The 56137-nt window shown below is 59.1% G+C and carries 56 protein-coding genes and 1 other RNA gene; 36 read left to right on the forward strand and 21 right to left on the reverse strand.

Features of this window, described 5'->3' with window-relative positions; genetic code table 11:
• Window positions 1-162 precede the first annotated feature (162 nt).
• The 9 genes from ACJ8IP_RS17715 (at window position 163) to ACJ8IP_RS17755 (ending at window position 5316) form a co-directional block, all read left to right on the forward strand.
• Window positions 163-609 (forward strand): hypothetical protein, encoded by a 447-nt coding sequence (locus tag ACJ8IP_RS17715; protein ID WP_033644524.1) that lies wholly within the window; start codon window positions 163-165, stop codon window positions 607-609.
• A gap of 136 nt (window positions 610-745) precedes the next feature.
• A complete protein-coding gene (locus ACJ8IP_RS17720) occupies window positions 746-1426 on the forward strand; it encodes a DedA family protein (protein WP_033644523.1) in 681 nt (226 codons plus the stop codon).
• Window positions 1423-1797, forward strand: a complete 375-nt coding sequence (gene mzrA / locus ACJ8IP_RS17725) for an EnvZ/OmpR regulon moderator MzrA (RefSeq protein WP_071845111.1) — start codon at window positions 1423-1425, stop codon at window positions 1795-1797. Before ACJ8IP_RS17720 ends, mzrA begins: the two co-directional genes overlap by 4 nt.
• A gap of 240 nt (window positions 1798-2037) precedes the next feature.
• Window positions 2038-2409, forward strand: a complete 372-nt coding sequence (locus ACJ8IP_RS17730; protein ID WP_033644521.1) for a DUF1090 domain-containing protein — start codon at window positions 2038-2040, stop codon at window positions 2407-2409.
• Between the two features lie 164 nt (window positions 2410-2573).
• Window positions 2574-2879 carry a DUF883 family protein gene (locus ACJ8IP_RS17735; RefSeq protein ID WP_004937125.1) on the forward strand — a complete coding sequence of 102 codons (306 nt, stop codon included), beginning with the start codon at window positions 2574-2576 and terminating at the stop codon, window positions 2877-2879.
• 2 nt (window positions 2880-2881) lie between these two features.
• Window positions 2882-3283 (forward strand): phage holin family protein, encoded by a 402-nt coding sequence (locus ACJ8IP_RS17740; protein WP_164106524.1) that lies wholly within the window; start codon window positions 2882-2884, stop codon window positions 3281-3283.
• Window positions 3280-3567: a YqjK-like family protein gene (locus ACJ8IP_RS17745; protein ID WP_033644520.1), complete on the forward strand. Its 288-nt coding sequence runs from the start codon at window positions 3280-3282 to the stop codon at window positions 3565-3567. Before ACJ8IP_RS17740 ends, ACJ8IP_RS17745 begins: the two co-directional genes overlap by 4 nt.
• A gap of 295 nt (window positions 3568-3862) precedes the next feature.
• A complete protein-coding gene (locus tag ACJ8IP_RS17750) occupies window positions 3863-4258 on the forward strand; it encodes a DoxX family protein (protein WP_033644519.1) in 396 nt (131 codons plus the stop codon).
• Window positions 4259-4329: 71 nt separating this feature from the next.
• Window positions 4330-5316 carry a glutathione S-transferase family protein gene (locus tag ACJ8IP_RS17755; RefSeq protein WP_033651262.1) on the forward strand — a complete coding sequence of 329 codons (987 nt, stop codon included), beginning with the start codon at window positions 4330-4332 and terminating at the stop codon, window positions 5314-5316.
• A gap of 51 nt (window positions 5317-5367) precedes the next feature.
• Here ACJ8IP_RS17755 and ACJ8IP_RS17760 read toward each other — a convergent pair whose 3' ends face one another.
• A complete protein-coding gene (locus ACJ8IP_RS17760; RefSeq protein ID WP_025304355.1) occupies window positions 5368-6264 on the reverse strand; it encodes a LysR family transcriptional regulator in 897 nt (298 codons plus the stop codon).
• 107 nt (window positions 6265-6371) lie between these two features.
• On the opposite strand from ACJ8IP_RS17760, the gene ACJ8IP_RS17765 reads away from it, so the two are divergent.
• The gene (locus tag ACJ8IP_RS17765; protein ID WP_033651261.1) at window positions 6372-7073 is read left to right on the forward strand and encodes a pirin family protein; all 702 of its coding nucleotides are present in this window, start codon (window positions 6372-6374) and stop codon (window positions 7071-7073) included.
• Window positions 7074-7130: 57 nt separating this feature from the next.
• Here ACJ8IP_RS17765 and rnpB read toward each other — a convergent pair.
• Window positions 7131-7508: RNase P RNA component class A (rnpB, locus tag ACJ8IP_RS17770), an RNA gene on the reverse strand.
• 41 nt (window positions 7509-7549) lie between these two features.
• Window positions 7550-8413: a 16S rRNA (cytidine(1402)-2'-O)-methyltransferase gene (rsmI, locus tag ACJ8IP_RS17775; RefSeq protein ID WP_004937108.1), complete on the reverse strand. Its 864-nt coding sequence runs from the start codon at window positions 8411-8413 to the stop codon at window positions 7550-7552.
• A 62-nt stretch (window positions 8414-8475) separates the two neighbouring features.
• On the opposite strand from rsmI, the gene ACJ8IP_RS17780 reads away from it, so the two are divergent.
• From ACJ8IP_RS17780 to ACJ8IP_RS17800, 5 genes are all read left to right on the forward strand, one after another.
• On the forward strand, window positions 8476-10515 hold the full coding sequence (locus ACJ8IP_RS17780) for a penicillin-binding protein activator (protein ID WP_033651260.1): 2040 nt from the start codon (window positions 8476-8478) through the stop codon (window positions 10513-10515).
• Window positions 10512-10865, forward strand: coding sequence for a YraN family protein (locus tag ACJ8IP_RS17785; RefSeq protein WP_089192279.1), 354 nt, complete (start codon window positions 10512-10514; stop codon window positions 10863-10865). Before ACJ8IP_RS17780 ends, ACJ8IP_RS17785 begins: the two co-directional genes overlap by 4 nt.
• Window positions 10866-10916: 51 nt before the next feature.
• Window positions 10917-11507 (forward strand): DnaA initiator-associating protein DiaA, encoded by a 591-nt coding sequence (gene diaA / locus ACJ8IP_RS17790; protein WP_004937103.1) that lies wholly within the window; start codon window positions 10917-10919, stop codon window positions 11505-11507.
• A 9-nt stretch (window positions 11508-11516) separates the two neighbouring features.
• Window positions 11517-12092 carry a division/outer membrane stress-associated lipid-binding lipoprotein gene (gene dolP, locus ACJ8IP_RS17795; RefSeq protein ID WP_021505102.1) on the forward strand — a complete coding sequence of 192 codons (576 nt, stop codon included), beginning with the start codon at window positions 11517-11519 and terminating at the stop codon, window positions 12090-12092.
• A 116-nt stretch (window positions 12093-12208) separates the two neighbouring features.
• A complete protein-coding gene (locus ACJ8IP_RS17800) occupies window positions 12209-13771 on the forward strand; it encodes a S10 family peptidase (protein ID WP_089192280.1) in 1563 nt (520 codons plus the stop codon).
• Window positions 13772-13828: 57 nt separating this feature from the next.
• Here the strand turns inward: ACJ8IP_RS17800 and mtgA are convergent, their stop codons facing one another.
• The 4 genes from mtgA to ACJ8IP_RS17820 all read right to left on the reverse strand — a co-directional run bounded on the left by mtgA (window position 13829) and on the right by ACJ8IP_RS17820 (window position 18818).
• Window positions 13829-14560, reverse strand: a complete 732-nt coding sequence (gene mtgA / locus ACJ8IP_RS17805) for a monofunctional biosynthetic peptidoglycan transglycosylase (protein WP_108682052.1) — start codon at window positions 14558-14560, stop codon at window positions 13829-13831.
• On the reverse strand, window positions 14557-15210 hold the full coding sequence (gene elbB / locus ACJ8IP_RS17810; RefSeq protein ID WP_033644510.1) for an isoprenoid biosynthesis glyoxalase ElbB: 654 nt from the start codon (window positions 15208-15210) through the stop codon (window positions 14557-14559). Before elbB ends, mtgA begins: the two co-directional genes overlap by 4 nt.
• A gap of 237 nt (window positions 15211-15447) precedes the next feature.
• Complete coding sequence (gene arcB, locus ACJ8IP_RS17815; RefSeq protein WP_033644509.1) at window positions 15448-17787, reverse strand: aerobic respiration two-component sensor histidine kinase ArcB; 2340 nt, start codon at window positions 17785-17787, stop codon at window positions 15448-15450.
• Between the two features lie 92 nt (window positions 17788-17879).
• Window positions 17880-18818 carry a TIGR01212 family radical SAM protein gene (locus ACJ8IP_RS17820; protein ID WP_042785426.1) on the reverse strand — a complete coding sequence of 313 codons (939 nt, stop codon included), beginning with the start codon at window positions 18816-18818 and terminating at the stop codon, window positions 17880-17882.
• 691 nt (window positions 18819-19509) lie between these two features.
• Between ACJ8IP_RS17820 and gltB the strand changes: the two genes are divergently transcribed.
• From gltB to ACJ8IP_RS17835, 3 genes are all read left to right on the forward strand, one after another.
• Window positions 19510-23970 (forward strand): glutamate synthase large subunit, encoded by a 4461-nt coding sequence (gene gltB, locus ACJ8IP_RS17825; RefSeq protein WP_164106526.1) that lies wholly within the window; start codon window positions 19510-19512, stop codon window positions 23968-23970.
• A gap of 14 nt (window positions 23971-23984) precedes the next feature.
• Window positions 23985-25403 (forward strand): glutamate synthase small subunit, encoded by a 1419-nt coding sequence (locus tag ACJ8IP_RS17830; RefSeq protein WP_033644505.1) that lies wholly within the window; start codon window positions 23985-23987, stop codon window positions 25401-25403.
• A gap of 164 nt (window positions 25404-25567) precedes the next feature.
• Window positions 25568-26047: a hypothetical protein gene (locus ACJ8IP_RS17835; protein ID WP_089192284.1), complete on the forward strand. Its 480-nt coding sequence runs from the start codon at window positions 25568-25570 to the stop codon at window positions 26045-26047.
• A gap of 63 nt (window positions 26048-26110) precedes the next feature.
• Here the strand turns inward: ACJ8IP_RS17835 and sspB are convergent, their stop codons facing one another.
• From sspB to zapE, 5 genes are all read right to left on the reverse strand, one after another.
• Window positions 26111-26611, reverse strand: coding sequence for a ClpXP protease specificity-enhancing factor (gene sspB, locus ACJ8IP_RS17840; RefSeq protein WP_025304365.1), 501 nt, complete (start codon window positions 26609-26611; stop codon window positions 26111-26113).
• Between the two features lie 5 nt (window positions 26612-26616).
• On the reverse strand, window positions 26617-27258 hold the full coding sequence (gene sspA, locus ACJ8IP_RS17845) for a stringent starvation protein SspA (protein WP_004937082.1): 642 nt from the start codon (window positions 27256-27258) through the stop codon (window positions 26617-26619).
• Between the two features lie 325 nt (window positions 27259-27583).
• The gene (gene rpsI, locus ACJ8IP_RS17850; protein WP_004937080.1) at window positions 27584-27976 is read right to left on the reverse strand and encodes a 30S ribosomal protein S9; all 393 of its coding nucleotides are present in this window, start codon (window positions 27974-27976) and stop codon (window positions 27584-27586) included.
• A 15-nt stretch (window positions 27977-27991) separates the two neighbouring features.
• The gene (gene rplM / locus ACJ8IP_RS17855; protein ID WP_004937079.1) at window positions 27992-28420 is read right to left on the reverse strand and encodes a 50S ribosomal protein L13; all 429 of its coding nucleotides are present in this window, start codon (window positions 28418-28420) and stop codon (window positions 27992-27994) included.
• A gap of 274 nt (window positions 28421-28694) precedes the next feature.
• Window positions 28695-29822, reverse strand: a complete 1128-nt coding sequence (zapE, locus tag ACJ8IP_RS17860; protein ID WP_033644501.1) for a cell division protein ZapE — start codon at window positions 29820-29822, stop codon at window positions 28695-28697.
• Between the two features lie 231 nt (window positions 29823-30053).
• Here zapE and zapG point away from each other — a divergent pair, with 231 nt between their 5' ends.
• From zapG to ACJ8IP_RS17885, 5 genes are all read left to right on the forward strand, one after another.
• Window positions 30054-30455, forward strand: a complete 402-nt coding sequence (zapG, locus tag ACJ8IP_RS17865; protein ID WP_004937074.1) for a Z-ring associated protein ZapG — start codon at window positions 30054-30056, stop codon at window positions 30453-30455.
• A gap of 173 nt (window positions 30456-30628) precedes the next feature.
• Window positions 30629-31999, forward strand: coding sequence for a serine endoprotease DegQ (gene degQ / locus ACJ8IP_RS17870; RefSeq protein ID WP_025304368.1), 1371 nt, complete (start codon window positions 30629-30631; stop codon window positions 31997-31999).
• An 88-nt stretch (window positions 32000-32087) separates the two neighbouring features.
• Window positions 32088-33146, forward strand: a complete 1059-nt coding sequence (degS, locus tag ACJ8IP_RS17875; RefSeq protein WP_033651254.1) for an outer membrane-stress sensor serine endopeptidase DegS — start codon at window positions 32088-32090, stop codon at window positions 33144-33146.
• Between the two features lie 396 nt (window positions 33147-33542).
• Window positions 33543-35285 (forward strand): ShlB/FhaC/HecB family hemolysin secretion/activation protein, encoded by a 1743-nt coding sequence (locus ACJ8IP_RS17880; RefSeq protein ID WP_442524479.1) that lies wholly within the window; start codon window positions 33543-33545, stop codon window positions 35283-35285.
• 62 nt (window positions 35286-35347) lie between these two features.
• Window positions 35348-38644 (forward strand): GLUG motif-containing protein, encoded by a 3297-nt coding sequence (locus ACJ8IP_RS17885; RefSeq protein ID WP_089192286.1) that lies wholly within the window; start codon window positions 35348-35350, stop codon window positions 38642-38644.
• Window positions 38645-38723: 79 nt separating this feature from the next.
• On the opposite strand, the gene murA is transcribed toward ACJ8IP_RS17885, so the two are convergent.
• The 7 genes from murA to mlaF all read right to left on the reverse strand — a co-directional run bounded on the left by murA (window position 38724) and on the right by mlaF (window position 43535).
• On the reverse strand, window positions 38724-39983 hold the full coding sequence (gene murA / locus ACJ8IP_RS17890) for a UDP-N-acetylglucosamine 1-carboxyvinyltransferase (RefSeq protein ID WP_019453131.1): 1260 nt from the start codon (window positions 39981-39983) through the stop codon (window positions 38724-38726).
• Between the two features lie 55 nt (window positions 39984-40038).
• Window positions 40039-40293, reverse strand: a complete 255-nt coding sequence (ibaG, locus tag ACJ8IP_RS17895; protein ID WP_025304370.1) for a BolA family iron metabolism protein IbaG — start codon at window positions 40291-40293, stop codon at window positions 40039-40041.
• Between the two features lie 140 nt (window positions 40294-40433).
• A complete protein-coding gene (gene mlaB, locus ACJ8IP_RS17900; RefSeq protein WP_033644499.1) occupies window positions 40434-40736 on the reverse strand; it encodes a lipid asymmetry maintenance protein MlaB in 303 nt (100 codons plus the stop codon).
• Window positions 40736-41365: a phospholipid-binding protein MlaC gene (mlaC, locus tag ACJ8IP_RS17905; RefSeq protein WP_033644498.1), complete on the reverse strand. Its 630-nt coding sequence runs from the start codon at window positions 41363-41365 to the stop codon at window positions 40736-40738. The genes mlaB and mlaC overlap by 1 nt, the downstream gene beginning before the upstream one ends.
• A gap of 14 nt (window positions 41366-41379) precedes the next feature.
• Complete coding sequence (gene mlaD, locus ACJ8IP_RS17910; protein WP_033644497.1) at window positions 41380-41928, reverse strand: outer membrane lipid asymmetry maintenance protein MlaD; 549 nt, start codon at window positions 41926-41928, stop codon at window positions 41380-41382.
• Window positions 41929-41932: 4 nt separating this feature from the next.
• The gene (mlaE, locus tag ACJ8IP_RS17915) at window positions 41933-42715 is read right to left on the reverse strand and encodes a lipid asymmetry maintenance ABC transporter permease subunit MlaE (protein ID WP_033644495.1); all 783 of its coding nucleotides are present in this window, start codon (window positions 42713-42715) and stop codon (window positions 41933-41935) included.
• A 4-nt stretch (window positions 42716-42719) separates the two neighbouring features.
• On the reverse strand, window positions 42720-43535 hold the full coding sequence (gene mlaF / locus ACJ8IP_RS17920; protein ID WP_033644494.1) for a phospholipid ABC transporter ATP-binding protein MlaF: 816 nt from the start codon (window positions 43533-43535) through the stop codon (window positions 42720-42722).
• 302 nt (window positions 43536-43837) lie between these two features.
• Here mlaF and ACJ8IP_RS17925 point away from each other — a divergent pair, with 302 nt between their 5' ends.
• From ACJ8IP_RS17925 to ACJ8IP_RS17985, 13 genes are all read left to right on the forward strand, one after another.
• A complete protein-coding gene (locus tag ACJ8IP_RS17925) occupies window positions 43838-44815 on the forward strand; it encodes a calcium/sodium antiporter (protein WP_033644493.1) in 978 nt (325 codons plus the stop codon).
• 16 nt (window positions 44816-44831) lie between these two features.
• Entirely contained in the window at window positions 44832-45818 is a 987-nt protein-coding gene (gene kdsD / locus ACJ8IP_RS17930; RefSeq protein ID WP_046897241.1) for an arabinose-5-phosphate isomerase KdsD, read from the forward strand.
• Window positions 45819-45835: 17 nt separating this feature from the next.
• Window positions 45836-46390: a 3-deoxy-manno-octulosonate-8-phosphatase KdsC gene (gene kdsC / locus ACJ8IP_RS17935; protein ID WP_004937049.1), complete on the forward strand. Its 555-nt coding sequence runs from the start codon at window positions 45836-45838 to the stop codon at window positions 46388-46390.
• Window positions 46387-46965 carry an LPS export ABC transporter periplasmic protein LptC gene (lptC, locus tag ACJ8IP_RS17940; RefSeq protein ID WP_033644491.1) on the forward strand — a complete coding sequence of 193 codons (579 nt, stop codon included), beginning with the start codon at window positions 46387-46389 and terminating at the stop codon, window positions 46963-46965. The genes kdsC and lptC overlap by 4 nt, the downstream gene beginning before the upstream one ends.
• A complete protein-coding gene (gene lptA / locus ACJ8IP_RS17945) occupies window positions 46934-47473 on the forward strand; it encodes a lipopolysaccharide ABC transporter substrate-binding protein LptA (RefSeq protein WP_025160121.1) in 540 nt (179 codons plus the stop codon). The genes lptC and lptA overlap by 32 nt, the downstream gene beginning before the upstream one ends.
• Window positions 47474-47479: 6 nt before the next feature.
• Window positions 47480-48205: an LPS export ABC transporter ATP-binding protein gene (lptB, locus tag ACJ8IP_RS17950; RefSeq protein ID WP_004937040.1), complete on the forward strand. Its 726-nt coding sequence runs from the start codon at window positions 47480-47482 to the stop codon at window positions 48203-48205.
• A gap of 52 nt (window positions 48206-48257) precedes the next feature.
• Complete coding sequence (rpoN, locus tag ACJ8IP_RS17955) at window positions 48258-49691, forward strand: RNA polymerase factor sigma-54 (RefSeq protein ID WP_004937039.1); 1434 nt, start codon at window positions 48258-48260, stop codon at window positions 49689-49691.
• 23 nt (window positions 49692-49714) lie between these two features.
• On the forward strand, window positions 49715-50002 hold the full coding sequence (hpf, locus tag ACJ8IP_RS17960; protein WP_004937038.1) for a ribosome hibernation promoting factor: 288 nt from the start codon (window positions 49715-49717) through the stop codon (window positions 50000-50002).
• 155 nt (window positions 50003-50157) lie between these two features.
• Entirely contained in the window at window positions 50158-50619 is a 462-nt protein-coding gene (ptsN, locus tag ACJ8IP_RS17965) for a PTS IIA-like nitrogen regulatory protein PtsN (protein ID WP_016930212.1), read from the forward strand.
• A gap of 127 nt (window positions 50620-50746) precedes the next feature.
• Window positions 50747-51601, forward strand: coding sequence for an RNase adapter RapZ (gene rapZ, locus ACJ8IP_RS17970; RefSeq protein ID WP_015379177.1), 855 nt, complete (start codon window positions 50747-50749; stop codon window positions 51599-51601).
• A complete protein-coding gene (gene npr / locus ACJ8IP_RS17975) occupies window positions 51598-51870 on the forward strand; it encodes a PTS phosphocarrier protein NPr (RefSeq protein ID WP_004937034.1) in 273 nt (90 codons plus the stop codon). Before rapZ ends, npr begins: the two co-directional genes overlap by 4 nt.
• A 294-nt stretch (window positions 51871-52164) precedes the next feature.
• On the forward strand, window positions 52165-52476 hold the full coding sequence (locus tag ACJ8IP_RS17980; protein ID WP_004937033.1) for a type II toxin-antitoxin system HigB family toxin: 312 nt from the start codon (window positions 52165-52167) through the stop codon (window positions 52474-52476).
• Window positions 52473-52895: a helix-turn-helix domain-containing protein gene (locus ACJ8IP_RS17985; protein ID WP_442524480.1), complete on the forward strand. Its 423-nt coding sequence runs from the start codon at window positions 52473-52475 to the stop codon at window positions 52893-52895. Before ACJ8IP_RS17980 ends, ACJ8IP_RS17985 begins: the two co-directional genes overlap by 4 nt.
• 4 nt (window positions 52896-52899) lie before the next feature.
• Here the strand turns inward: ACJ8IP_RS17985 and ACJ8IP_RS17990 are convergent, their stop codons facing one another.
• Window positions 52900-54816: a BglG family transcription antiterminator gene (locus tag ACJ8IP_RS17990; RefSeq protein WP_033644486.1), complete on the reverse strand. Its 1917-nt coding sequence runs from the start codon at window positions 54814-54816 to the stop codon at window positions 52900-52902.
• A gap of 51 nt (window positions 54817-54867) precedes the next feature.
• Window positions 54868-56082 carry a lactonase family protein gene (locus tag ACJ8IP_RS17995; RefSeq protein ID WP_164106529.1) on the reverse strand — a complete coding sequence of 405 codons (1215 nt, stop codon included), beginning with the start codon at window positions 56080-56082 and terminating at the stop codon, window positions 54868-54870.
• Window positions 56083-56137: the final 55 nt, after the last annotated feature.

Genomic DNA, 56137 nt, shown 5'->3' on the forward strand with positions numbered 1-56137 from the left:
TTATGTCAGGTAATGTAAAATCCGCTGAATCGATGCCGGAACCGCCGTTTGCCGTGTACTATTTCACCGTCGGCAACGTAGATTTCCCTGTTGCCAATCGTGCTATTTTGGTAGAGTTAGCCCACTTTTTTACCCATTGCTGCGGGGGCGGGACGCGAATAAATGCGCTGGTTGTTTGCCATGCTGATTGCTCTTTTCTGCTGGACCGGTTCGGTCTCCGGCCAACAGCTATGCGTGGCATCATCCAAGCCCACCCCCAGCGCGCTGAGCAGCCTGCCACTGCTGGCGGAGCCGGCGCTTTCCCCCTATGATCATGTGTATCGGGCGCCGGCCGAAGCGCGCCGCAAAGCGCCCGGCAAGTTGCCGCTGCTGCTGCCCAGAGCGTACTCTTTCCCCGGTTCGCTGCTCGCGTCCTCCCTGCCGGCGCCGGTCTATACCCTGGCCGCAGAGCCGGGCTACCGAATTCGTTTCCCCCGCCAGGACACCCCGGCCCCCAACCGGCTTGCCCAGGTCGACTGGATGCTGGACGCCTCCAGGCAACAAAGTCGGCAGGCCGGCTGGAAAGAAAGCAACATGCAGTACCGTGGCACGCTGACTTACCACCTATGACCGGTGTCGCACCGCTTAGAAACCTTAAAGCAACGCCGTTTCATCGTTATCAGCATTCAGGATCGCCGCGCGCTTTCAGCCCACGCCCGCTCCGCCGCTGAGATAAAAATAAACAATGACGTTTTAGGAACACCGGATGGACATCATTAAAGAACTGATACATGCCTTATGGCAGCAGGATTTTGAGACGCTGGCGAACCCTTCGTTGGTGTGGACCCTCTACATCCTGCTGTTCATGATCCTGTTTTTGGAAAACGGCCTGCTGCCGGCCGCTTTTCTGCCGGGCGACAGCCTGCTGATCCTGGTCGGCGTGCTGATCGCCAAAGGCACCATGGGCTTCCCATTGACCATCGTTATCCTAACCGTCGCCGCCAGCCTGGGGTGCTGGGTCAGTTACATACAGGGCCGATGGCTCGGCAATACGCGAACGGTGCAAGGCTGGCTTTCGCATCTGCCGGCCCATTACCATCAGCGTGCGCATAACCTGTTCCACCGCCACGGCCTTTCCGCCCTGTTGGTCGGCCGCTTCCTGGCCTTCGTGCGCACCCTGCTGCCAACCATCGCCGGCCTGTCCGGCCTGAGCAACGCACGCTTCCAGTTCTTCAACTGGATGAGCGGCCTGCTGTGGGTCTTGATCCTGACGACGCTGGGCTTCGCCCTCGGAAAAACCCCGGTATTCCGCAAGTATGAAGACCAGCTGATGTTCTGCCTGATGATGTTGCCGCTGGTGTTGCTGGTGGTCGGCCTGGTCGGCTCGCTGATCGTGCTGTGGCGCAAGAAACGCGCCAGCGGCCAGAACCCGGGGAAAGGGGCGTGACAGCAAAGCGCCCGCGCTGGCAATACGTCCTGATGATCGCGCTCGCCCTGCTGGCGCTGGCGACGCTGTTGGTGCCCTGCATGGTGCGCACCGAGAGCGAGCTGCGCATTCGCGCCAGCCAGCAAGGGCTGTCGCTGCCCGACGGTTTTTATGTCTACCAGCGCCTGGATGAGCGCGGTATCCGCATCAAAAGCATCACGCCGGAAGGCGATGGCTTGGTTATCCGTCTGGATTCGCCGGAGCAGCAGTTGCTGGCGCGCGAAGCGCTGCAAACCATCCTGCCTCCCGGTTATCACATCGCGCTGAGCGAATCTCCCGTGCCAACGCATTGGGTGCGCGAATTTGCGCGCTCCCCACTCAATCTGGGATAATCCCCTTCAAATGAAGGGGATTCCTTTCATTGCCGTTATCTTCATTTTCATTCGCATCATTTAGCTCAAAAAACAATCAGTCGCGCCGAATTTCGGCTGATTCTTTGGGGGCGCGCCGGTTTCATGGCTATGCTGAAGGATAACTTCAGCCGGCGATGAACGCCCTCCTCTCGCGCTGCCACCTCCGGCAGTCAGGAAAGCGGATGCCTGTTCAGGCATCCCATGAAAAGGAACTGAGAAATGAAATTTCGCCACTCACTGTTACTGCTGCTGCCACTCTGCGCGCTGCCGACGCTGTCCTCGGCCGCTGAGGGCGGCTGCGCCGCCAAAGCGCAAAATATCCAGCAGCAAATCGACTACGCGACTCAGCACGGCAACACCCACCGCGTGGATGGGCTGAAAAAAGCGCTGAGCGAAGTGCAGACCCACTGCACCGAAGCCGGCCTGCAGGCCGAACGCCAGAAAAATATCGCAGAGAAACAGCGCAAGGTGGACGAGCGCCGGGAAGAGCTGAAAGAAGCGCAACAAACCGGCAAGCTGGACAAGGTCGCCAAGAAGCAGCAAAAGCTGGCCGAAGCGCAGGCTGAATTGAAACGCGCCCAAGCGGAATAATTTTTTTACACCAGCGGATTTATCGATGAGAGCCCCATCACACGGGATTTCTTAAGCATATGGAATTGATGTCTGGTGTTATCTGCTGGTAATCACCCCTTTGCTCCGGCGAAAAAATCCGCTATGTTAAAAGTCTGTCGAAATAAACGTTAAGGAATAATCACATGGCACATGATTCAAATGCAGAAAACTTACGCGCTGAACTGAAGTCCTTAGCCGATACGCTGGAGGAAGTGCTGAACTCCTCCACCGACAAGCCGAAAGCCGAGCTGGAGAAGCTGCGCTCGAAGGCGGAGGGCGCGCTGAAAGAGACTCGCGCTCGCCTGAGCGACGCCGGTGACAAGCTGGCTTCGCAAACCAAACAGATCGCCGGCCAGGCCGACGACTATGTGCGCGACAACCCGTGGACCGGTATCGGTATCGGCGCGGCGGTCGGCGTGGTGTTGGGCGTGCTGCTCGCGCGTCGTTAATCATGGCTGAACAACCGCAAGTGCGCGCGCAGGGCCCCGCTAAAGGGGTCCTGGATATCGGTCAGCGCATCATCACGATCCTGGTCGGCATGGTGGAAACCCGTGTCCGGCTGGCGGTAGTCGAGCTGGAAGAGGAGAAAGCCAACCTCATTCAGCTGCTGATCATGGCCGGCATGACGCTGCTGTTCACCGCCTTCGGTTTGATGAGCCTGCTGATCCTGATCTTCTGGGTCATCGATCCGGTCTATCGGCTGGTGGCGCTGGGTGCGACAACCGGCGTGCTGCTGTTCCTCGCCGTAGTCGGCACCATCTGGACGCTGGTCAAGGCCCGTCGCACCACGCTGCTGGGCGCCACGCGCAAGCAACTGGAGCTCGATCGCGCCGAACTGGAGCGAGAGCCATGAGCCGCCGCCGCTATCTGGAATGGAAAAAAGAGAGGCTGATTCGGCAGATCCAGCAACAGCGTCTGGATCTGGCCGAAAACAAGTCCCTGTGGCTGGAAAAGACCGAACGCATCGACCGCGGCTGGCAAACGGTGTTTGGCCTGCGCCGCTATCTGGTGCTCGGTTCCAGCGTCATGGCGCTGTACGGCATCCGCCATCCCAGCAAGATGATCCGCTGGTCGCGTCGCGCTTTCGGCGCCTGGAGCGCTATCCGTCTGTTTAAAAAGACGTTTTCCGCCAAGTAAGCCGCTTGGTCTTTCCTTCAAACCTCCTGTTGCTCTGCCCGCATTTTCTCCCTTGATACAACGCGTCCAACCCCGGGGCCGGGCAACCTGCTGATCGGCGGCATTTTATTAGCACGCTAAAGATTCAGATTTTTTGAAAAATTACGACAGTTTTACTTGCTAACAACCTGAGCACTTCCCGCTTAACATTCACTCCATCAATACGATACGAGCCGGACAGGGCGAATGTCCTGATATACCGCTCGTTGACATGGCTTCCGCCGAACAGGCATACAAAAACACTTTGGAGTAGATGATGAAAAAATTAGAAGATACAGGTTTGTTGGTTGCTCGTATTCTGATGCCAATCCTGTTTATCGTGGCAGGCTACGGCAAAATGGGTGACGCCTACGCCGGTACCCAACAGTACATGCAATCGATGGGCGTGCCTGGCTTCTTGCTGCCGCTGACCATCCTGCTGGAATTTGGCGGCGGTCTGGCGATCCTGTTCGGTTTCCTGACCCGCACCGTGGCGCTGTTCACCGCCGGTTTCACCATCCTGACCGCGCTGCTGTTCCACACTGATTTTGCGAACGAAGTAAACCAGCTGATGTTCATGAAAAACCTGACCATCGCCGGCGGCTTCATCGTGTTGGCGGTCGCAGGCCCGGGCGGCTTCAGCATCGACCGTCTTCTGAACAAGAAATGGTAATCTAAACTGTCATTCAGGGCCCGGCATGCCGGGCCCTGTCGTTTTTTAACTCGGACACCAAGGAGATTCCCATGGGACAACTCGTCGATGGCGTTTGGCAAGACATCTGGTATGACACCAAATCTACCGGCGGCCGTTTCAAACGTTCAACCGCTCAGTTTCGCAATTGGGTGACCGCCGACGGTCAGCCGGGCGAACACGGCGTGGGCGGCTTCCAGGCCGAAGCGGGCCGTTATCACCTTTATGTTTCTCTCGCCTGCCCCTGGGCGCATCGCACGCTGCTGATGCGCAAACTGAAAGGGCTGGAGCAGATCATTCCGGTCTCGGTGGTGCACCCGCTGATGCTGGAAAACGGCTGGACCTTCGGCCAGGATTTTCCTGAAACCACCGGCGATCCGCTGTATCACGCCGACTTCCTGTACCAGATCTACCTGCGGGCCGATCCGCACTACAGCGGGCGCGTGACCGTACCGGTGCTGTGGGATAAACAGCGGCAAACCATCGTCAGCAACGAGTCCGCCGACATCATCCGCATGTTCAACAGCGCGTTTGACGGCGTCGGCGCTCGGGCAGGCGACTACTACCCGACCGCGCTGCGCGGCAAGATCGATGAGCTGAACGGTTGGATTTACGATCAAGTGAACAACGGCGTGTACAAGGCCGGTTTTGCCACCAGCCAGGAAGCCTATGACGAAGCGGTCAACGGGGTATTCAACGCGCTGGAACGCCTGGAGCAGATCCTGGGGCAGCATCGTTACCTGACCGGCGATCGGCTGACCGAAGCCGATCTGCGTCTGTGGACCACGCTGGTGCGTTTCGATCCGGTGTACGTCACCCACTTCAAGTGCGACAAACACCGCATCAGCGACTACCTCAATCTGTACGGCTTCCTGCGAGACATCTACCAGATGCCGGGCATCGCCGAGACGGTCAGCCTGCCGCACATTCGCAACCACTACTACCGCAGCCACGCCACCATCAACCCGCACGGCATCATTTCCATCGGGCCGGCGCAGGATCTGGACGAGCCGCACGGCCGCGACCAGCGCTTCGGTTAAGGTGAAAAAAATCCCCTTGCCGCCCGGCAAGGGGATGTCATCCAACCGATGTTAACGCTGCGCGAACAGGCGCGGAATCTCACGCAGGAACCAGGCTTTCGCCTCCCCCATGCTGTCGCGCCGCCAGGCCATGATGATGTCGGCTTCGCGGCTGTATTCCGGCCCGACCACGCGCAGCCGCCCGGCTTCGATATCTTTTTCCACCATCGGGTACGGCATGGTCGCCACCCCCAACCCGGCCAGCAGCGCCAGGCGTTTGTCTTCAATGGTGCTCACCGTCAGGCGCTGTTGTTTGTCCAGCAGCTGTACGGTCAATACCGGGCGCTCACGGGCGGTGTCGGCCACCGCAATGCCGCGGTACTTCACGCGGGTCACTTCGGAAAGCGGCTCCGGCTCCAGGTGGATCGGGTGATCCGGCGCGGCGACATAAACGCTCATCACCTTATACAGTTTGCGGGTGTTGATCTCCGACGACGCGCGGAAATGCATGTCCGGCGCGATCACGATGTCAGCACGCCCCTGCTCCAGCCGCTCCCAGGCGCCCGCCAGCACCTCGGTGAAAATGGACACCTGGGTGTTGGCCTTCAGCGCCAGCTTGTCAACCAGCGGGAACAGCAGGCTCGGTGGCGACAGCGCTTCACTGACGATAGTCAGGTGAGTTTCCCAACCGCGCGCCAACGCTTCGGCGTCGGTAGTCAGCTTATCGGCCGCCTCCAGCAGCACCCGACCGCGTTCCAGCAACATGCGCCCCACGTTGGTGAACTTGGTGCGGTGGCCCGAACGGTCGAACAGCACCACATCCAATTCTTCTTCCAATTTTTGCATGGTGTAGCTGAGTGCCGACGGCACCCGGCCCAATTCGTCGGCGGCCGCGGCGAAACTGCCGCGCCGGTCGATTGCATCCATCACCCTTAGTGCCTCAAGCGTGAGCGCCCGATCTCTGGCCATCGCATCCCTCTGTCAGGAAATTTGAATATGCCGACCAGATTAACTGGCTAACAATCCGACGTCCAGATGCTTACCATTTGGATAATGAATTTAGAGAGCCGATTGCCATGATTACATGCAGAACAGCACAACAATGCGGGCAAGCTGACTTTGGTTGGCTGCAGGCTCGCTACACCTTTTCCTTTGGTCACTACTTCGATCCCAAACTGATGGGCTACGCGTCGCTGCGGGTGCTGAATCAGGAGGTGCTGGCGCCGGGCGCGTCGTTCCAGCCGCGCACCTATCCCAACGTGGATATCCTGAACCTGATCCTGCAGGGCGAGGCGGAATACCGCGACAGCGACGGCAACACCACGCGCGTTAAAGCCGGCGAAGCGTTGCTGTTGGCCACCCACCCGGGCCTGAGCTACAGCGAGCAGAACGTCAGCAGTGATACGCCGCTCACCCGCCTGCAGCTGTGGCTGGACGCCTGCCCGGAACGCAGCAACGAACGGGTGCAGCGCCTGGCGCTGCCGGCGGCGGGCAGCCTGCTGTTGGCTTCGCCGGACGGCGCGCAGGGCAGCCTGCAGCTGCGTCAACAGGTCTGGATCCATCATCTCGATCTGCAGCCGGGCGAAGAACAAACGCTGACGATTAACGGGCCGCGCGCTTATCTGCAGTCGATACACGGCACCATCGCCGCCACCGGCGAGCGCCACGAGGAACAACGCCTGACCTGCGGCGACGGCGCCTTCGTGCGCGAGGAGAACCGCCTGACGATCCGCGCCGAGACGCCGCTGCGCGCGCTGCTGATTGATCTGCCGGTGTAAGCCGGCCGGAAAACGAAAAACCCCGCGCAACTCACGTTGCGCGGGGTTTTCTTTTGTCGAGGGAGTTGACCGGTAAGCCGGGTTCTGTCGTGGACAGTCATTCCTCTAGGCCAGCAATCGCTCACTGGCTCAAGCAGCCTACCCGGGTTCAGTACGGGCCGTACCATGTGAACCCCTATTTGGCCTTGCTCCGGGTGGAGTTTACCGTGCCACGAACTGTTGCCAGCCGCGCGGTGCGCTCTTACCGCACCCTTTCACCCTTACCTGATCCCGCTTGCGCGGGCCATCGGCGGTTTGCTCTCTGTTGCACTAGTCGTAGGCTTGCGCCTCCCAGGCGTTACCTGGCACCCTGCCCTATGGAGCCCGGACTTTCCTCCCCTCCATCTGTCTCCCCGAAGAGGACGGCAATGAAGCGGCGACTGTCTGGTCAACTCCGGCGCGGATAGTAGCGTCGCGGCGGCGGCAGGTCAACCGCTTTACGGCTGTTGTTGCTCCAGCGCGTGCTTATACAGCGCATTTTTCTTCACGCCGTGGATTTCCGCCGCCAGCGCCGCCGCCTTTTTCAACGGCAACTCTTTTTGCAGCAGCGCCAGCGTGCGCAGCGCCTCAAGCGGCAGCGCATCCTCCTGCGCCTTGTGGCCTTCGACGATCAGCACCATTTCGCCGCGGCGGCGCACTTCATCTTCCTGCACCCACGCCAGCAGCTCGCCCACCGGCGCGCCGTGGATAGATTCCCAGGTTTTGGTCAGCTCGCGCGCCAGCACGACATAACGCTGCGGGCCCCAAACGGTGACCATGTCCTGCAGACTTTCCAACAGGCGGTGAGTGGATTCGTAGAAAATCAGCGTGCGCGGTTCCTCCGCCAGCGCCATCAGCGTATCCTTGCGCCCCTTGGTTTTCGCCGGCAGAAAACCTTCGTAGCAGAAACGGTCGGAAGCGACGCCCGCGGCGCACAGCGCGGTAGTGGCGGCGCAGGCGCCCGGCAGCGGCACCACGCGAATGCCGGCCTCGCGGCAGCGGCGCACCAGGTGATAACCGGGATCGTTGATCAGCGGCGTGCCGGCGTCGGAAACCAGCGCGATGCTCTGGCCTTCCTGCAGTTTCGCCAGCAGCTGATCGGCCTTTTGCTGTTCGTTGTGGTCGTGCAGCGCGAACAGACGCGCGTTGATCGCGAAGTGTTGCAGCAGCAATCCGGTATGGCGCGTGTCTTCCGCCGCGATCAGATCAACGCTTTTCAGTACCTCTAACGCGCGGTGGGTAATATCGCCCAGATTGCCGATTGGGGTGGGCACCACATACAGCGTTGATGCAGAAATGACTGATTGTTGGTGTTGATTCATTGTTTCATCCGGGTTGCCGATTTAATATTGAGCATCTTGAAAAAAACATCACTGGATACAGTATGCTTTCCTCAACATTCGTTCGTACCAAAGCAGGGCGTTCCAAGCCTGTCCGACTTACCGCAGTCATCGCGGCCGCCCTTTTCCTGGCAGGCTGTCCGAGTCGGGCCCCGCAAACGCCGCCCGCCAATATACAGGACGAAGCGAGCGCCAGCTCCGATTACTACCTGCAGCAGTTGCAGCAAAGCAGCGATGATAACAAGGCTGACTGGCAATTACTTGCTATTCGCGCCTTGCTGCGTGAAGGAAAACTGCCGCAGGCCGGCGACCAGTTGAATCAGCTGCCGAAAAACCTCAGCGGCGCACAGCAGACCGAACGCCAGTTGCTGACCGCCGAACTGCAGATCGCCAACAAGAGCTACGTCAGCGCCCGCAGCACGCTGGGCCACCTGGACAGCGGTGCGCTGTCGCCGAATCAAAAGGTGCGCTACTACCAGGCGCAGATCGCCGCCAACCAGGGCAAAGCATCGCTGCCGCTGATCCGCGCCTATATCGCTCAGGAGCCGTTGCTGACCGGCAAGGCGCACCAGGACAATCTGGATCAAACCTGGCAGGCCCTGCTGCAGCTGACGCCGCAGGAGATGAACAGCCTGGTGATCAACGCCGACGAGAACGTGCTGCAAGGCTGGCTGGATCTGCTGCGCGTCTATCAGGACAACAAGCAGGATCCCGATCTGCTGAAGGCCGGCATCAAAGACTGGCAGAACCGTTATCCGAAGAACCCGGCGGCCAAAACGCTGCCGGCTCGCCTGAATCAGGTGCTGAACTTCACCCAGGCCTCCACCTCGAAAATCGCCCTGCTGCTACCGTTGAACGGCCAGGCGAAAGTGTTCGCCGACGCCATCCAGCAAGGGTTCGAAGCGGCGAAAAACGGCGGTTCCCTGCCGGCGCCGCAGCCTCAAGCCGCGCAACCGGCCGGCGCGCCGGCCCAAACGGCGCCGGCCGATCAGGCCGCTGCCGGTGACATCAACGCCAACGGCGCGGTCAGCCCTTCGGCGCAAGAGAGCCAGCCGGCCGTGACCGCCGCGCAACCCGCTACGCCGTCCAGCGCGCCGATAACGCCGCTGCAGGCCGCTAATGCGCAGGTCAAAGTGTACGACACCACCAGCCAGCCGCTGGCCGCCTTGCTGAGCCAGGCGCAGCAGGATGGCGCCACTCTGGTGGTCGGGCCGCTGCTGAAAGAGAACGTCGATCAGCTGTCCGCCAGCACCACCACGCTGAACGTGCTGGCGCTCAACCAGCCCGAAACGCCGAAGGACAATCTGAACATCTGTTACTTCGCCCTGTCGCCGGAAGATGAAGCGCGCGACGCCGCCCGCCACATCTGGGAACAACAGAAGCGTCAACCGCTGCTGCTGGTGCCGCGCGGCGCCTTCGGCGATCGCGTCGCCAAGGCCTTTAACCAGGAATGGCAGAAGCAAGGTGGACAAACCGTGCTGCGTCAGGACATCGGCTCCGCCGGTGAACTGCGCCAGATGGTGAACAGCGGCGGCATCCGCATGACCGGCACTCCGATGTCGAGCGCCCCGGCGCCGCAGAGCGTGACCATCGCCGGGCTGACCATTCCGGCGCCGCCGAGCGACGTACCCGCCGCTACCGGCGGCAGCGTCGACGCGGTGTATATCGTCGCTACCCAGTCCCAACTGACGCTGATCAAACCGATGATCGACATGGCCACCAGCTCGCGCGGCAAACCGGCGATGTACGCCAGCTCGCGCAGCTACCAGGCCGGCGCCGGCCCGGACTTCCGTCTGGAAATGGAAGGTCTGCAGTTCAGCGATATCCCTCTGCTGGCGGGCTCAAACCCTCAGCTGTTGCAGCAGGCCAGCGCACGTTTCCGCAACGATTACTCGCTGGTGCGCCTGTATGCGATGGGGATGGATGCCTGGACATTGGCCAACCACTTTGCTGAAATGCGCCAGCTGCCGGGCTTCCAGGTTTCCGGCACCACCGGCACGCTGAGCGCGTCGCCGAACTGCGTGATCAACCGCAAGCTGCCTTGGCTGCAATATCGTCAGGGTACGGTCGTGCCGGTCTCTTGAACCCACGCGCCGCCGGGGCGGGCTATGAGTTACTGGCCCGCCGTCATCTGGAACGCGCCGGGCTCACCTTCTGCGCCGCCAACGTTGCGGTGCGCGGCGGTGAGCTCGACCTCATCATGCGCGACGGCGCCACCTGGGTGTTCGTCGAAGTGCGCTACCGCCGCAACGACGCCTTCGGCGGCGCGGCCGCCAGCGTTACCTCTCGCAAACAACAGCGGTTGCTGCACGCCGCCGCCGTCTGGCTGGCGGGGCGCGGCGCCAGTTTTGACACATCATCTTGCCGTTTTGATGTTTTGGCCATTACCGGTAGCCAGTTAGAATGGATACCCAACGCCTTCAATGCGGATTAATTGGGGTTTTGCGGCGCAGACCGGCCCTTTGACTTAGTGGATTAATACAACGTGCTGGATAGAATTAAAGTCTGTTTTACCGAAAGCATCCAAACCCAGATCGCGGCGGCGGAAGCACTGCCGGATGCCATTTCCCGCGCTGCGATGACGCTGGTTCAATCCTTACTCAACGGCAACAAAATCCTGTGCTGCGGCAACGGCACTTCGGCCGCCAACGCCCAGCACTTCGCCGCCAGCATGATCAACCGTTTTGAAACCGAGCGCCCCAGCCTGCCTGCCATCGCGCTCAACGCCGACAACGTGGTGCTGACGGCGATCAGCAACGATCGGCTGCACGACGAAGTGTACGCCAAGCAGGTGCGCGCGCTCGGGCACACCGGCGACGTGCTGCTGGCGATTTCCACCCGCGGCAACAGCCGTGATATTGTGAAAGCGGTCGAAGCGGCCGTCACGCGCGATATGACCATCGTCGCGCTCACCGGCTACGACGGCGGCGAGCTGGCCGGGTTGCTCGGCCAACAGGATGTCGAGATCCGCATCCCGTCGCACCGCAGTTCGCGCATTCAGGAAATGCATATGCTGACCGTAAACTGCCTGTGCGACCTGATAGACAATACGTTATTCCCCCACCAGGACGATTAAGGAACTGAGATGAAGCTAAAAGCCACATTTGCAGTGCTGTCCAGCGCCCTGCTGTTGCAAGGCTGTATCGCCGGCGTCGTCGTCGGCAGTGCGGCCGTCGCCACCAAAACCGCCACCGACCCGCGCAGCGTAGGGACCCAGGTGGATGACGGCACGCTGGAAGCCAGGGTAGAAAGCGCCCTGAGCAAAGACCAGCAGTTGAAGAAAGAGGCCCGGGTGGTCGCCACCGCCTATCAGGGCAAGGTGCTGTTGACCGGCCAGTCGCCTAACGCCGATCTCACCGCGCGCGCCAAGCAGATCGCCATGGGCGTGGAAGGCACGACCGAAGTGTATAACGAAATTCGCCAGGGCACGCCTGTCAGCCTGAGCACCGCGTCCTCCGACACCTGGATCACCACCAAAGTGCGTTCGCAGCTGTTGACCAGCGATACGGTGAAATCGTCCAACGTGAAAGTCACCACCGAAAACGGCGAAGTGTTCTTGCTGGGCCTGGTCACTCAGCAGGAAGGACAGTCGGCGGCGCAGATCGCCAGCCAGGTCAGCGGCGTGAAGCACGTCACCACCGCCTTTACCTATGTGAAATGATCCTTCAGGCAAGGGGGCTTCCCCTTGCCGCTTTTCTGTACGCTTCCCGCTGTTTTACCCTGGTTTAATGAGCCGCGTTTAAAGTAATCTCTCACTTCATTACGGATAAAATTCAAATGGACAGAATTTTAATCGGTTTTCTCACTGCCGTTTCTTTATTCACCGCCGGAGTTTCCGCCGCCAATCCCACTCAGGATACGCCCCGCGCCGAACATGCCCCGCCCCCGATGACCGGTCAAACCGTTGCTACTCAAGGCGCGATCACGGTCGACCAGGTAAAAATCAATTATCAGGCGCAAACCGGGGTGCTGGAATTGAGTAAAGAGGATCCGGAAGATCCCGTGACCGGCATGTTCTATGTTGCGTATTTCAAAAAGAATGAGAATAAGAACGAAAGCAGGCCGATTACCTTTATCTACAACGGCGGGCCGGGCTCCGCCTCGCTGTGGCTGCATATGGGGGCGCTGGGGCCTAAACGGGTTATCGCTACTCAGCCAGAGAAAACACAGCTGGCGCCTTACCAACTCACCGATAACCAATACAGTCTGCTCAACGTCAGCGATCTGGTGTTTATCGATGCCCCCGGAACGGGTTACAGCCGCTTTTCCAGCAGTGCCGCCAGCCAGCCGGAGAGAGCGCAGCAAAAAGCACAGAGTGCCAGCAACGTCTATGGCGTCAACGGTGATGCTCAGGCTTTTTCTCAATTTATCGTTCAGTTTTTAACGCATTACCAACGCTGGAACTCACCTAAATATTTATTGGGTGAAAGCTACGGCACTACCCGCTCGGTGGTATTGGCCGAGACGCTAAAAAATCAGAATATCGATCTTAACGGTATTATCCTGATGTCGCAGTTTCTGAACTACGACAATAACGTCGACGATCCCAATCAAAACCCCGGCGTCGATCAACCTTACTATCTGGCGCTCCCAACCTACGCAGCCAGCGCATGGTACCACCAGCGGCTGCCGGGCAAACACCAGAGCCTGAAAACCCTGTTAGACCAGGCCGAGCAGTTTGCGCTGGGGACTTATGCCCCAGCCTTGCTGCAAGGTACCAATCTGCCTGAAAAAGATCGCCAAACGCTCGCCGAGCAGCTTTACCAATTTACCGGCATTCCGGCCGATTATTGGCTCAAGGCCAATTTGCGCCTGAGTGGACCGGTCTTCGCCAAGCAACTGTTGCGCAGCCAAGACGAGACCATTGGCAGAATCGATACCCGCTATCGTGGGCCGTCGCTGGATAATATCGCTGAAACGTCCAACTACGATCCCAACGTCAGTGCAATTACTTCCGCCTACGTCGCGCAATTCCACGATTATCTTGGCAAAACGCTGCATTTTAGCGCCGACCAAAACTATCGCGCATTTTCCAATGAGGTCTATGACTGGAACATGTCCAGCAACAGCCGGGACAGATCATTTAACGTGTTGCCGAACCTGTCGCGAGTGATGAAAATGACTCCGACAATGAGAGTGATGGTGATTGGCGGGGTTTACGACCTGGCCACCCCTTACTTCGTCGCCAAATATGAGATGAGCCATCTGCCCGTGTCGCCCAAATTACGCGACAATATCCGTTTCTATTGGTATGACACCGGGCATATGCCGTACGTGGATGAACTATCGCTTAAAAAGATGCACGCGGATTTAACTGCATTTATCAGCGAAAAGCCCTGATGCGGCATTAGCCACCGAAGAGAGGGATACCTTGCCCGAAAGCAGGGTATCGCTTGGTTAATCCAGCTTGTTCTCTTTCAGGAAACCTTCCCCACCCAACTGGCGCATTTGGCGCATAATCCACTGCTGTCGCTGCGCCACATAACCGGACGGCGCATCGGCCCTGAAGCGATGCGGATTCGGCAATACCGCCGCCAGCAGCGCCGCTTCGGCCGCGGTCAGGCGCTTGGCCGGCTTATGGAAAAAGCGCTGTGAAGCCTCTTCCACGCCGAACACCCCGTCGCCGAACTCCACGATGTTCAGATACACCGTCAGAATACGCCGCTTGGTCCACACCAGCTCGATGCCCGACGTCAGCCCGGCCTCCAATCCTTTGCGCAGCCAGCTGCGGCCATCCCACAAAAACAGGTTCTTGGCGGTCTGCTGCGACAGCGTGGACGCGCCGCGAATGCGCGTCGGGCGCTTCTCGTTGTGACTGAGCGCCTTTTCAATGGCCGCCACATCGAAGCCCCAATGGTCTGGAAACTTCTGATCTTCCGCCGCCATCACCGCCAGCGCCATCTGCGGCGAAATGTCGTCCATCGACACCCAGTCCGAATGAGCGACGTAGCCGAAGTCGCCGCTCAGCCAGGCGCCGACCTGCCGCTCCACCATCACGGCGGAAAACGGCACCGGCAGGAAGGCGAAGGCCACAATGCCCAACACCCACAGGCCGATAATCGCGATGACGCCGCGTTTCAGCCAATACCACGGACGCAGCCGCCGCCATCCGCCGACCGATTTACTCATTCAGCCAGTTCCAGCACCCGCGCCACCAGTTTATCGATGCCGACGGCCGCCTGCGCGATCGACGGCGCCAGCATATAGGCTGGCGTGGTCACGATCTTGTGCTCGCTGTCCACCACGATGTCGTCCACCGGGCAAATCACCGGCTCGCCGCCCATGGCGTCAATCACTTCTCCCAGGTCGGGATCGTTGCCAATGGTCAGCCGCGCTTGTTGATCGAGCAGCTTCGGCAACAGCGCCGGTGCGATGCACATCAGGCCAATTGGTTTGTTGGCCTTATGCATCTCGCGCGTCAGACGCGCCAACGCTTCATCGACCCAACATTCCGCGCCGGCCTCGGCGAAATTGCTGAGATTCTTGGCGGCGCCAAAGCCGCCGGGCACAATCAGCGCATCCAGCTGCGCGGCCTCGGCCAGCGCCAACGGCTGCACTGCGCCGCGGGCAATGCGCGCCGATTCAATCAGGACGTTGCGCGATTCCGCCATCTCCTCACCAGATAAGTGATTAATAACATGGCGTTGCGGTTTATCAGGCGCAAAACACACCGCCTGCGCGCCGGCACGGTCCAGCGCCAGCAGCGTCAGCACCGCTTCGTGGATCTCCGTACCGTCATAAACGCCGCTGCCGCTGAGGACTACACCCACCTTTTTCATCACTCTTCCTCCTGTCGCTGCTGTCAACTGGTTCGTGCTCGGAGTTGACAAACACTAATCTACATCACACATTTTAATGAATCTTCTAACAAGAGCGCTTACATTTGCTATGTTGTTGGCTGTATGATGTTTAGGAATTCGCTACAACCTGCTCGACCAGAACACTGAAACCAATACGCAGGTTCACAATTTCCCTGGTGTTGGCGCAATATTCGCGCACCCCGGCTCACGTCGGGGTCATTTTTTTTCAGCGTTCTCTACCCAAGCCCGCAGTACCTGCACGTCGTTGCGCCACTCTTGCTTCAGCTCATCTACCCAGTCCTGCACGTTATCCCACCAGGCCGGCAGCGTCGGCGTTTGAATCTGTTGCGCCAACTGCTGCAGGTGACGCAGGCCGACCGAACCGGCGGCGCCCTTGATCTTGTGCCCTTCCTCGGTGATGCCTTTCTGATCGCGCGCCGTCATGTTGGAATCCAGCACCGCCAGATAACCCGGCATCATCTGTTCGAACATCTCCAGACTTTGATGGATCAACTGCGGGCCAACCAGGTCCATGTACTGCTCCAGCATCGCGGTATCGAGTAACGACTCATTAATCTGCATCGCCTTGTGCTCCGTTTTCTTAGAAGTGTGAGAAGGTTGATGATCCCAATAGTGTTTGATGACCTTGGTCAGCGCCGGCACCGACAGCGGCTTGCTCAGCACATCGTCCATGCCCGCCTCGAGATACTCTTTTTTGTCTTTCAGCACGTTGGCGGTCAGGGCCACCAACGGCGGCAGCGCCTGTCCGGCGTAACGCTCACGCAGCGCCCGGGCAATATCCAGCCCGGTCATGTCCGGCAGTTGGATGTCCAGCAGCACCAGATCGAACTCGTCCGGATCGAACATCGCCAGCGCGTCGTGGCCGTTCATCGCCACCTCGACGCTGTTGCCCAGCTTCTCCAGCACCGAGCGCGCCACTATCACGTTCAGTTCGATATCTTCCACCAGCAGAATGTGCAGCGCCGGCAACGGCAGCTCCTCTTCCTCCGGCGCCGCGCTGACGGCTTCCTGCACCGCCGGCGCCTTGATGGTCAAAGTGAAGCAAGAACCGTGCCCTTGTTCGCTGCGCACGGTAATGTCGCCGCCCATGCTCTGCGCCAGCCGTTTGGAGACCGCCAGCCCGATGCCGGTGCCGGTGGCCGGACGGCCGCCGCGCTGATCTTTCACCTGATAATACATGGCGAAGATCTTGTCCTGCTCGTCCTGCGGGATGCCCATGCCCGAGTCTTCCACTTCGAACACCAGCTTCTCCTGCGCCTCGCGCCGCACGCGCACCACAATTTGCCCCTGCTGGGTAAATTTCACCGCGTTGCCGATCAGATTCCACAAGATCTGCCGCAGGCGCGTGCCGTCGGTCACGATCTGCTGCGGCAGCGGCGTCTGCGGCTCCATGATGAACTGCAGCCCTTTCGGCTGCGCCAGCAGGCCCGAGAGGTTCTCCAGATCCGCCAGGAAACCGGTGAAGTCCACCGGCTGGTTGTCGAGCTGCACCTTGCGCCGCTCGAGCTTGTCCATTTCGATAATGTCGTTGAAGATATTGCCGAGGGTGATGGCGCTGACGTGAATGGTCTTCAGGTATTTCAGTTGCTCGTCGTTCAGCTCGGTATCAAGCAAAATGCGGCTCAGGCCGACGATGCCGTTAAGCGGCGTACGCAGCTCGTGGCTGATCGTGGAGATAAAGGTGGTCTTCTCCCTGCTGGCGTTCTCCAGCGCGTCCTGGTAGCGCTTACGCTCGGTAATATCGCGGCCGAAGCCCATCAGCCCGTGGCGTTTGCCCACCCGGTCGTAAAACGGAACCTTGCGCAGCTCGAAACAGGCTTTGCGGCCGTCGGGATACACCAGCCACTGTTCGTAGGTCAGCGAGACGTTATGGCGGAACACCTTCTCGTCGGTCTCAATGACCTTTTCGGCGATCTCCTGGCCGTAGACGTCGAACGGCGTCAGGCCGATCAGCTGCTTCTCGCTTTTGCCGGTCAGCAGTTCCATCGCGCGGTTACAGCCGGAAAACTCTTTGTCTTCGTTGCGGTAGTAGACCAAATCCGGCGAGGCATCGAGGAAGGAACGCAGCAGCGCCGATTGCTGGCCCAGCTCAATCTGCGCCTGCTCGCGCTGCTCCATCTCTTCCGTCAGCTTTTCCATCACCTGCAGGCGCTCTTCTTCCGCTTTGATACGGTCGGCGATCTCCTGATTCAGCTGGCTGATATTGTCTTTGAGCTGCTGATTAAGCTCCAGATCGCGGTGGCGCATCTCTTCCAGCTTGTCCACCAGCCGCGCCAGCCGTTGGCGCGACTCTTCCAGCTGTTCCACCACCACCGAGAGAAAGTAGACCGCCCACGGGGTGATCAACAGACCGAAGAAGATTGAACGCACCACGTCGATGCTTTCCACTTCGCCGCGCAGCAGCATGGTCACCGCCATCTGCACCACCATCGCCAGCACCACCAGCGCCGAGGCCAGCAGCAGCGAGAAGCGCACCAACCCCAGTTTCACCATTAAATCAACGTAGTACTGGGCCAACACCCGGATTTGCTTCATAGCGGCTCCCATCAGACACAATCTTTTGAATCATACCGTAAAACCGCGATGAGATAAGGCGGCAAACGCCGAAGTGTGGCAAAGATTGCACTTCAGAGCGGCATTCCGGGACGGTAGCGCCGCTTTTCATCCAGCGCGCTGCCCTGCCCGCCGTATTGCTGCAGATAAGCGCCGACCGCCTGCATGCCGCTCCAGCGGTTTTCGCACCACAGCGGCGCCAGCAGCGTCGGCCGACGGGCGCTGGCGGAAAGACGGTGGTACACCACCTCGCCCGGCGTATGGCGGATCATCTCCCCGGCGCTGGCGGCGTAAGCTTCCAGCGCCAGTTCGGGCAACCTCCCGGCATGCCACGCCCGCACCAGGGTACTGCCGGTGACGACGTGCAGCGGATGCAGTTTGATGCCATCCACGCCGGTCTCCGTCACCCGCTGCAGCGTGAGCAGATGATCGCGCTGAGTTTCTCCCGGCAGCCCGACGATCAGATGGCAGCACACCTTCAGCCCGCGCTGTCGGGCCAGTCGCGCAGTCTGCTGATAACAGCGAAAATCATGGCCGCGGTTGATGCGCTTCAGCGTTTTATCGTGCGCCGTCTGCAGCCCCAGCTCCAGCCACACTTCATAGCCTTGCTCGCGGTATCCCGTCAGCAGATCCAGCGCGGCGGGCGGCACGCAGTCCGGCCGGGTGCCGACGCACAGACCGACCATGGCGCTCTGCGCCAACGCCTGCCGATACATCGTCTCCAGCCGTTCAACCTCCGCATAGGTGCTGGTATAGGCCTGGAAATAGGCCAGATAGCGCCGCGCCCGATCGGCCCGCGCGGCCTGCTGCGCCAGCTGTTCGGCAATGCTTTGGCGTTGCATCGCTTCATCGGCGAACGAGGCGACATTGCAGAACGTACAGCCGCCGCGCCCCAACGTGCCGTCGCGGTTAGGGCAGCTGAATCCGCCGTGCAGCGTGAGTTTATGGATCTTTTCGCCATAGCGGCGCTGGAGATCCGCGCCAAACATATTGACTAATTGCGGCAACTGCATAATCTTGGTGGTTCTCTGTGTTCAAAGCCGCGATGCTAATAAGAAACGGTTTTTCCCGCGATGACAGAGATCAACGCTTTCCCCGCAAGGCGCCATCAGGCATAACTATTCACCATAAACGCAAATCAATTCACTCTAATTCTGATGAATTATTCTAATCGTCACGCAACCGTTAACGGCAATATGACAACACGGTGAAAAATAGTCATAAACATCAGCCAAGCAATATCTTATAGAATAAAATTCTGGCATTACCCTCCGCACTAGCATGGTGCAGAGATTAAGGGGTTGCACTATAGTGAGACAGCTCACACTTCTGCGGGGATCGGCGCTGCCCCACGATAGTGCAAAAATGCATTAAAATACTTATTTTTCAAATAAATAAACATCATCAATTCGATAAGAATCTATCTTAAGCCCACATTTGACCTGCGAATTCTTTCTCGCTAAGTTGGAAGTCCGCTGGAAGCTTTCTGGACGGGCAAACGTCTCGTCATATTTATGCAGTAATTGAAGACTCCCTCTTAAAACAAGTCCTATACCACTTGTGAGACCGTCACGAGAGGCCATTGATGGAGGGCGGAAAAGCAGATTGGCGGGGTTAACTTGCTGATTGGACTTCTGCCTGAAATTGGGAAGCCCCCTCGCAGTAGGTTGTGAGAGTCACGCAGAGCCTGGGGAGGTTCACGATATGTTGTACGATAAATCCCAAGAGAGGGACAACTGTGGTTTCGGCCTGATCGCCCACATAGAAGGCGAACCTAGCCACAAGGTGGTGCGCACCGCCATTCATGCGCTGGCCCGCATGCAGCACCGCGGCGCGATCCTCGCCGACGGCAAGACCGGCGACGGCTGCGGCCTGTTGCTGCAAAAACCCGATCGCTTCTTCCGCATGGTGGCGGAAGAGCGCGGCTGGCGTTTGGCCAAGAACTACGCCGTCGGCATGATGTTCCTCAGCCAGAATGAAGAGGAAGCGCGCCTCAGCCGCCGCATCGTGGAAGAAGAGCTGCAAAACGAAACGCTGTCGATCGTCGGCTGGCGTGAAGTGCCGACCAACCCGGACGTGCTGGGTGAAATCGCCCTCTCTTCCCTGCCGCGCATCGAGCAAATCTTCGTTAACGCCCCGGCCGGCTGGCGCCCGCGCGATATGGAGCGCCGCCTGTTCGTGGCGCGCCGCCGCATCGAGAAACGGGTGCAGGATGACAGCTTCTACGTCTGCAGCTTCTCCAACCTGGTGACGATCTATAAAGGCCTGTGCATGCCTGCGGATCTGCCGCGCTTCTATCTCGATCTGGCGGACCTGCGCCTGGAGTCGGCCATTTGCCTGTTCCACCAGCGCTTCTCCACCAACACCGTGCCGCGCTGGCCGCTGGCTCAGCCGTTCCGCTACCTGGCGCACAACGGCGAAATCAACACCATCACCGGCAACCGCCAGTGGGCGCGCGCCCGTACCTATAAATTCCAAACGCCGCTGATCCCGGATCTGCAGGCCGCCGCGCCGTTCGTCAACGAAACCGGCTCCGACTCCAGCTCGCTGGACAACATGCTGGAGCTGCTGCTGGCGGGCGGGATGGATCTCATCCGCGCCATGCGCCTGCTGGTGCCGCCGGCCTGGCAGAACAACCCCGACATGGACGGCGATCTGCGCGCCTTCTTCGACTTCAACTCGATGCACATGGAGCCGTGGGACGGCCCGGCCGGCATCGTGATGTCCGACGGCCGCTACGCCGCCTGTAACCTCGATCGCAACGGCCTGCGCCCGGCGCGCTACGTGATCACCAAAGACAAGCTGATCACCTGCGCCTCCGAAGTCGGCATCTGGGATTACCAGCCGGATGAAGTGGTGGAAAAAGGCCGCGTCGGCCCCGGCGAGCTGATGGTGATCGACACCCGCAGCGGCCGCATCCTGCACTCGGCGGAAACCGACAACGATCTGAAAAGCCGCCACCCGTATAAAGAGTGGATGGAGAAAAACGTCAAACGCCTGGTGCCGTTCGAAGATCTGCCGGACGATCAGGTCGGCAGCCGCGAGCTCGACGACGCGCAGCTCGAAACCTATCAGAAACAGTTCGGCTACAGCAGTGAAGAGCTGGATCAGGTGATCCGCGTGCTGGGCGAAATTGGCCAGGAAGCCACCGGTTCGATGGGCGACGATACCCCGTTCGCCGTGCTCTCCAGCCGGCCGCGCATCGTTTACGACTATTTCCGCCAGCAGTTCGCGCAGGTCACCAATCCGCCGATCGATCCGCTGCGTGAAGCGCACGTCATGTCGCTGGCCACCAGCATCGGCCGCGAAATGAACGTGTTCTGCGAAGCCGAAGGCCAGGCACACCGCCTGAGCTTCAAATCGCCGATCCTGCTGTACTCCGATTTCAAACAGCTCACCACGCTGGAAGGCGAATACTATCGCGCCGAGACGCTCGATCTGACCTTCGATCCGCAGCAGCAGGATCTGGAGCAGACCATCCGCGCCCTGTGCGACGAAGCGGAACGCAAGGTGCGTGAAGGTGCGGTGCTGTTGGTGCTGTCCGACCGCGCCATCGCGCCCGGCCGCCTGCCGGTGCCTGCTCCGATGGCAGTCGGCGCCGTGCAAACCCGCCTGGTGGAAAAAAGCCTGCGCTGCGACGCCAACCTGATCGTTGAAACCGCCAGCGCCCGCGATCCGCACCACTTCGCCGTACTGCTCGGCTTCGGCGCGACCGCCATCTATCCGTATCTGGCCTATGAAACCCTGGCCAAGCTGGTGGACAGCCAGGCGATCGACAAGAAATACCGCGACGTGATGCTGAACTACCGCAACGGCATTAACAAAGGTCTGTACAAGATCATGTCCAAGATGGGCATTTCGACCATCGCCTCTTACCGCTGCTCCAAGCTGTTCGAAGCGGTCGGCCTGCACCGCGATCTGGCGGATCTGTGCTTCCAGGGCGTGGTCAGCCGCATTGGCGGCGCCAGCTTCAGCGATTTCCAGCAGGATCTGCAGAACCTTTCCAAGCGCGCCTGGCTGAAACGCAAACCGCTGGAGCAAGGCGGCCTGCTGAAATTCGTGCACGGCGGCGAATACCACGCCTACAACCCGGACGTGGTGAACTCGCTGCAAAAAGCGGTACACAGCGGCGAGTACAGCGACTATCAGGCTTACGCCAAGCTGGTGAACGAGCGGCCGGTCGCCATGCTACGCGATCTGCTGGCCATCACGCCGAAAGGCGAACCGATCCCGGTCGATCAGGTCGAACCGGCGGAATCGCTGTTCAAACGCTTCGACACGGCGGCGATGTCGATCGGCGCGCTGAGCCCGGAAGCGCACGAATCACTGGCGATCGCCATGAACGGCCTCGGCGGCTTCTCCAACTCCGGCGAAGGCGGCGAAGATCCGGCGCGCTACCGCACCAACAAGGTGTCGCGCATCAAACAGGTGGCCTCCGGCCGCTTCGGCGTAACGCCGGCCTACCTGGTGAACGCCGACGTGATCCAGATTAAGGTGGCGCAAGGCGCCAAGCCGGGCGAAGGTGGCCAGCTGCCGGGCGACAAAGTCACCCCGTACATCGCCAGACTGCGTTACTCGGTGCCGGGCGTGACGCTGATCTCCCCGCCGCCGCACCACGACATCTACTCGATCGAAGATCTGGCGCAGCTGATCTTCGATCTGAAGCAGGTCAACCCGAAGGCGGTGATCTCGGTGAAACTGGTGTCCGAGCCGGGTGTCGGCACCATCGCCACCGGCGTGGCGAAAGCCTATGCCGATCTTATCACCATCGCCGGTTACGACGGCGGCACCGGCGCCAGCCCGCTGTCCTCGGTGAAATATGCCGGCTGCCCATGGGAACTGGGCCTGGTGGAAACCCAGCAGGCGCTGGTGGCCAACGGTCTGCGCCACAAGATCCGCCTGCAGGTGGACGGCGGCCTGAAAACCGGCGTGGACATCGTCAAAGCGGCGATCCTGGGCGCGGAAAGCTTCGGCTTCGGCACCGGGCCGATGGTGGCGCTGGGCTGCAAATACCTGCGCATCTGCCACCTCAACAACTGCGCGACCGGCGTCGCGACTCAGGACGACAAGCTGCGCCGCGATCACTACCACGGCCTGCCGGAACGCGTGACGAATTACTTCCAGTTTATCGCACGTGAAACCCGCGAGATCATGGCGCAACTGGGCGTGAGCCAGTTGGTGGATCTGATCGGCCGCACCGACTTCCTGACCGAGCTGGACGGCATCTCCGCCAAGCAGAACAAGCTGGATCTGTCGCCGCTGCTGAAAACCGCCACGCCGCATCCGGGCAAAGCGGTGTACTGCACCGAAAGCAGCAACCCGGCGTTCGACAAGGGCCTGCTGAACAAAGAGCTGCTGACGCAGGCGCAGCCGCATATCGAAGCGAAACAGGGTAAAACCTTCTACTTCGACATTCGCAACACTGACCGCTCCGTGGGCGCCATGCTGTCCGGCGCTATCGCCAACGTGCACGGCGATCAGGGCATGGCGGCCGATCCGATCAAGGCGCACTTCTCCGGCACCGCCGGGCAGAGCTTCGGCGTCTGGAACGCCGGCGGCGTCGAGCTGAGCCTGACCGGCGACGCCAACGACTATGTCGGCAAGGGCATGGCCGGCGGCAGCATCGCGGTGCGTCCGCCGATCGGCTCCGCCTTCCGCAGCCATGAAGCCAGCATCGTCGGCAACACCTGCCTGTACGGCGCCACCGGCGGCAAGCTGTTCGCCGCCGGCCGCGCGGGCGAGCGTTTCGCGGTGCGCAACTCCGGCGCCATCACCGTGGTGGAAGGCATCGGCGACAACGGCTGCGAATACATGACCGGCGGCATCGTCTGCGTGCTGGGTAAAACCGGCATCAACTTCGGCGCCGGCATGACCGGCGGCTTCGCCTACGTGCTGGACGAAGACGGCGAGTTCCGCAAGCGCGTGAACCCGGAGCTGGTGGAAGTGCTGGATGTCGATCAGTTGGCGATCCATGAGGAGCATCTGCGCGGCCTGATCACCGAACACGTGCAGGCGACCGGCTCTTCCCGCGCGGAAGAGATCCTGGCCAACTGGCCCGAGTGGGCGCCGAAGTTCGCCCTGGTCAAACCGAAGTCCAGCGATGTCAAAGCGCTGTTGGGTCACCGTAGCCGTTCCGCAGCCGAGCTGCGGGTGCAGGCGCAGTAAGAGGTAGGTCATTAATGAGCCAGAACGTTTATCAATTTATCGACCTGCAGCGTGTTGATCCGCCTAAGAAACCGCTGAAGATCCGCAAAATCGAGTTCGTCGAGATCTACGAACCGTTTTCGGAAACCCAGGCCAAAGCCCAGGCGGACCGCTGTCTGTCCTGCGGCAACCCGTATTGCGAGTGGAAGTGCCCGGTGCACAACTACATCCCGAACTGGCTGAAGCTGGCCAACGAAGGCCGCATCATGGAAGCGGCGGACCTGGCGCATCAGACCAACAGCCTGCCGGAGGTGTGCGGCCGCGTATGCCCGCAGGATCGCCTGTGCGAAGGGTCTTGCACCCTGAACGACGAGTTCGGCGCGGTCACCATCGGCAATATCGAGCGTTACATCAGCGATAAGGCCATCGAAATGGGCTGGAAGCCGGACATGTCGCACGTGCAGCCGACCGGCAAGCGCGTGGCGATCGTCGGTGCCGGCCCCGCCGGGTTGGCCTGCGCTGACGTGCTGACCCGCAACGGCGTCAAAGCGGTGGTGTATGATCGTCATCCTGAGATCGGTGGCCTGCTGACCTTCGGCATCCCGGCCTTCAAGCTGGAAAAGGAAGTGATGGTCAAACGCCGCGGCATCTTCAGCGAGATGGGTATCGAGTTCCAACTGAATACCGAAGTGGGCAAAGACGTCAGCATGGAGACTTTGCTGAGCGAGTACGATGCGGTGTTCCTCGGCGTCGGCACCTATCAATCGATGCGTGGCGGGCTGGAGAATGAGGATGCGCAGGGCGTGTACGACGCGCTGCCGTTCCTGATCGCCAACACCAAGCAGCTGATGGGGTATGAAACCGAGCAGCACGAGCCTTATGTCAGCATGGAAGGCAAACGGGTGGTGGTGCTGGGCGGCGGCGATACCGCCATGGACTGCGTGCGCACCTCGGTGCGTCAGGGCGCGACGCAGGTCACCTGCGCCTACCGCCGCGACGAGGCCAACATGCCGGGCTCCAAGCGCGAAGTGAAGAACGCCCGGGAAGAAGGGGTGGACTTCCAGTTCAACCTGCAGCCGCTGAGCATCGAACTGAACAGCGCCGGCCGCGTGGCCGGGGTGAAAATGGTGCGTACTCAGCTGGGTGCGCCGGATGCCAACGGCCGCCAGGCGGCGGAGCAGGTGCCGGGTTCCGAGCACGTGATCGACGCCGACGCGGTGGTGATGGCGTTCGGCTTCCGCCCACACCGCATGGACTGGCTGGCGGCGCACGACGTGCAGCTCGATAAACAGGGCCGCATCGTGGCGCCGGAAGGCAGCGACAACGCATTCCAGACCAGCAACCCGAAAATCTTCGCCGGTGGCGACGCGGTGCGCGGTTCCGACCTGGTGGTGACGGCGATCGCCGAAGGCCGCAAAGCGGCAGACGGCATCATGAACTACCTGGAAGTGTAAACCTTCCGTACCGCCAAAGGCCCGGCACATTGCCGGGCCTTTGTTTTAACCGGCCACGCTTTGTAACAACCTCCCCCCTCCTCACTGCCTCAACGCGCTATAGTATTGAGTTAGCACCATTGCAGGGCGCGGCTGCGCCTGACACCGAGATAAGGATAGCGAACATGAAATGCTCCATTTCCCTGTTGGCCGGCGCACTGCTGGCCGTCAGTTTCAGCGCCTCAGCCCTGACGCTGGATTCGCAGGAGGTCGGTTACAATATCGAAGCGCGCGGCGCGCGGCCGGTCGTGGCGCAGTTGGGCAAGGCCGGGCAGTTCAGCGCCGTGGAAAACAGCATCCGGTTGGGGGACGACAACTGGATTGCCCTGGCGCCCAAGCTGGCCGGCGGCGGCAATGCCGGATTTACCGCCGGCATTAAATCTGCCCTCTCCGCCGCCCTGATCTACAACCCGGCGGCGGTATTGCAGGCGCTCAACAAAGGCAACGATCTGCCGCTCAATGACATCTGCACCGCGCCGCCGGAAGTGCAAGGCGACACCGCCATCACCAGCTTCCGTGAGCGCGCGGCCCGCGCGCTGTCCACCGTGCGCGTAGGCGATCTCAGCGCGCCGCGCGATGCCTGCATTGCCGCCTTGAAAGGCTGATCCGCTTCGTCCGGGCAAAAAAAAAGCACCCCACGGGGTGCTTTTTCGTTTGTTCACGCGGGCTTATTTCACCACGCGCAGCGCCGGGCGGCCACCGCGCGGCGGCTGCGGCGGTTCGTCGTCCGGGCCGTCATCTTCCGCGGTATCCGGGCGATCGCCGTCGATCACTGACATCAACGTTTCCGAAGGGATCGTCTCATTGTCCAAACCTTCGAACACGCCTTCGCTTTCGTCGTAGGCGGCTTCCGGTTCAAACATCGTGCCGGCGCCGTTCTCACGCGCATAAATCGCCAGCACGGCGGCCATCGGCACCGAGACCTGGCGCGGCACGCCGCCGAAGCGCGCGTTGAACTGCACGTCTTCGTTGCCCAACGCCAGGTTGCCTACCGCGCGCGGCGCGATATTCAACACGATCTGGCCATCGCGCGCGAACTCCATCGGCACCTGAACATCAGGGCGAGTCACGTCGACCACCAGGTGCGGCGTCAGCTGGTTATCCAGCAGCCAGTCATAGAACGCCCGCAGCAGATACGGGCGACGCGGCGTCATCTGAGACATGTCCATCGCGCTTAGCCCCGGGTTTGCAGGCGCATTTCACGCTCGGCTTCGGTCAGGGAAGCCAGGAAAGCGTCGCGTTCGAAGACGCGGGTCATGTAGCCTTTCAGCTCTTTGGAGCCGGCGCCGCTCAACTCGATGCCCAGCTGCGGCAGACGCCACAACAGCGGTGCCAGGTAGCAATCCACCAGGCTGAACTCTTCGCTCATGAAATACGGCGCCTGGCCGAAAATAGGTGCGATCGCCAGCAGCTCTTCACGCAGTTGGCGGCGGGCGGATTCCGCTTCCTGACCGCTGCTCTTCTCGATCTTGTCCATCAGCGAGTACCAGTTCTTCTCGATGCGCAGCATCATCAGACGGCTCTCACCACGGGCAACCGGGTAAACCGGCATCAGCGGCGGGTGCGGGAAGCGCTCATCCAGGTATTCCATGATGATGCGGGATTCATACAGGGTCAGTTCGCGATCGACCAGCGTAGGCACCGTCTGGTAAGGGTTGAGGTCAATCAGATCTTGCGGCAGGTTATCCATTTCGACCTGCTCGATCTCGACGCTGACACCTTTCTCCGCCAGTACGATGCGTACTTGATGGCTAAAAATGTCGGTCGGGCCAGAGAACAGCGTCATTACCGAACGTTTGTTGGCAGCGACAGCCATGAAAACCTCCAAGTTATCTAGAAAATACTGCGAATAGCCAACTGACAGGCTGCTATCCTGAATAATCTTGCCGCAGGCCGGCAGCACGCAGCGCGACCCGAACCCATAAAAAACCGGCCCAGGAGGTCAACTGCACGGCGAACAGGCGCAAAAGTGGGTGATAGTTTACCAGATTTTGCTTGTTTTGTGGGGGCGCTGCGGCGAATTCATGTTGAATTGTCTGATATGCCACAGATTTTAGTCGGGGAAGGCGGATTTCAGGCATAAAAAAACCCGGTGAAGCACCGGGTTTTTTGCGTAAATCGCACTGCCGAAGCAGCGGAAATTAACGCTTGGAGAACTGCGGACGACGACGTGCTTTACGCAGACCGACTTTCTTACGTTCAACCTGACGAGCGTCACGGGTGACGAAGCCAGCTTTACGCAGTTCAGAACGCAGAGTCTCATCGTACTCCATCAGTGCACGGGTGATACCGTGACGGATGGCGCCAGCTTGACCGGAGATACCACCACCTTTAACGGTGATGTACAGATCCAGTTTGCCAACCATGTCGACCAGTTCCAGCGGCTGACGAACTACCATGCGGGCAGTTTCGCGACCGAAGTACTGTTCCAGGCTGCGCTGGTTGATAACGATGTTACCGTTGCCCGGCTTGATGAAGACGCGAGCGGCGGAGCTTTTGCGGCGACCAGTGCCGTAGTATTGATTTTCAGCCATTGCCATTAATCCCGATTAAATGTCCAGAACTTGCGGTTGCTGTGCCGCGTGATTGTGCTCGGTGCCCGCGTAAACTTTCAGTTTACGGAACATAGCACGACCCAGCGGGCCCTTTGGCAGCATGCCTTTAACCGCGATTTCAATCACGCGCTCAGGACGGCGGGCAATCATCTCTTCAAAGGTCGCTTGCTTGATACCACCGATGTGGCCGGTGTGGTGGTAGTACACTTTGTCTGTACGCTTGTTGCCGGTTACAGCAACTTTGTCAGCGTTCAGAACGATGATGTAATCACCGGTATCCACGTGCGGGGTGTATTCCGCTTTATGCTTGCCGCGCAGGCGACGAGCCAGTTCAGTAGCGAGACGGCCTAAAGTTTTACCATCTGCATCAACAACGTACCAGTCGCGTTTTACGGTTTCTGGTTTAGCTGTAAAAGTTTTCATTAGAAAGCTTACCCAATAATTAGTTACACGTTGGTGAACACCCAAACGCTCGAAAACAGTTGAGGCTCACACGACCATACAAGTCCAGCAAACCTACCCCTTCGAATAGCCATTGCCGGCACTATAAAGTTTTTGGGAAAAAAACTTTGTTGTAACGTGGGGTCGCAAGATTATAGAGAAGTCGCTCACAAAGATCGAACGGTTTTTGAATGGAAAATAAATTTATCGCCGGCGGCGGACAACCGGCGATACGGCGGCGGCAAGCCCGGCAGACTCAGGGCAAATGCGGCAGCTTGAGGTACTCTTCGCTCTGCATTTCCTGCAGGCGCGACAGGCAGCGCTGGAATTCAAATTTCAGCTGCACCCCCTGATAGATCTCGAACATCGACGCTTCGGCGCCGATCACCAGCTTGATGTGCCGCTCGTAGAATTCGTCCACCAACGCCAGGAAACGGCGCGCGGTATTCTCTTTCAGCGGCCCCATCACCCGCACATTATACAGGATCACGCTGTGATACAGCCGCGACAGCGCGATGTAGTCCAGTTGGCTGCGCGCCTCTTCGCACAGCGTGTGGAAATCCACCGCCAGCACGCCGTCCACCGAACGGATAGCCTGCAGCGGCCGATGGTTGATCTGCAGCACCGGCGCGTCCTCCCCCGCCTTGCCCGCCAGCTTGACGAACATCCGATCCAGCGTCTCGCGCGTCTGGTCGCTCAGCGGCGTCAGGTAGAGGTGCGCCTGGGTCAGGGTACGCAGACGATAGTCGATGCCGGCGTCGACGTTCATCACGTCGCAGTACTCGTTGATCAGATCGATGGCCGGCAGGAAACGCGCCCGCTGCAGACCGTTGCGGTACAGATCGTCCGGCGGGATGTTCGACGTGGCCACCAGCGTGATGCCGCGCGCGAACAGCGCCTGCAGCAGCGTGGCCAGCAGCATGGCGTCGGTGATGTCGGACACGAAGAATTCGTCGAAACACAGCACGTCGGTCTCGGCCTTAAAGCCGTCGGCGACGATTTCCAGCGGGTTTTCCCGCCCCTGCAGCTCGGTCAGCTCTTCATGCACCCGCAGCATGAAGCGGTGAAAGTGCAGACGCATTTTGCGATCGCCCGGCAAACTGTGGAAGAACATATCCATCAACCAGGTTTTGCCGCGCCCGACGCCGCCCCACATATACAGCCCCTGCACCGGGCGCTGCGGCGCCGTGTCGCCGCCCTTGCCCAGCAAGCGGCTGAGCTTGCCGCGCAGCCCGCCGGCAGGCGCGCTCGCCGCCGGCTTTTGCAACAGAGCCTGATAAATGCGATCCAGTTGAGTGACGGCCCGGCGTTGAACCTCATCGGCCTGATATTCCCCCGCATCCAGCGCCTGCTGGTAGCGAGATAACGGTGATAGTGCCTGCATCTGTTCGATGTTCCCTAAGAACGCTTAGAAATTATTTAGCCAACGTTGGCGGCAAGTTGATGCCGATTCGCACCGTTATCGCCACAAATGCCCGCTGCGGGCGCCGCTGAAAACCCTGTAAAAATTAGGTGGAAGCGCATCAGGATTCCACTCGGACAAGGTTAACGGTTATAGTGGATATTATTAAGTGAAAAATCCCTGCGGAACAACGAAGTCAAAATAGGAGTCATCATGACCTGGGAGTATGCGCTGATTGGTTTGGTCGTCGGTATCGTGATTGGTGCGGTGGCGATGCGTTTTGGCAACCGTAAATTACGTCAACAACAAGTCCTGCAGAACGAGCTGGACAAGAGCAAAACCGAGCTGGAAGAGTACCGTCAGGAGCTGGTCGGCCACTTTGCCCGCAGCGCCGAGCTGCTGGACAACATGGCGCGCGATTATCGTCAGCTGTATCAGCACATGGCGAAAAGCTCGAACAACCTGCTGCCGGATCTGCCGATGCAGGAAAATCCGTTCCGCTATCGCCTGACCGAAGCGGAAGCAGACAACGATCAAGCGCCGGTGGAAATGCCGCGCGACTATTCGGAAGGCGCCTCCGGCCTGCTGCGCGGGCAAAGCGCGCGCCGCGACTGACCCCCTTCGCCCGCGGGGCCACCCGCGGGCTTCCTCCGTTTACCATCTTGACCTTCCCTCGCATTACCTTTACTGAACTTTGCACGCAAATTCACGGTCTTACCCTTCACTATGACAAGGTGATTGCCTTATCATCAAATTTTCATCGGCAGGTATTGAGAGAGTTATAATCAATGAAGAAAAAGTCGTTAATTCTTAGTGCATTGGCAATGAGCCTCGGCCTGACGCTCAGCTCCGTACCGGTGGCCAACGCGGCCCTGCCCGTCGCCGTTCAGGGGCAGCCGCTGCCGAGCCTGGCGCCGATGCTGGAAAAAGTCTTGCCCGCCGTAGTGAGCGTGCATGTCGCCGGCACTCAGGTGCAGCGTCAACAACTGCCGGAAGAGTTCAGACGCTTCTTCGGCCCTAACTTCCCCGGCCAGCAGCAAAGCTCCCGTCCGTTTGAAGGGCTGGGCTCCGGCGTGATCATCGACGCCGCCAAAGGCTATGTGCTGACCAATAACCACGTCATCAACAACGCCGATAAAATCCGCGTGCAGTTGAACGACGGTCGCGAGCTGGACGCCAAGCTGGTCGGCCGCGATGAGCAATCCGACATCGCCCTGCTGCAGCTCAGCGACACCAAAAACCTGACCGCCATCAAGATGGCCGATTCCGATCAGCTGCGCGTCGGCGACTTTGCCGTCGCGGTCGGCAACCCGTTTGGCCTGGGCCAAACCGCCACTTCCGGCATTATCTCGGCGCTGGGCCGCTCCGGCCTGAATCTGGAAGGGCTGGAAAACTTCATTCAGACCGACGCCTCCATCAACCGCGGCAACTCCGGCGGCGCGCTGGTTAACCTGAACGGCGAGCTGATCGGCATTAATACCGCCATTCTGGCGCCGAGCGGCGGCAACGTCGGCATCGGTTTCGCCATTCCGAGCAATATGGCGCAGAACCTGAGCCAGCAGCTGATTGAATTCGGCGAAGTGAAACGCGGCCTGCTGGGCATCAAGGGCAGCGAAATGACCCCGGATATGGCCAAAGCCTTCAACACCGACGCGCAGCGCGGCGCCTTCGTCAGCGAAGTGCTGCCGAAATCCGCCGCCGCCAAGGCGGGCATCAAGGCCGGGGATATCCTGGTCTCCGTCGACGGTAAACCGGTGAGCAGCTTCGCCGAACTGCGCGCCAAAGTCGGCACCACCGCGCCGGGCAAAACCCTCAAGGTGGGCCTGCTGCGCGATGGCAAACCGCAGGAAGTCTCGGTCACGCTGGACAACAGCGAGAGCGCCTCGACCAACGCCGAAACGCTGTCGCCGGCGCTGCAGGGGGTTTCCCTCAGCAATGGCGCGTTGCCGAGCGGCGACAAGGGCGTGAAGGTGGAGAACGTGGATAAAGGGTCAACGGCGGCGCAGATCGGCCTGCAGAAAGGCGACGTGATCATCGGCGTCAACCGTCAGCGCGTGGACAACATCACCACGCTGCGTAAAGTGCTGGAGGCCAAGCCACCGGTGATGGCGCTCAATATCGTGCGCGGCAACGAAACCATTTATCTGCTGCTGCGTTAATTTGTGCAAAAACCGGGCTCGGTGACATACTGCGCCCGGTTAACTCATGCTATCCTCCGAACATCGTTCACCACACCACGAAAACTCCATGTTTGCTAAGCTCTTGCGTTCTGTCGTTATCGGTCTCATCGTTGCCGGCCTGCTGTTGGCCGCACTGCCCATGCTGCGTTCTTCCAACGGCCTGTTTGCAGACAAACCTGAGAGCACCAGCGACGAAACGCCAGTGAGCTACAACAAAGCGGTGCGCCGCGCTGCGCCCGCCGTGGTGAACATTTACAACCGCAACCTGAACGGCGCCGCCAACGTGCTGTCGCTCGGTTCCGGCGTGATCATGAATGAACGCGGCTATATCATCACCAACCGCCACGTGATCAAAGACGCTCAGCAGATCACCGTGGTGTTGCAGGATGGCCGCCGCTACGAAGCGCTGTTGGTCGGCTCGGACGGCCTGACCGATTTGGCGGTGCTGAAGATCGATCCCGGCAATTTGCCGGTGATCCCGACCAATAAAAATCGCGTTGCCCACGTCGGCGACGTCGTGCTGGCGATCGGCAACCCCTACAACCTGGGGCAGACCGTCACACAGGGCATCCTCAGCGCCACCGGCCGCATCAGTATGAGCACCACCGGCCGACAGACGTTCCTGCAGACCGACGCCTCCATCAACCGCGGCAACTCCGGCGGCGCGCTGGTCAACTCGCTGGGCGAGCTGATCGGCATCAACACCCTGACCTATGACAAAATTACCGACGGCGAAACGCCGGAGGGCCTCGGCTTCGCCATTCCGATCGAACTGGCCACCAAAATCATGGACAAGCTGATCCGCGACGGCCGCGTCATCCGCGGCTATTTCGGCATTCAGGGCAAAGAGATCATTCCGCTGCGCTCGTCCAATTCCGGCATCGATCGCCTTCAAGGCATCATCGTGACCGAGATTACGCCGAACGGCCCGGCGAGCAGCGCCGGCTTCCAGATCAACGACATCATCATCAACGTGGATAACAAACCGGCGGTGTCCGTGCTGGAGACCATGGATCAGGTGGCGGAGATCAGACCGGGCACCGAGATACCGGTTATCGTGCTGCGTGACGGCAAGCGCATTACGTTGAAAATGACGGTGGGTGAATTCCCGGAAGACAGCAATTAACCCTCTTAATCTCTCTCGATATACGTGCCGTTTTTTCTCCAACAAAGAACGGCACGGGCTCTCCCTTTTCTTCCCATCATCACCCGACCACGCTGCTTTCTATCGCCCATAAAATAATCTCACTTTATTCTAATGCTAAAATCATCATATCCACAGACCTACCATTTATAATAAAAAAAAATAAATCAGCACTGATACATATTAATTAATACCGATTAAACAGATAATTAATAAAAGCACACCCAAAAAAACAAGAAAAATCCAATCAAAAATGAAATAAGAAAATAATTTTATTGCATCGCAAGAAACCAACCACAATAATATTGGCGACAATACTCTCCGCATTTACATTGAAACAGAGCAAGTTTTTATTCTGCCTGAAATGGAATTCTTTTCGTGAATAGTATAAATAATAAAAAAGCCATGAGCGAATATAAGCTCGGTGGATTCTTAGTGTTTATCCACACTGCGATGCACCGCCAGCTCCACGTTCAGATATCAGCAAGCATCCTGTTATTGACAGCCTGCCCCATAGCAACCGCGGCAGTTTTACCTAACGCAGGGCAGGCAATGCGAGATCTTGAAGAGGTACGTCTGAGCGTTCCGCCTCCGGTAGAAATGAAACCGCCCTCACCGCAGATTCGCGCTATTTCCCCCGTTAAGGACAACTCACCCAGCTTATTGGTAAGCGAATTTACCCTTACCGGGAATAAGTCGATTCCCTCTGTACAGATATTACCTTTGCTCGCCGATTTCAAAGGAAAAAAACTAACGGTGGCGCAGTTAAAAGCAGCCGTGCAACAGGTGACGCTCTATTATCGTGAACAAGGTTATGTTTTGGCCAATGCTTATCTCCCCAAACAAGAGATTGTTAACGGTCAGGTACGTATTGATATCGTTGAAGGTTATTATGGAAATATCACGGTAGATAATGACTCACAGATCCGCGACGGCGTACTGCGTTGGCAGTTGTCGAATGTACGCAGCGGTATGCCGATCACTGACGCGCAGTTAGAGCGAAACCTTTTGCTGCTCAATGATATACCCGGCGTCTTGATCAATAGCACCCTGTCGGCAGGATCACGTCCCGGCACCACGGATTGGCGAATCAAAGCGACGCCCGGAGCGCGCGTGGATGGTGTCCTGCAAGCGGATAACTTTGGCGATGCCTATACCGGCGAATATCGAGGCGGTGCAACGCTCGGCATCAATAATCCCCTGTGGTTGGGTGACCGCCTGGACCTCCGCTTGCTGAGCAGTGATAAACATCAACGCTATTACCGCATGGCCTATCAACTCCCGGTCAGCCCTTGGGCGACGCGAGCCGGCGTTGCGCATTCGTACATGAACTATCGATTAGGCAAAGATTTCAGCGAGCTGAAGGCCCACGGCGATGCCATCCTCACCAGCGCCTTCCTTATCCAGCCTCTGCTGCGCAGCCGCACCCTGAACGTCAATGCACAGCTGCAGTTCGATGACAAAAAACTCCGCGACGACATCGATCTCTTCGACAGCCGCAGCCGTAAACACATCAGCCTATGGACGGCAGGCGTAGACGTCAACGCGCAGGATCGCTTACTGGGCGGTGGACAAAGCGTGGCTTCACTGTCTTACGGCATCGGCAACCTGCACATTGAAGATCCCTCAGCTCGCCGCTGGGACGGCCGTACAGCGAAAACCGAAGGGCAATTTAGCAAGCTGTCACTGAGCGCATTGCGACTGCAAAACCTGGGAGGCGCTTTTCAACTCTATACCCAACTCAACGCGCAATGGGCCCCCGGCAACCTGGACTCGTCAGAAAAATTCAGCGTTGGTGGCCCTTATGGCGTTCGCGCCTACGCACCGGGCAGCGGCAACGGCGATTTGGGCTGGCAGGCCAGCATGGAATTGCGCTATGCCCTCAGGCCCGGTTGGCAACTGAGCACCTTTGTCGACCAGGGACAGGCTCGCCTCAACCGGCAGCCCTGGACGACGGAGAAAAATCGCGTGCACATGTCAGCCGCCGGTTCTTCGCTCACCTGGGGAGGAACAAACCATCAGATCGGTCTAACGGCAGCCTGGCCGCTGGCCGGTTCAGGCCTAGGCAGTGATACGGATAAATCCCCCAGAATTTGGCTGCAGGCGGCCAGGTACTTCTAACCCTCTGCAGCTAAAGACCTGCTGCTGGAAAGCGGCACTCATGAAAAATAAGGAAATGAATAATGAATAAAGTCTATGCATTGGTATGGAACCCGGTTCGGGAATGCTGGAACGTGGTCAACGAACACTGCAGCCGATGCGGCAAAGGCGGCAGCAAGCGCCGTCTGGCGGTGGCGCTGTCCCTGCTGAGCCTCCTGCCACTGGAGCAAGCCCTCGCCCTGCCGAGTGGACAAAACATCGTGGCAGGCCAGGGTGACATCACCTCCAACGGCCAGAACATGACCGTAACTCAGCACAGCGACAAATTAATCACCCAATGGGATAGCTTCAACGTAGGTGGCAACGAGAGCGTAACGTTCCGCCAGCCAGGCGAGACATCCGTGGCGCTCAACCGCGTCATCGGTGTGAACGGTAGCGATATTCAGGGCAAAATCAACGCCAATGGCAAGGTGTTCATCGTCAACCCGAACGGCGTGATTTTCGGCAAAAATGCACAGGTGAACGTCGGCGGATTGGTCGCCTCGACGCACGACATCAGCAACGCCGATTTCCTGGCGGGTAAAAACCGCTTTACCGGCAGTTCACAGGCAGAGGTCGTCAACGAAGGCCGTCTTCAGGCCGCTGAAGCCGGCAGCATCGCCCTGTTGGGCGCCCGGGTGAATAACCAAGGGGTGATTCAGGCGAATATGGGCACCGTCGCATTGGGTGCGGGTGACGATATTACGTTGAACTTCGATGGCAACAAATTGCTTAATCTGCAGATCGATGCATCAGCGCTCAATGCATTAGCACAAAACGGCGGCGTCCTGCGTGCCGATGGCGGCCAAGTGTTGATGAGCGCCAAGGCCGCAGGCGATGCGCTAAGAACCGTGGTAAACAATCAGGGCGTCATCCAGGCAGATACCGTACGTGAACAAGCTGGCCGAATCGTACTGGACGGCGGCGACAAGGGTCTCGTTAACGTTAGTGGCACCCTGCTCGCGACGGCCAGCACCGGCAACGGCGGCTTTATTGAAACCAAAGGCGCACAGGTCGTCGTGCAGCCAACGACCAACATCAGCACTCGCTCTCTCAACGGTAAAGCCGGCAGTTGGAAATTGGCATCGGCCGACGTCAGTGTGAAGGACGGCGGCACGCTCAGTGCCCAGACTCTGGAACAAGCTTTAGAAAACAGTAATGTAGAACTGGTCAGTACCAAAGGTGATGTCAACGTTTCTCAACAAGTGCGCTGGCAGAATGCCAACAAACTGTCGCTGACGGCCGAACAGGCAGGCATCAAGATCAACGCGCCAATTAAAGCGACCGGCACAGGCGGCGCTTTGGCGCTTAACCACAAGACGGGTTATACGCTGAACAATGACGCGTCTGTGACCCTCTCGGGTGCCAACGCTGCATTCAGCGTCAACGGTGAAAATTATAAGGTCGTGCAAAATCTGGCTCAACTGCTGGACATCAACAATGACCTGAACGCGCGCTACGTTCTTGGCAACACCATCATCGACAACAGCAAAATCAAAGCCATCGGTGGCGATTACTCTTTCAATGGCACTTTCGAAGGGCTGGGCAATACCATTCAGGGCCTGCACATCGTCGACAGCGGTCCATTCCTCGGCTTGTTCAACACGTCCACCGGGGCGATCAGCAACCTAAAACTGGACTCGCTGACCTTAACGGGCAATGGCAATACCCTGTATACCGGTGCCCTGGCGGGGGTAAACTTTGGCACCGTATCCAATGTTCAGGCCACCCGTATCAATATCAGCAGCGGCGGTGACATCGGAGGCCTAGTCGGTATCAACTTCAGCAAAATCACCGGCTCTTCGGCCTCGGGTAAAATAACCGGCAACACAGGCAGAAGCGCGATTGGCGGCCTGGTGGGTGTCAACCGGGGTGAAATCCACAATAGCCAGGCTAACGTCAACGTTTCAACCGCCGGTGGCGCGTCTTACAGCGATGTCGGCGGTTTGGTTGGCCGCAATGACGGTTTGATCGTCAGCTCATCAAGCCTGGGGACGATCAGCGCCATAGGCGATCAAATGAATGCCGGCGGCTTGGTCGGCGTCAACAACGGTACGATTACGGACTCTACCTCCGACGCAACGGTCAACGCAAAAAGAAACAGCCGCATCGGCGGTCTTGCAGGCATCAACACAGGTAAAATCAGCAATGCAACAGCCAATGGCAGAGTGAATGGAGAAAACGCCGACGCTATCGGCGGGCTGATCGGCCGTAACACCGGTGCATTGAACAATGTGAGGGCAAATGGCGACGTTGTTGATGCTTTCGCGCGTAGTGTCGGCGGCTTGATCGGCCTTAACGAGAAAAACGCACACGTGCAAAATGCCTATGCGAAGAACACTGTAATCGGTGGGCACAATGCCAATATCGGCGGCCTCATCGGGCTCAACTACGGTAGGCTGAGCAATGCCTCGGTGAACGGAAAAGTGATCGGCGGTAATAACAGCATCGTCGGCGGCTTGGTAGGCGATAACTCTGGCGATCTTACGGATATCTCCGCACAGAGCGAAGTTTATGCCGGTAAGGCAAGTCTGGCTGGCGGCCTGGTTGGCCGCAATAATGGCGCCACCATTGCCGACGCCAAAGCCCAAGGTTCCGTCACCGGCGTTTACAGCCGAGCCTTAGGTGGGCTTATCGGCGAGAATAACACCGGAACGCTCAACAACGTCAGCGCCAACACGCGCGTAAGCGGCGGCAACGATGCCTATGTGGGGGGGCTGATCGGCTATAACCGCAACGCACGTATCACTCAGGCGACGGCTTTCGGGGAAGTTAAGGCGGCAGACAACAGCCGCATCGGCGGCCTGGTCGGCCACAATGAACAGGGTACTATCAACGCGTCGGTCGCGAATGTTAGCGTCTTTGGCGGTGCGAGCAGCCAGATCGGTGGCCTGGTGGGGTATAACAAAGGTTCGTTGGAACAGGTCAAAGCACAAGGCAACGTTACCGGCGCTGCCGGCAGCGATGTGGGTGGATTGGTTGGTCTTCACGATGTGGGCAGCAAGATCGAAACCGCCAGCGCAAGCGGCTATGTAACCGGAGGGGTTGGTAGCGTTGTCGGTGGACTGGTCGGCCGCAATGGCGGCACCATCGACAAATCTTCTGCTTCCGGTCGAGTGGACAGTGCCGGCGTCTCTCAACGAGGCGGTTTGATTGGGCTCAACGTGGGTTATTTATACAATTCTACCTTCACGGGCCTTATCGCGCCTAAATCGAAAGAAGGCCAATGGGTCGGCAGCCTGATTGGATCGAATTTCGGCGGTGAGTCGAAAAACAATACGGTCACCGGCGCCTCCACTGACCAACCGCTGTATGGCCGAGGCTTACCAAGTACCTGGTAATATCGCTCGCGACATACCGCAATAACAAAAACGGCTTCCCATCGCGGAAGCCGTTTTCTGTTTAGCTGAAGAAGCTGCCTTACTCGCCTTTCACACGCTCGATGTTCGCACCCAGCGCGCGCAGCTTGTCTTCAATACGCTCATAGCCGCGATCAATATGGTAGATGCGATCGACGACGGTCACGCCGTCGGCGATGCAGCCGGCGATCACCAGGCTGGCGGAAGCGCGCAGATCGGTCGCCATCACCTGAGCGCCGGACAGCTGTTCAACGCCATGGCAGATCACGGTGTTGCTCTCGATTTCCGCGTGCGCCCCCATGCGGATCAATTCCGGCACGTGCATGAAACGATTTTCGAAGATGGTCTCGGTGATAACGCCGGTGCCTTCCGCCACCAGGTTCAACAGGCTGAACTGAGCCTGCATGTCGGTCGGGAAGCCCGGATGCGGCGCGGTGCGCACGGTGACCGCTTTCGGGCGCTTGCCGTGCATGTCCAGGCTGATCCAGTCTTCGCCCACTTCGATATCGGCACCGGCTTCACGCAGCTTGGCCAGCACCGCATCCAGCGTATCCGGACGGGTGTTACGGCACATCACTTTGCCGCCGGAAACCGCGGCGGCGATCAGGAAGGTACCGGTCTCGATGCGGTCAGGCAGCACGCGATACACGCCGCCGCCCAGACGCTCGACGCCCTCGATGGTGATCTTGTCGCTGCCTGCGCCGCTGATCTTCGCGCCCAGCGTATTGAGGAAGTTGGCGGTATCGACAATTTCCGGCTCACGCGCGGCGTTCTCGATAACGGTCGTGCCGGTCGCCAGGGTCGCGGCGCTCATGATGGTCACGGTCGCGCCCACGCTCACCTTGTCCATCACGATGTGCGCGCCTTTCAGACGGCCATCGACGGACGCCTTGACGTAACCTTCTTCCAGCTTGATCTCGGCCCCCAACTGCTCCAGGCCGGTGATGTGCAGATCGACCGGACGCGCGCCGATCGCGCAGCCACCCGGCAGGGAAACCTGGCCGCGGCCGAAACGTGCCACCAGCGGCCCCAGCGCCCAGATGGAAGCGCGCATGGTTTTCACCAGATCGTAAGGCGCGCAAAACTCGTTCACGCCGCTGGCGTCCACGAAGACCGAACCGTTGCGCTCAATCTTGGTGCCCAACTGGCTGAGCAGTTTAATGGTGGTGTCGATGTCCTTCAGCTTGGGGACATTCTGCAGCTCGACCGGCTCTTCCGCCAACAGGGCGGCGAACAGGATCGGCAGGGCGGCGTTTTTGGCCCCGGAAATAGACACTTCACCGCTCAGGCGGGTCCGACCCTGCACACGAAATTTATCCATCTGACTACTCTCTGTTATCTAATCTGAAGCTGCCCGCCCGGCAGGGCAAACAGCCTTAAAATCCGTTGAGTTTGCGGTCTCGCTGCCACTCTTCAGGGGTGTACGCCTTGATAGACAAGGCATGAATGCGGTTGTCCGCAATGTATTCCATCAGCGGTGCGTAAACCGTCTGCTGTTTTTTGACGCGGCTCATGCCGGCGAACAGTTCGCCGACCACGATCGCTTGAAAATGGCTGCCGTCGCCCGTCACGTGCGCTTCATCCAGTGCCAATGCCTGCATCAGCACGTCTTTAATCTCGTTGGTTTCCATAGTATCCAGTTCTGCCGCTAAAGGATCATAAACAGCCTAGTATCTTAGTGGAATACGATGTTTTCTTAAACTAAAGAAAAAGCCCCTGCATAACAGGGGCTTTGTATCGTTTAACCACGCAAAGGCGGTGTAAAACGCCGCTAACCGGCGGTATCGACAGGCATTATCGCCTGCAGGTTGTAGAGCGCGATCAGCGTTTTCAGACGCTCGGTGACGCCGAAAATTTTTAGCGCGACGCCACGTTGGCGCTGCTCTTCCTGCAGATGCAGCAACAGCGCCAGCCCGGAGGAGTCCACGCGCTGCAGTTGCGCCACGTCGATCGCGGTTTTATCCGCCATCAGCGCGTCGCGCTGCCGCCACAACGGCAGCAGCGTTTCACGGTCCAGTTCACCGCGCAAGATCAGCGTCTGCTGCTCTGATTCGAAGCTGAGCGCTGCCGACATCAGTTTTTCTTGTCCAGCGAGATGGGCTGCGCGGCAGCGGCCTGCAGCTGTTTGGTCAGGCCGTCGATGCCCTGAGTACGCAGCGTAGACGCCCACTCGTTTTGCTTGGTGGTGATCATGCTGACGCCTTCGGCGATCATGTCATACGCCTGCCAGTAGCCGGTTTTGCTGTTCTTGCGCCATTGGAAATCCAGGCGCACCGGCGGGCGGCCGCCGTTGTCGATGATGGTGACGCGAATGGCCACGATGTCGGCGTTGCCCAGCGGCTGTTCAGGCGCGATCTGGTAAGTCTGGCCGTGGTACATCGCCAGCGCCTGGCCGTAAGCCTGCTCCAGGTAAGCCTGGAAAGCGGTGAAGTAAGCTTCGCGCTGCGCAGGCGTCGCATCTTTGTAGTAACGGCCCAGCACCAGCGCGCCGGCGTATTTCACCTGCACGAACGGCATCAGTTCCTGATGCACGATGGAGCGCAGGTAGTTCGGGTCCTGCTTGATCTTCGGCTGTTCGTTCTTCAAACGGCTGAAGGTCTTCTGCGCCGCGTCTTGCATCATGCTGTAAGGATTGGTTTGGTCGGCTGCGCTCGCCAGCGGCGCAACCACCAGCAGAGCCACCATCAGTAAACGTTTAAACATGCAGGTATCCTCTCTTAATGATTTGGAACAGCGGGTTGCGGTGCAGCGCCGGCAGCAGGCTCAGCGGCCGCATCTCCCGGTTTGGCGCTGTCCTGACCGCCGCTTTTATACAGGAACTGGCCGATCAGATCTTCCAGAACCATGGCTGATTTAGTGTCCTGAATGGTGCCGCCGTCTTTCAGAATGGTGGTGCCCATATCAGGATCTTCGAAGCCCACGTTAAGCGCCAGATATTGCTCGCCCAGCAGGCCGGAGGTGCGGATCGCCAGCGAGCTGGTATCCGGGATTTCGTCGTACTTTTTCTGGATATCGAGCGCCACGCGCGGCGTGTAGGTTTTCGGATCGAGTTCGATGTCCGCCACGCGGCCGATCACCACGCCGCCGATCTTCACCGGCGAACGCGGTTTCAGGCCGCCGATATTGTCGAACGTCGCGTAAACGCGGTAGGTCGGCTCGCTGCCGATCGATTTAAGGTTCGCCACCTGCAGGCAGATAAACACGATGGCGCACAGCGCGATCAGCATGAATGCCCCAACCCAGATTTCACTCTTCTTCGTTTGCATCGAATCAATTCCCAAACATCAGTGCGGTCAGCACGAAATCCAATCCCAACACCGCCAGTGACGAATGCACCACGGTACGCGTCGTCGCCCGGCTAATCCCTTCAGAGGTAGGCACGGCGTCATACCCGTTGAAAATGGCAATCCAGGTTACGGTAATGGCGAACACCACGCTCTTGATCAGGCAGTTGAGCAGATCTTTTTTCCACTCTACGGCGCCTTGCATCGCCGACCAGAAGAAGCCGCTGTCGATGCCCTTCCAATCCACGCCGACCACCGAGCCGCCCCAAATACCGATCGCCACGAAGATGATGGTCAGCAGCGGCATGCTGATCATCCCCGCCCAGAAACGCGGCGCCACGATGCGCCGCAGCGGATCGACCGCCATCATTTCCAGGCTGGAGATCTGTTCCGTCGCCTTCATCAGGCCGATTTCCGCCGTGAGCGCGGAACCGGCGCGGCCGGCGAACAGCAGCGCCGTCACCACTGGCCCCAGCTCGCGCAGCAGCGACAGCGCCACCATCATGCCGAGGCTGGCTTCAGCGCTGTAAGTGGTAAGCACGATATACCCCTGCAGGCCCAGCACCATACCGATAAACAGCCCGGAAACCATGATGATCAGCAGCGACTGCACGCCGACGCTGTAAAGCTGTTTCAACAACAGCGGCCACTGCTTGCCGGGTTCCGGCCGGCCAATCAATGCGTTGAACAGCATCAACCCGGCGCGGCCGAAGCTGGCGCTGGTGTTGATGCCACTGCGCCCCAGAGACGCTAACGCTCTTAATAACATGAGCTTATTTACTCCCTAAGCCTAGCAGTTCAGTCTGATAATCCCCGGCCGGATAGCGGAACGGCACCGGTCCATCCGCTATACCATCCAGGAACTGGCGCACGCGCGCATCAGGATTGTTCTGCAATTGCTGCGTGGTGCCTTCGGCAATCACCCGGTGATCGGCCACGATATAGGCGTAGTCGGCGATGCTCAGCACCTCCGGCACGTCGTGCGACACCACGATGCAGGTAATGCCCAGCGCATGGTTCAACTCGTCGATCAGCTTGACCAGCACCCCCATGGTGATCGGATCCTGGCCGACGAAAGGTTCGTCGAACATGATCATCTCCGGGTCCAGCGCGATCGCGCGCGCCAACGCCGCCCGGCGCGCCATGCCGCCGGAGAGTTCATTGGGCATCAGCTGCGCCGCACCACGCAGCCCGACCGCTTCCAGCTTCATCAGCACCGTGCTGCGCAGCAGGGGCTCAGGCAGGTTGCTGTGCTCACGCAACGGGTAGGCCACGTTTTCGAATACGGTCAAATCGGTGAACAGCGCGCCCGACTGGAACAGCATGCTCATCTTTTTGCGCGCGTCGTACAACTGACGGCGGGACAATGCGGGAATGTTGTCGCCGTCAAACCAAATCTCCCCGCGGTCCGGCGTCAGCTGACCGCCGATCAGACGCAGCAGCGTGGTTTTGCCGATGCCCGACGGCCCCATGATCGCCGTGATCTTACCGCGAGGCACCGTCAGGTTGATGTCTTCAAATATCCGCCGGTCGCCGCGCGAGAAGCTCATGTCGCGCACTTCGACCAAATTATCTGCCTTTTGGAGCATGTTAATGGACCCTTTACGACTCATCTTTTGCTGAATCTACCCGTGATGTTAAAGCAATGGGCGCAATCCGTCTCATCTTTACAAAAACTTACTGCCATTTCGCAACCAATGATGCCATTGGTTTTACTTTTCCGCGCCACCCGGTCAAAATTGGCGCCATAACGAAAAAAAACGAAAGTGTTCAACAATTAGCCGGGAAAAACCGTTGCTGCGCTCAAGCGCACGCACCGGAGGGCAAGCAATACCGCCGCATTGACGGCTTTAACCAACGAACCGGGATAATACCCGACAAAGGACCCTGCATGTTTCTCGCAATAGCATTATTAATCGTTGGTTTATTTCTACTGGTGTATGGTGCAGACCGCTTAGTTTATGGTGCTGCCGTGATTTCCCGTTCGCTTGGCGTGCCGCCGTTGATCATCGGCATGACCATCGTCGGCATCGGCACTTCACTGCCGGAGCTGATCGTGTCCACCACCGCCGCGCTGAACGGGCAGATAGATATGGCCGTTGGCAACGTATTAGGTTCCAACATCACCAACATTTTATTGATCCTGGGTGTAGCGGCGCTGATTCACCCGCTGGCTGCACGATCGGAAATACTGCGGCGCGAACTGCCGCTGATGTTAGCGGTCACAGTATTGTGCGGTTTCGTGTTGATGGACGGCACCCTAAGCAGGCTGGACGGCGTGCTGCTGCTGACCGCCGCCGCCGGTTTCATCCTGCTGATGCTGAAAATCGCCCGGCTGGCGCAGCGCGAGGGCAGCGACAGCCTGACCATGGAGCAGATCGCTGAACTGCCGCAGGACAGCAGCAATACCGTAGCGGTGCTGTGGCTGGTGCTGGCGTTTATCATTCTGCCGCTCTCTTCCAGAATGGTGGTCGATAACGCGACGGTGATCGCGCACTATTTCGGCCTGAGCGAACTGGTGGTCGGCTTGACCATTATCGCCATCGGCACCAGCCTGCCCGAGCTGGCCACGTCCATCGCCGGAGCATTAAAGGGCGAAGATGATATGGCGATTGGCAATATCATCGGCTCCAATATTTTCAACACGGTGATCGTGCTGGGCGTCCCCGCCCTGCTGTCGCCGGGCAGCGTGGACGCCGCCGCCTTCCAGCGCGATTACTGGGTGATGCTGGCGGCCAGCGTGCTGCTGAGCGTGCTGTGCATCGGCCGCAAACACCGCATCGGCCACCTGGCCGGCGCGCTGTTATTATGCGGCTTTATTGCGTATCTTGCGGTGCTGTTCTTTAACCCTTTCAGTACTTTCGGCTAAACCGACGGGAATGAGTATGTCGAACATTGAGTTGCAACCGGGCTTCGATTTTCAACAGGCCGGCAAAGAAGTGCTTCAGATAGAGCGTGACGGGCTGGCTCAGCTCGACAGCTACATCAACGCAGACTTCACCCGCGCCTGCGAAACGATCGCCGCCTGCGGCGGCAAAGTGGTGGTGATGGGCATGGGTAAATCCGGCCATATCGGCTGCAAGATCGCCGCGACCTTCGCCAGCACCGGCACCCCCTCATTCTTCGTGCACCCGGCGGAAGCCAGCCATGGCGATTTGGGCATGGTCACTGCGCAGGATATCGTGCTCGCCATCTCCAACTCCGGTGAGTCCAGCGAGATCCTGGCGCTGATCCCGGTGTTGAAACGGCAGCGGATCACCCTCATCTGCATGACCAACAATCCGGAAAGTTCGATGGGCAAGGCGGCGGACATCCACCTGTGTATCAAGGTGCCGCAGGAAGCCTGCCCGCTGGGGCTGGCGCCGACCACCAGCACCACCGCCACGCTGGTGATGGGCGATGCGCTGGCCGTCGCGCTGCTGAAGGCGCGCGGTTTCACGCCGGAAGATTTCGCGCTGTCGCATCCGGGCGGCGCACTCGGCCGCAAGCTGCTGCTGCGGGTTAGCGATATCATGCACAGCGGCGACGAAATGCCCCACGTCAGCGCCGACGCCTCATTGCGCGACGCGCTGCTGGAAATCACCCGCAAAAATCTGGGTCTGACGGTGATCTGCGACGATCTGATGAAAATCGCCGGCATCTTTACCGATGGCGACCTGCGCCGGGTGTTCGATATGGGCATCAACCTGCACGAAGCCAAGATCGCCGATGTCATGACGCCGGGCGGCGTGCGGGTGCGTCCCAACCTCCTGGCGGTCGATGCGCTGAATCTGATGCAGCAACGCCACATCACCGCGCTGCTGGTTGCCGATGGCGACCAGTTGCTGGGTGTGGTACATATGCATGACATGCTGCGCGCCGGCGTCGTTTAATTAAGGAATAGAACGGAATGGGTATGGTAGAAACCTGCTACGGGCCGGTAGAACAAGAGGTTATGGCGCGTGCCGGGAACATCCGCCTGTTGATTTGCGATGTTGACGGCGTACTGTCAGACGGCCTGATCTTCATGGGCAACAACGGTGAAGAATTGAAGGCGTTCAACGTGCGCGACGGTTACGGCATCCGCTGTCTGAAAACCTCCGACATCGAGGTGGCGATCATTACCGGTCGCTCCGCCAGGCTGCTGGAAGACCGCGCGCAAACGCTCGGCATCACCCATCTGTATCAGGGGCAATCCGATAAGCTTTTGGCCTTCCGCGAACTGTTGGATAAACTGTCGTTAACGGCGGATCAGGTCGCCTATATCGGCGATGACCTGATCGACTGGCCGGTGATGGCGCAGGTGGGCCTGGCGGTCGCGGTCGCAGACGCTCATCCGCTGCTGACGCCGCGAGCCCACTACGTCACCCGCATTGCCGGCGGCCGCGGCGCGGTGCGCGAACTGTGCGACATCATTCTTTTGGCTCAAAATAAGCTGGAGGACGCCAAAGGGCTGTCGATATGAGTAAAACCAAACTTTGGATCACCATCCTGTTGACGGTGATCGTTCTGGCGCTGATCGGCTGGAACATGACGGACTTCAGCGACGATACGGCTCCTGGCCCGGCTAACGATCAGGATCCGACCTACCAGAGCCAGCACACGGTCACCGTGGTGTACAATCCGGCCGGTAAACTGAATTATAAGCTGGTGGCGGAAGACGCGAAGTATTACACCGCCGGCGAGCTGAGCTGGTTCACCCAGCCGGTGATGACGCTGTTCGACGAGAATGCGGTGGCCACCTGGTCAGTTCGCGCCGATCGCGCCAAACTGACGAAAGACCGGATGCTGTATCTGTATGGCCACGTCGAGGTAAACAGCCTGACCACCACCTCGCAGCTGGAAAAAATTAAGACGGACAACGCTCAGGTAAACCTGGTCACCCAGGACGTCACCTCCGATGACGAAGTCACGCTTTACGGGACCAATTTTACCTCTAACGGCATGAAAATGCGTGGGAACCTGCGGACCAAAACCGCTGAGCTGATTGATAAGGTTAAGACCAACTATGAAATCCAGAACCAAAAACCAACTCCGTAATCTGTTGATCGGCAGCTTAGTTTTGGCCGCCAGCGCCCCTGCTCTGGCGCTGAAATCCGACTCCAGCCAGCCGGTCAGCATCGACTCGCTCAAGCAGTCGTTGGATATGCAAAGCAACGTCAGCACCTTTACTGACAACGTGGTGATCAAACAGGGCACCATCGATATCCGCGCTGACAAGGTGGTGGTCACCCGTCCGGGCGGAGATCAGAATAAGACCTATATTGAAGCGTTCGGCAACCCGGTAACCTTCTACCAGATGCAGGACAGCGGCAAGCCGGTCAAAGGCCACGCGCAGAAAGTGCGTTACGACGTGGCGACCCAGCTGGTGACCCTGACGGGCAACGCCTATCTGGAGCAGCTCGACAGCAACGTGAAAGGCGATCGCATCACCTATCTGGTGCAACAGCAGCAAATGCAGGCGTTTAGCGACAAAGGCAAACGCGTGACAACGGTTCTGGTACCGTCGCAGTTGCAAGACAAAAACGGGCAAAAAAAGAGTAACTAATCACTTATGGCAACACTCATCGCAGAAAACCTGGCGAAAGCCTACAAGGGCCGTAAAGTTGTCGAAGACGTCAGCCTGAAAGTGAAATCCGGCGAGATCGTCGGCCTGCTCGGCCCGAACGGCGCCGGTAAAACCACCACCTTCTACATGGTGGTCGGCATCGTGCCGCGCGACGCCGGGCGCATCGTGATCGACGAAGAAGACATCAGCCTGTTGCCGCTGCACGCCCGTGCGCGCCGCGGCATCGGTTACCTGCCGCAGGAAGCGTCGATCTTCCGCCGCCTGAGCGTGTACGACAACCTGATGGCGGTGTTGGAGATCCGTCCCGATCTCACCAGCGAACAGCGCGAAGACCGCGCCAAAGAGCTGATGGAAGAGTTCCATATCTCCCATCTGCGCGACAGCCTCGGCCAGGCGCTGTCCGGCGGTGAACGCCGCCGCGTCGAAATCGCCCGCGCGCTGGCGGCCAACCCGAAATTCATTCTGCTGGACGAACCCTTCGCCGGGGTGGATCCGATTTCCGTTATCGATATCAAGAAAATCATCGAGCACCTGCGTGACAGCGGCCTGGGCGTGCTGATCACCGACCACAACGTGCGCGAGACGCTGGACGTATGTGAACGCGCCTACATCGTCAGCCAGGGCAAACTGATTGCCCACGGCACGCCGGATGCTATTCTGGCCGACGAGCAGGTTAAACGCGTTTATCTGGGCGAAGAGTTCCGCCTCTAAGTGCCGGCGCGTCCTGCGGGACGACACCGTTAACGGAAGTAGACAGAAAACTATGAAGCAAGGTTTGCAACTCAGGCTCAGCCAACAGCTGGCCATGACACCTCAGCTCCAGCAGGCGATCCGCCTGCTGCAGTTGTCCACGCTTGAGCTTCAGCAAGAGATCCAGCTGGCGCTGGAGAGCAATCCGCTGCTTGAACAGACCGATCTGCACGACGAAATCGACGCCAAAGAAACCCAGGAGACCGAGGGGCTCGATACCCGCGAGGCCTTGGAGCAGAAAGACATGCCGGAAGAGCTGCCGCTGGACGCCACCTGGGATGAAATCTATACCGCGGGCACGCCGTCCGGCACCGGCACCGACTACAGCGACGACGAGCTGCCGGTCTATCAGGGCGAGACCACCCAAACGCTGCAGGATTATCTGATGTGGCAGGTGGATCTGACGCCGTTTTCCGATACCGACGCCGCCATCGCCACTTCCATCGTCGACGCGGTGGATGACACCGGCTATCTCACCGTGCCGCTGGAAGACATTCTGGAAAGCCTGGGCGACGAGAACGTGACCCTCGAGGAAGTCGAGGCGGTGCTGAAGCGCGTGCAGCGTTTTGATCCGATCGGCGTCGCCGCGCGCGATCTGCGCGATTGCCTGCTGGTGCAGCTCTCCCAATACGCCAAAGATACGCCTTATCTGGCCGAAGCGCGGCTGATCATCAGCGAGCATCTGGATCTGTTGGCCAACCACGACTTTCGCAGCCTGATGCGATCAACCCGGCTAAAAGAAGATACACTGAAAGAAGCGATGCTGCTGATTCAGTCGCTCGATCCGCGCCCGGGGCAGTCGATCAATACCGGCGAATCGGAATACGTCATTCCGGACGTGCTGGTGCGCAAGACGCAGAACAAATGGACGGTCGAGCTCAACGGCGACAGCGTGCCGCGTTTGAAGATCAATCAGCAGTACGCCGCGCTGGGCAACAGCGCCCGCAGCGAAGCCGACGGCCAGTTCATCCGCAGCAACCTTCAGGAAGCCAAGTGGCTGATTAAAAGCCTGGAGAGCCGCAACGAGACGTTGCTGAAGGTCACCCGCTGCATCGTCGATCAGCAGCAGGCGTTCTTCGAGCAAGGCGAAGAGTTTATGAAACCCATGGTGCTGGCGGATATCGCCCAGGCCGTGGAGATGCATGAATCGACGATCTCGCGCGTCACCACGCAGAAGTTTCTGCACAGCCCGCGCGGCATTTTCGAATTGAAATATTTCTTCTCCAGCCACGTGAATACCGACAGCGGCGGCGAAGCCTCCTCGACGGCGATCCGCGCGTTGGTGAAGAAATTGATTGCGGCGGAAAACCCCGCCAAACCGCTCAGCGATAGCAAGCTGGCCACCCTGCTCGCCGATCAGGGGATCATCGTGGCCCGGCGCACCGTCGCCAAGTACCGAGAGTCTTTGTCCATCCCGCCGTCGAACCAGCGCAAACAGTTGGTTTGACCTCTATTGAGAAGGAAGACACTATGCAGCTCAACATTACCGGACACCACATCGAAATCACCGATCCGTTGCGCGAGTTCGTGAACAACAAGTTCGCCAAACTCGAACAGTATTTTGATCGCATCAATCAGGTGTATGTTGTATTAAGTGTGGAAAAAGTGCAGCAAATTGCGGAAGCAACGGTGCACGTGAATGGAGGCGAGTTGCACGCCACCTCGGAAGACGAGAATATGTATGCCGCAATTGATACGCTGATCGACAAATTGGCACGTCAATTGAACAAACATAAAGACAAATTGAAGCAACACTGACACCCTAACCCATTCCATGAGGCGGCATCCGTCGCCGCCTCATCCTTCGGCGCGTGACCCGCATGGGTGACGCGCCGAACGGTAATCAGGGTTAAAACCGACGAAAAACCGCCTTGCCGGGTTCGCCCGGCGGCGCGGTTTTAAGTGAAGATGAGATGAACAACGAATATATGCAATTAAGCTCGGTGTTAAACATCGAGTGCACCAAAAGCTCGGTACACTGCACCAGCAAGAAGCGGGCTTTGGAAATTATCAGCGAACTGGCCGCCAAACAGCTCAATCTGCCTTCGCAGGTGGTGTTTGACGCGGTTCTCACCCGGGAGCGCATGGGCAGCACCGGTATCGGCAACGGTATCGCCATTCCCCACGGCAAACTGGAAGAGGACACACTGCGGGCCGTTGGCGTGTTTATCCGTCTCGACCAACCCATCGCTTTCGACGCTATCGACAATCAGCCGGTCGACCTGCTGTTCGCGCTGCTGGTGCCTGCCGATCAGTGCAAAACCCATTTGCATACGCTGTCGCTGGTCGCCAAACGCCTGGCAGACAAAACCGTATGCCGCCGCCTGCGCGCCGCGCAGAGCGACGAAGAACTTTACCAAATCATCACCGAGTGATGCCCGGCCGGCGTGACTTCCAGCCCGGATAACGATACTGTTTTACGATGATGGATCCGGCTACGGCCGGAATAACAAAGTTTAACGGTGGCGATGAACGCCGCCGCGATGCCAGGGGAGTTGCCACATGGTGCTGATGATTGTCAGCGGCCGTTCCGGTTCCGGAAAATCCGTCGCCTTGCGGGCGCTGGAAGACATGGGTTTTTACTGCGTTGACAACCTGCCGGTGGTTCTGCTGCCGCAGCTCGCCAATACGCTGGCGGAACGCAATATCTCCGCGGCGGTCAGCATCGACGTGCGCAACATGCCGGAATCGCCGGAAGTGTTCGAATACGCGATGACTCAGCTGCCGGACAGCTTCTCGCCGCAGCTGCTGTTCCTCGACGCCGATCGCAACACGCTGATCCGCCGTTACAGCGACACCCGCCGCCTGCACCCGCTCTCCAGCAAAAACCTGTCGCTGGAAAGCGCGATCGACGAAGAGAGCGATCTGCTCGAACCGCTGCGCTCGCGGGCTGACCTGATTATCGACACCTCGGAAATGTCGGTGCACGAACTGGCCGAAATGCTGCGCACCCGCCTGCTCGGCAAGCGCGAGCGCGAACTGACGATGGTGTTCGAATCCTTCGGCTTCAAGCACGGCATTCCGATCGACGCCGACTACGTGTTCGACGTGCGCTTCCTGCCTAACCCGCACTGGGATCCGAAGCTGCGGCCGATGACCGGTCTGGACAAGCCGGTAGCGTCGTTCCTCGATCGCCATACCGAAGTGCATAACTTCATTTACCAGACCCGCAGCTATCTGGAACAGTGGCTGCCGATGCTGGAAACCAACAATCGCAGCTACCTGACGGTCGCCATCGGCTGTACCGGCGGCAAACACCGTTCGGTGTACGTGGCGGAACAGCTGGCCGATTACTTCCGCTCGCGCGGCAAGAACGTGCAATCGCGCCACCGCACGCTGGAAAAGCGCAAACAATGACGGTCAAACAGACGGTTGAAATCAAAAACAAGCTGGGCATGCACGCGCGCCCGGCGATGAAACTGTTCGAACTGGTGCAAAGCTTCGACGCCGAAGTGATGCTGCGCAACGAAAGCGGCACCGAAGCCGAAGCCAGCAGCGTCATCGCGCTGCTGATGCTGGACTCCGCCCAGGGTCGGCACATCGAAGTCGAAGCGACCGGCCCCGATGAAGTCAACGCGCTGGCGGCGGTGGTCGAGCTGTTCAACTCCGGGTTTGATGAAGATTAGTCGCTGAGACTCTTCCCATGCGTCGCCTCGGCGCATGTGTTGCCTCCGCCCCTCCCATAACGTAGCCCTCCCGTTTCTCATTTTGCGAATCCGCTTCCAGAATCAGCCGTAACCGCCTGTAAATTCACGTCATGGATTTACCCCCACCACGGTAATCGCAATAGTGTGTAACGCAAAAACAGACAACAGGCGGATGTTTCCCCACGCTTTGCTAGCGGGACAACAGAAAGTTTACAATTTGTGAACTTCACCGGCAGTCGCTATAATGTTCACCGGGTAGGAATCGAAGGAACGATGCATATCATTTCCAGGGAACCGTTCAATAACGCAACGAAGCAATATCCCAATGAAGCCACTGCTCTCGAGGCCATTTATAAAGCGTTGCGACGGGGTGAGTTCCGCACGCCGGACGAGTTAAAAGCGCTTTTTCCTTCGCTCGATCGTATGAAGTACAAAGAGAAATGGTGGGTCATTGACGTCGGCGGCAACCACCTGCGGATCTTGTTCTTTGCCAGCTTCGAGACACAGAAAGTCTTCATAAAGCATATCGTTAGCCACGCCGAATACGACAAGCTGATGCAGCACTATCGAAGGAGTTCGTCATGATTACAGATGCCATTAAGGCGGCCGATGCGCTACTGCGCGCCGTACCCTTATTGCAGGGCAGCCACGCTCAGCAAGACTACCGAGAAGCGCTCGAATTGGTGGAATATCTGCTGGAAAACGATGAACGCCATCCGCTGATTGACATGTTGGCAAAAAAAATCTCCGAATATGAAGACAACAGCGCCGAATTTACCGCATTCAACCAGCGTATCGCCCAACTCCCGCAGGGGGTGGCCGCGCTTCGCGTATTGATGGAACAGCACCAACTCAGCCAAAGTGATTTTGAACATGAGATCGGCAAAAAGTCGTTGGTCAACCAAATCCTGAACGGCAAAAGATCGCTGACCATTCCGCACATTATGGCGCTGGCCAAACGCTTCAATCTGCCCCCAGCCCTGTTCCTGCCGGAAGCAGATTAGCCCCTCAACTCCGGCTCAGGCAGTCCAGCGCCACCGCTTTGAAGCTGTCGAAGCTGTCACTGCCCAGCAGGCGGCTCATTGAGCGTTCACGCACGAAGGTGACGAACAGCTCGTAGATCGCCATCGCCTCTTCATAGTCGCTCTTGCTGATCGCCAGCAGGAAAATCACGTGCGCGACCTCGCCCTCGCCCCAGGCGACGCCCTGCGGCGCCAGCAGCGTCACCACCACGGTCTTTTTCGCCAGCAGCCCCAGCGAGTGCGGCAGCGCGATGCCTTCGCCCAGCAGCGTGGAGACGATCGCCTCGCGTTCGACCACCGACGGATAAAAGTCCGCGCCGACGTACCCTTCCCGCTCCAGCTGGCCGCACACCCGGCTGAACAGCTCCGCCTGCGTCAGCGGCTCGTTGAGCACCATGAAATGTTCGGCGTCGAAGAACTTCTCCAGCATGTACGGTCTGGTGCGATCCACCAGCACCAGTTTGCCCAGTTGCTCCAGCTGATAATCGGTCGGGAACGGCGACATCACCACCACCGGCTTGTTCTTCTCGCCGATGCGGGCGTTGGAAATCACGAAGTCTTCGTCGATGTGCGCGAGCATCTCGTAATCGCGCAGCGAGACGATGCGCGTCATCACCAGCTGCGGGTACTTGCGCGCAATCTGCGCCTGGATCATCCGCACCGTCGAGTTGCCGGTGTCGCACACCAGCATCACCTGCGGGTGGCGTTCATAACCGATGTTGTAATGTCGCTCCAGCCCCACGCCGATATGCAGCACCAGATAACCGATTTCGTTCTCGCTCAGCGTATAAGGCGTGTACTTGCCCCAGCTGGAGACCGCCGCCAGCGTCACGTCGTAAGCCATCGGATAGTGCTGCTTGATGTTGGCCAACAGCGGATTGGGGATGTTGATCTGGTATTTCACCCGCGTAATCATGGTCTTGATATGGGTAAGCAGATCGGCCCGCAGCTGCTCGTCGCCCTGCAGGTTGTAGTTATAGTGTGCGTTGATGTAGGAAAGAATGTAGTCCACCAGCGCTTCTTCATCGTCGGCGTTGATTTCTGTCGGCTGCACGTCTTGCACGCGGCGCGCGGCGATATTGACCCGCAGATAGGCCTCTTCGGCCATCGAGATCTCTTTGCCGGAGGCCGCACGCAGCTCCGCCGCCAGGCGGGTCGACACCTGGCGCACCGCCTCGTCGCCGTCCTCCACCTCGAAGTCCGACAGCGGATAGCCATCGTTGATGCGCCGCAGCGCCACCGCGCAGTAGAAAATCAGGTACTGCTCGCCCTCGTCGGTCAGGCGAATGGCGTATTGCGACAGCAGCGGGTGCAGCAAGCCGGCGAACGCCGCCACCTGCGGCTGCAGCAGGATCTCGTTGTTGAGCAGCGGGTTCTCGGCGTCGGCCAGCTGCAGTTGGAACAGCAGGTCGGTCAGGCAGGCGCGGATCGCCATCTCCGCGCCGAACAGCTTCATGCCGTAACGCGGCTTGGTTTCGATCGTCAATTGATAGTGCGCCAGACGCTCTCTCACCTCAGCCATGTCGTTTTGCAGCGTGCCGCGGCTGACAAACCACTCGTCAGCCAGATCTTCCAGTTTGAGGGAGAAGGCTGAGGTCAAAAAACGCACCAGCAGATAATGCACCCGCTCCTGCGCGCTGCGCGGGGTGGCGTGTTTGCGGCGCTCCTGATGCTGCAGGGCGCTGAACAGCGCAGCATTATCGACCTGCAAACGATAGCCGGCCCCGCGGCTATGCACGAAGCGCGCGCCGTATTTGTCCAGGATCTCGTTCAGCGCGGTGATATCCGCCCGCACCGTGCGGGTAGACACGGCGAAACGCTTCGCCAGCTCATCCTGCGGCAAAGTCTCGGTTTGCAAAGCATCGAACAAGTAAGCCAAACGCGGGTAAGGAAATCGCACCATTCTGTGTCCGTCAATCAGGCAACCCGCCCGGTGAACCGGGCGGGCCACGGGTTACTTCGGCGGCGGCAGGAACGCCATTTGCGAGGGGCTGCCGATCGGCAGATAGCCGCCCACAAAGCTGAGTTTGCCGTCCGTCGGGTTGACGCTGAAGCGGGTGACGTTATCGCTGCGCTGGTTCAACGCATACAGATAGCGGCCATCCGGGCTCAGCGCCAGCGAACGCGGATAATCGCCGCGGGTCCAGGTTTCCGCCACCGGTTTCAACTCACCGCCGGCGCCTACGCTGAACTGGGCAATGCTGTTATGCAGCCGGTTGGCGACGTACAGCGTGTCGCCGTTCTTGCTGAGCGCCAGCCCCGAAGCGAAGCTGGTGCCCTGATAGTCGGCGGGCAGCGCGGAAACCGCATGCAGTTGTTTCAGAGTACCTTTTTGGCGATCAAAACGGTAGCTGGTCAACGTCGAGGCCTCTTCGTTCACCAGCAGCACGGTTTCGCCGTCCGGATGGAACACAAAGTGACGCGGCCCCGCGCCGGCGGAAGAGGCGGCGATCCACGGCGGATCGTTCGGCGTCAGCCGGCCGCTCGCGGCGTCAAAGCGCCATTGGTAGATGCGATCCAACCCCAGATCGGTGGAGAACACGAACTTGCCGCTCGGATCGCTGGCGATCATATGGGCATGCGGGCCGTTGTGATCGCTGATGGCGAAGCTGCCGTTCACCGCCGCCGCCGGTTTGGCCGCGCCCGCCGGGCCCTGTTGCTGCTGCACCGAGCTGGCGGCGCCCAGGCTGCCGTCCGCTTCAATCGGGAAGACCGCCACGCTGCCGCTGACGTAGTTCGCCACCAGCAGATGCCGCCCGTCCGGCGTCGAGGTGAGATACACCGGCCCCGCCCCCTGCGAATCCACCTGGTTGAGCTGCGTCAGTGCGCCATCGGCCGGATTGATCCGGTAGGCGGTGATGCCGCCGTGCTTGCCGCCGTTGAAATCGGCCACTTCGCTGGCGACATACAGCGTTTTGCCGTCGACTCCCAGCGTCAGCTGCGCCGGATTCGGCACGTTGCTGACCAGCGTAACCTGGCTCAACGCGCCGCTGGCCGGATCGACCCGCACTCGGTAAACGCCTTCGCCGTTGGGATTGTAGGTGCCGATATAGGCAAAATGAGATGACGTGGAGTTCATTGCATCCTCAGCATGCAGCGCCGGGCCGGTCACGGCCAGCAGCGCTATAAACAACGCGGTGCGTCGGGTTGGAGCCTGCCAGTTTCGCATAGTAGTCCTCAATATATACCCGTCATCTTTCAAGCCGCAGCGTTGTTGGCTGCGC

This window comes from Serratia sp. CY52157, assembly GCF_052168495.1.
GTDB lineage: Bacteria > Pseudomonadota > Gammaproteobacteria > Enterobacterales > Enterobacteriaceae > Serratia > Serratia ureilytica.

What these genes read in the sequence shown, in the direction of transcription:
- ACJ8IP_RS17715 (WP_033644524.1), top strand. Translation starts at nt 163, where the DNA reads ATGCGCTGGTTGTTTGCCATGCTGATTGCTCTTTTCTGCTGGACCGGT.
- ACJ8IP_RS17720 (WP_033644523.1), top strand. Translation starts at nt 746, where the DNA reads ATGGACATCATTAAAGAACTGATACATGCCTTATGGCAGCAGGATTTT.
- ACJ8IP_RS17730 (WP_033644521.1), top strand. Translation starts at nt 2,038, where the DNA reads ATGAAATTTCGCCACTCACTGTTACTGCTGCTGCCACTCTGCGCGCTG.
- ACJ8IP_RS17735 (WP_004937125.1), top strand. Translation starts at nt 2,574, where the DNA reads ATGGCACATGATTCAAATGCAGAAAACTTACGCGCTGAACTGAAGTCC.
- ACJ8IP_RS17740 (WP_164106524.1), top strand. Translation starts at nt 2,882, where the DNA reads ATGGCTGAACAACCGCAAGTGCGCGCGCAGGGCCCCGCTAAAGGGGTC.
- ACJ8IP_RS17745 (WP_033644520.1), top strand. Translation starts at nt 3,280, where the DNA reads ATGAGCCGCCGCCGCTATCTGGAATGGAAAAAAGAGAGGCTGATTCGG.
- ACJ8IP_RS17750 (WP_033644519.1), top strand. Translation starts at nt 3,863, where the DNA reads ATGAAAAAATTAGAAGATACAGGTTTGTTGGTTGCTCGTATTCTGATG.
- ACJ8IP_RS17755 (WP_033651262.1), top strand. Translation starts at nt 4,330, where the DNA reads ATGGGACAACTCGTCGATGGCGTTTGGCAAGACATCTGGTATGACACC.
- ACJ8IP_RS17760 (WP_025304355.1), bottom strand. Translation starts at nt 6,264, where the DNA reads ATGGCCAGAGATCGGGCGCTCACGCTTGAGGCACTAAGGGTGATGGAT.
- ACJ8IP_RS17765 (WP_033651261.1), top strand. Translation starts at nt 6,372, where the DNA reads ATGATTACATGCAGAACAGCACAACAATGCGGGCAAGCTGACTTTGGT.
- rsmI (WP_004937108.1), bottom strand. Translation starts at nt 8,413, where the DNA reads ATGAATCAACACCAACAATCAGTCATTTCTGCATCAACGCTGTATGTG.
- ACJ8IP_RS17780 (WP_033651260.1), top strand. Translation starts at nt 8,476, where the DNA reads ATGCTTTCCTCAACATTCGTTCGTACCAAAGCAGGGCGTTCCAAGCCT.
- dolP (WP_021505102.1), top strand. Translation starts at nt 11,517, where the DNA reads ATGAAGCTAAAAGCCACATTTGCAGTGCTGTCCAGCGCCCTGCTGTTG.
- ACJ8IP_RS17800 (WP_089192280.1), top strand. Translation starts at nt 12,209, where the DNA reads ATGGACAGAATTTTAATCGGTTTTCTCACTGCCGTTTCTTTATTCACC.
- mtgA (WP_108682052.1), bottom strand. Translation starts at nt 14,560, where the DNA reads ATGAGTAAATCGGTCGGCGGATGGCGGCGGCTGCGTCCGTGGTATTGG.
- elbB (WP_033644510.1), bottom strand. Translation starts at nt 15,210, where the DNA reads ATGAAAAAGGTGGGTGTAGTCCTCAGCGGCAGCGGCGTTTATGACGGT.
- arcB (WP_033644509.1), bottom strand. Translation starts at nt 17,787, where the DNA reads ATGAAGCAAATCCGGGTGTTGGCCCAGTACTACGTTGATTTAATGGTG.
- ACJ8IP_RS17820 (WP_042785426.1), bottom strand. Translation starts at nt 18,818, where the DNA reads ATGCAGTTGCCGCAATTAGTCAATATGTTTGGCGCGGATCTCCAGCGC.
- gltB (WP_164106526.1), top strand. Translation starts at nt 19,510, where the DNA reads ATGTTGTACGATAAATCCCAAGAGAGGGACAACTGTGGTTTCGGCCTG.
- ACJ8IP_RS17830 (WP_033644505.1), top strand. Translation starts at nt 23,985, where the DNA reads ATGAGCCAGAACGTTTATCAATTTATCGACCTGCAGCGTGTTGATCCG.
- ACJ8IP_RS17835 (WP_089192284.1), top strand. Translation starts at nt 25,568, where the DNA reads ATGAAATGCTCCATTTCCCTGTTGGCCGGCGCACTGCTGGCCGTCAGT.
- sspB (WP_025304365.1), bottom strand. Translation starts at nt 26,611, where the DNA reads ATGGACATGTCTCAGATGACGCCGCGTCGCCCGTATCTGCTGCGGGCG.
- sspA (WP_004937082.1), bottom strand. Translation starts at nt 27,258, where the DNA reads ATGGCTGTCGCTGCCAACAAACGTTCGGTAATGACGCTGTTCTCTGGC.
- rpsI (WP_004937080.1), bottom strand. Translation starts at nt 27,976, where the DNA reads ATGGCTGAAAATCAATACTACGGCACTGGTCGCCGCAAAAGCTCCGCC.
- rplM (WP_004937079.1), bottom strand. Translation starts at nt 28,420, where the DNA reads ATGAAAACTTTTACAGCTAAACCAGAAACCGTAAAACGCGACTGGTAC.
- zapE (WP_033644501.1), bottom strand. Translation starts at nt 29,822, where the DNA reads ATGCAGGCACTATCACCGTTATCTCGCTACCAGCAGGCGCTGGATGCG.
- zapG (WP_004937074.1), top strand. Translation starts at nt 30,054, where the DNA reads ATGACCTGGGAGTATGCGCTGATTGGTTTGGTCGTCGGTATCGTGATT.
- degQ (WP_025304368.1), top strand. Translation starts at nt 30,629, where the DNA reads ATGAAGAAAAAGTCGTTAATTCTTAGTGCATTGGCAATGAGCCTCGGC.
- degS (WP_033651254.1), top strand. Translation starts at nt 32,088, where the DNA reads ATGTTTGCTAAGCTCTTGCGTTCTGTCGTTATCGGTCTCATCGTTGCC.
- ACJ8IP_RS17885 (WP_089192286.1), top strand. Translation starts at nt 35,348, where the DNA reads ATGAATAAAGTCTATGCATTGGTATGGAACCCGGTTCGGGAATGCTGG.
- murA (WP_019453131.1), bottom strand. Translation starts at nt 39,983, where the DNA reads ATGGATAAATTTCGTGTGCAGGGTCGGACCCGCCTGAGCGGTGAAGTG.
- ibaG (WP_025304370.1), bottom strand. Translation starts at nt 40,293, where the DNA reads ATGGAAACCAACGAGATTAAAGACGTGCTGATGCAGGCATTGGCACTG.
- mlaB (WP_033644499.1), bottom strand. Translation starts at nt 40,736, where the DNA reads ATGTCGGCAGCGCTCAGCTTCGAATCAGAGCAGCAGACGCTGATCTTG.
- mlaC (WP_033644498.1), bottom strand. Translation starts at nt 41,365, where the DNA reads ATGTTTAAACGTTTACTGATGGTGGCTCTGCTGGTGGTTGCGCCGCTG.
- mlaD (WP_033644497.1), bottom strand. Translation starts at nt 41,928, where the DNA reads ATGCAAACGAAGAAGAGTGAAATCTGGGTTGGGGCATTCATGCTGATC.
- mlaE (WP_033644495.1), bottom strand. Translation starts at nt 42,715, where the DNA reads ATGTTATTAAGAGCGTTAGCGTCTCTGGGGCGCAGTGGCATCAACACC.
- mlaF (WP_033644494.1), bottom strand. Translation starts at nt 43,535, where the DNA reads ATGCTCCAAAAGGCAGATAATTTGGTCGAAGTGCGCGACATGAGCTTC.
- ACJ8IP_RS17925 (WP_033644493.1), top strand. Translation starts at nt 43,838, where the DNA reads ATGTTTCTCGCAATAGCATTATTAATCGTTGGTTTATTTCTACTGGTG.
- kdsD (WP_046897241.1), top strand. Translation starts at nt 44,832, where the DNA reads ATGTCGAACATTGAGTTGCAACCGGGCTTCGATTTTCAACAGGCCGGC.
- kdsC (WP_004937049.1), top strand. Translation starts at nt 45,836, where the DNA reads ATGGGTATGGTAGAAACCTGCTACGGGCCGGTAGAACAAGAGGTTATG.
- lptC (WP_033644491.1), top strand. Translation starts at nt 46,387, where the DNA reads ATGAGTAAAACCAAACTTTGGATCACCATCCTGTTGACGGTGATCGTT.
- lptA (WP_025160121.1), top strand. Translation starts at nt 46,934, where the DNA reads ATGAAATCCAGAACCAAAAACCAACTCCGTAATCTGTTGATCGGCAGC.
- lptB (WP_004937040.1), top strand. Translation starts at nt 47,480, where the DNA reads ATGGCAACACTCATCGCAGAAAACCTGGCGAAAGCCTACAAGGGCCGT.
- rpoN (WP_004937039.1), top strand. Translation starts at nt 48,258, where the DNA reads ATGAAGCAAGGTTTGCAACTCAGGCTCAGCCAACAGCTGGCCATGACA.
- hpf (WP_004937038.1), top strand. Translation starts at nt 49,715, where the DNA reads ATGCAGCTCAACATTACCGGACACCACATCGAAATCACCGATCCGTTG.
- ptsN (WP_016930212.1), top strand. Translation starts at nt 50,158, where the DNA reads ATGAACAACGAATATATGCAATTAAGCTCGGTGTTAAACATCGAGTGC.
- rapZ (WP_015379177.1), top strand. Translation starts at nt 50,747, where the DNA reads ATGGTGCTGATGATTGTCAGCGGCCGTTCCGGTTCCGGAAAATCCGTC.
- npr (WP_004937034.1), top strand. Translation starts at nt 51,598, where the DNA reads ATGACGGTCAAACAGACGGTTGAAATCAAAAACAAGCTGGGCATGCAC.
- ACJ8IP_RS17980 (WP_004937033.1), top strand. Translation starts at nt 52,165, where the DNA reads ATGCATATCATTTCCAGGGAACCGTTCAATAACGCAACGAAGCAATAT.
- ACJ8IP_RS17985 (WP_442524480.1), top strand. Translation starts at nt 52,473, where the DNA reads ATGATTACAGATGCCATTAAGGCGGCCGATGCGCTACTGCGCGCCGTA.
- ACJ8IP_RS17990 (WP_033644486.1), bottom strand. Translation starts at nt 54,816, where the DNA reads ATGGTGCGATTTCCTTACCCGCGTTTGGCTTACTTGTTCGATGCTTTG.
- ACJ8IP_RS17995 (WP_164106529.1), bottom strand. Translation starts at nt 56,082, where the DNA reads ATGCGAAACTGGCAGGCTCCAACCCGACGCACCGCGTTGTTTATAGCG.